Source organism: Veronia nyctiphanis, from assembly GCF_004116385.1.
GTDB lineage: Bacteria > Pseudomonadota > Gammaproteobacteria > Enterobacterales > Vibrionaceae > Veronia > Veronia nyctiphanis.
Map to the genome: position 1 here is coordinate 230,687 of NZ_PEIB01000002.1, position 57,671 is coordinate 288,357.

54 protein-coding genes and 4 pseudogenes (2 of these 58 running past the window's edge) are annotated in these 57,671 nt (G+C 44.5%); 26 read left to right on the forward strand and 32 right to left on the reverse strand.

The genetic code is table 11. The features are described from left to right. The 3 genes and pseudogenes from CS022_RS27120 to CS022_RS02945 all read left to right on the forward strand — a co-directional run. Nucleotides 1–276: the 3' end of an acyl-CoA synthetase family protein gene (locus CS022_RS27120; protein WP_328590305.1), read on the forward strand. It extends 282 nt beyond the left edge of the window; only the last 276 of its 558 coding nucleotides appear in the window; its start codon lies off the left edge, out of view; the stop codon is at nucleotides 274–276. Next, a pseudogene (locus CS022_RS27935) lies at nucleotides 276–1,626 on the forward strand (hypothetical protein); the annotation flags it as partial. The gene CS022_RS27120 and the pseudogene CS022_RS27935, both read left to right, overlap by 1 nt. 16 nt (nucleotides 1,627–1,642) lie before the next feature. After that, nucleotides 1,643–2,404, forward strand: a complete 762-nt coding sequence (locus CS022_RS02945; RefSeq protein ID WP_129121022.1) for an enoyl-CoA hydratase-related protein — start codon at nucleotides 1,643–1,645, stop codon at nucleotides 2,402–2,404. A 49-nt stretch (nucleotides 2,405–2,453) separates the two neighbouring features. Here CS022_RS02945 and CS022_RS02950 read toward each other — a convergent pair whose 3' ends face one another. The 6 genes from CS022_RS02950 to CS022_RS25215 all read right to left on the reverse strand — a co-directional run bounded on the left by CS022_RS02950 (nucleotide 2,454) and on the right by CS022_RS25215 (nucleotide 7,510). Further along, nucleotides 2,454–3,845, reverse strand: coding sequence for a sensor histidine kinase (locus CS022_RS02950; RefSeq protein ID WP_129121023.1), 1,392 nt, complete (start codon nucleotides 3,843–3,845; stop codon nucleotides 2,454–2,456). A gap of 32 nt (nucleotides 3,846–3,877) precedes the next feature. Beyond that, nucleotides 3,878–4,606 (reverse strand): response regulator transcription factor, encoded by a 729-nt coding sequence (locus tag CS022_RS02955; protein WP_129121024.1) that lies wholly within the window; start codon nucleotides 4,604–4,606, stop codon nucleotides 3,878–3,880. A 203-nt stretch (nucleotides 4,607–4,809) separates the two neighbouring features. Continuing rightward, nucleotides 4,810–5,478, reverse strand: a complete 669-nt coding sequence (locus CS022_RS02960; protein WP_129121025.1) for a c-type cytochrome — start codon at nucleotides 5,476–5,478, stop codon at nucleotides 4,810–4,812. A gap of 3 nt (nucleotides 5,479–5,481) precedes the next feature. Then, entirely contained in the window at nucleotides 5,482–6,789 is a 1,308-nt protein-coding gene (locus tag CS022_RS02965; protein ID WP_129121026.1) for a molybdopterin-dependent oxidoreductase, read from the reverse strand. 273 nt (nucleotides 6,790–7,062) lie between these two features. Continuing rightward, nucleotides 7,063–7,305, reverse strand: a complete 243-nt coding sequence (locus CS022_RS25210; RefSeq protein WP_235869212.1) for a superoxide dismutase [Ni] — start codon at nucleotides 7,303–7,305, stop codon at nucleotides 7,063–7,065. Nucleotides 7,306–7,342: 37 nt separating this feature from the next. Continuing rightward, entirely contained in the window at nucleotides 7,343–7,510 is a 168-nt protein-coding gene (locus CS022_RS25215) for a superoxide dismutase [Ni] (protein WP_201746192.1), read from the reverse strand. Between the two features lie 562 nt (nucleotides 7,511–8,072). Here CS022_RS25215 and CS022_RS02975 point away from each other — a divergent pair. Next, nucleotides 8,073–9,437, forward strand: coding sequence for a flagellar sheath protein A (locus tag CS022_RS02975; protein ID WP_129121027.1), 1,365 nt, complete (start codon nucleotides 8,073–8,075; stop codon nucleotides 9,435–9,437). Between the two features lie 307 nt (nucleotides 9,438–9,744). Here CS022_RS02975 and CS022_RS02980 read toward each other — a convergent pair whose 3' ends face one another. After that, complete coding sequence (locus CS022_RS02980) at nucleotides 9,745–11,190, reverse strand: NCS1 family nucleobase:cation symporter-1 (protein WP_129121028.1); 1,446 nt, start codon at nucleotides 11,188–11,190, stop codon at nucleotides 9,745–9,747. 276 nt (nucleotides 11,191–11,466) lie between these two features. On the opposite strand from CS022_RS02980, the gene CS022_RS02985 reads away from it, so the two are divergent. The 3 genes from CS022_RS02985 (at nucleotide 11,467) to CS022_RS02995 (ending at nucleotide 15,786) form a co-directional block, all read left to right on the forward strand. Continuing rightward, nucleotides 11,467–12,036: a recombinase family protein gene (locus tag CS022_RS02985; protein ID WP_129121029.1), complete on the forward strand. Its 570-nt coding sequence runs from the start codon at nucleotides 11,467–11,469 to the stop codon at nucleotides 12,034–12,036. 420 nt (nucleotides 12,037–12,456) lie between these two features. Next, nucleotides 12,457–13,746 (forward strand): VCBS repeat-containing protein, encoded by a 1,290-nt coding sequence (locus CS022_RS02990; RefSeq protein ID WP_129121030.1) that lies wholly within the window; start codon nucleotides 12,457–12,459, stop codon nucleotides 13,744–13,746. A 519-nt stretch (nucleotides 13,747–14,265) separates the two neighbouring features. Further along, nucleotides 14,266–15,786: an aldehyde dehydrogenase family protein gene (locus CS022_RS02995; protein ID WP_129121031.1), complete on the forward strand. Its 1,521-nt coding sequence runs from the start codon at nucleotides 14,266–14,268 to the stop codon at nucleotides 15,784–15,786. A gap of 59 nt (nucleotides 15,787–15,845) precedes the next feature. On the opposite strand, the gene CS022_RS03000 is transcribed toward CS022_RS02995, so the two are convergent. Next, nucleotides 15,846–17,816, reverse strand: coding sequence for a fatty acid desaturase (locus tag CS022_RS03000; protein WP_129121032.1), 1,971 nt, complete (start codon nucleotides 17,814–17,816; stop codon nucleotides 15,846–15,848). Between the two features lie 249 nt (nucleotides 17,817–18,065). On the opposite strand from CS022_RS03000, the gene CS022_RS03005 reads away from it, so the two are divergent. From CS022_RS03005 to CS022_RS27130, 3 genes and pseudogenes are all read left to right on the forward strand, one after another. Further along, complete coding sequence (locus CS022_RS03005) at nucleotides 18,066–19,265, forward strand: amino acid deaminase/aldolase (protein ID WP_201746193.1); 1,200 nt, start codon at nucleotides 18,066–18,068, stop codon at nucleotides 19,263–19,265. Between the two features lie 60 nt (nucleotides 19,266–19,325). After that, nucleotides 19,326–20,090, forward strand: a pseudogene (locus CS022_RS27125) (FAD-binding protein); the annotation flags it as partial. Nucleotides 20,091–20,139: 49 nt separating this feature from the next. After that, nucleotides 20,140–20,625 carry a D-arabinono-1,4-lactone oxidase gene (locus CS022_RS27130; RefSeq protein WP_268967859.1) on the forward strand — a complete coding sequence of 162 codons (486 nt, stop codon included), beginning with the start codon at nucleotides 20,140–20,142 and terminating at the stop codon, nucleotides 20,623–20,625. Nucleotides 20,626–21,023: 398 nt separating this feature from the next. Here the strand turns inward: CS022_RS27130 and CS022_RS03015 are convergent, their stop codons facing one another. Together CS022_RS03015 and CS022_RS03020 are read right to left on the reverse strand one after the other, a co-directional pair. Further along, nucleotides 21,024–22,145, reverse strand: a complete 1,122-nt coding sequence (locus tag CS022_RS03015) for a type 1 glutamine amidotransferase domain-containing protein (protein WP_129121034.1) — start codon at nucleotides 22,143–22,145, stop codon at nucleotides 21,024–21,026. A 13-nt stretch (nucleotides 22,146–22,158) separates the two neighbouring features. Continuing rightward, nucleotides 22,159–22,476 carry a hypothetical protein gene (locus tag CS022_RS03020; protein WP_129121035.1) on the reverse strand — a complete coding sequence of 106 codons (318 nt, stop codon included), beginning with the start codon at nucleotides 22,474–22,476 and terminating at the stop codon, nucleotides 22,159–22,161. A 1,586-nt stretch (nucleotides 22,477–24,062) separates the two neighbouring features. Between CS022_RS03020 and CS022_RS03025 the strand changes: the two genes are divergently transcribed. Next, the gene (locus CS022_RS03025) at nucleotides 24,063–24,923 is read left to right on the forward strand and encodes an alpha/beta fold hydrolase (RefSeq protein WP_161569542.1); all 861 of its coding nucleotides are present in this window, start codon (nucleotides 24,063–24,065) and stop codon (nucleotides 24,921–24,923) included. A 41-nt stretch (nucleotides 24,924–24,964) separates the two neighbouring features. On the opposite strand, the gene CS022_RS03030 is transcribed toward CS022_RS03025, so the two are convergent. Further along, nucleotides 24,965–25,162, reverse strand: a complete 198-nt coding sequence (locus CS022_RS03030; protein ID WP_129121037.1) for a hypothetical protein — start codon at nucleotides 25,160–25,162, stop codon at nucleotides 24,965–24,967. A 184-nt stretch (nucleotides 25,163–25,346) separates the two neighbouring features. Between CS022_RS03030 and CS022_RS03035 the strand changes: the two genes are divergently transcribed. Both CS022_RS03035 and CS022_RS03040 read left to right on the forward strand, forming a co-directional pair. Beyond that, a complete protein-coding gene (locus CS022_RS03035; RefSeq protein ID WP_129121038.1) occupies nucleotides 25,347–25,541 on the forward strand; it encodes a hypothetical protein in 195 nt (64 codons plus the stop codon). Continuing rightward, on the forward strand, nucleotides 25,538–26,110 hold the full coding sequence (locus CS022_RS03040) for a hypothetical protein (protein ID WP_129121039.1): 573 nt from the start codon (nucleotides 25,538–25,540) through the stop codon (nucleotides 26,108–26,110). Before CS022_RS03035 ends, CS022_RS03040 begins: the two co-directional genes overlap by 4 nt. 48 nt (nucleotides 26,111–26,158) lie before the next feature. Here CS022_RS03040 and CS022_RS03045 read toward each other — a convergent pair whose 3' ends face one another. The 11 genes and pseudogenes from CS022_RS03045 to CS022_RS25810 all read right to left on the reverse strand — a co-directional run bounded on the left by CS022_RS03045 (nucleotide 26,159) and on the right by CS022_RS25810 (nucleotide 33,637). Next, a complete protein-coding gene (locus CS022_RS03045) occupies nucleotides 26,159–26,380 on the reverse strand; it encodes a DUF6500 family protein (protein ID WP_129121040.1) in 222 nt (73 codons plus the stop codon). Nucleotides 26,381–26,614: 234 nt separating this feature from the next. Continuing rightward, the gene (locus CS022_RS27940; protein ID WP_408057200.1) at nucleotides 26,615–27,586 is read right to left on the reverse strand and encodes a PKD domain-containing protein; all 972 of its coding nucleotides are present in this window, start codon (nucleotides 27,584–27,586) and stop codon (nucleotides 26,615–26,617) included. Next, a complete protein-coding gene (locus tag CS022_RS27945) occupies nucleotides 27,496–28,239 on the reverse strand; it encodes a M6 family metallopeptidase (RefSeq protein WP_408057205.1) in 744 nt (247 codons plus the stop codon). Before CS022_RS27945 ends, CS022_RS27940 begins: the two co-directional genes overlap by 91 nt. Before the next feature lie 42 nt (nucleotides 28,240–28,281). After that, a pseudogene (locus CS022_RS27950) lies at nucleotides 28,282–28,520 on the reverse strand (immune inhibitor A domain-containing protein); the annotation flags it as partial. Beyond that, nucleotides 28,508–28,609: a hypothetical protein gene (locus tag CS022_RS28395; RefSeq protein WP_456243282.1), complete on the reverse strand. Its 102-nt coding sequence runs from the start codon at nucleotides 28,607–28,609 to the stop codon at nucleotides 28,508–28,510. The pseudogene CS022_RS27950 and the gene CS022_RS28395, both read right to left, overlap by 13 nt. Further along, on the reverse strand, nucleotides 28,584–29,150 hold the full coding sequence (locus CS022_RS27955) for an immune inhibitor A domain-containing protein (protein WP_456243283.1): 567 nt from the start codon (nucleotides 29,148–29,150) through the stop codon (nucleotides 28,584–28,586). The genes CS022_RS28395 and CS022_RS27955 overlap by 26 nt, the downstream gene beginning before the upstream one ends. 74 nt (nucleotides 29,151–29,224) lie before the next feature. Further along, complete coding sequence (locus tag CS022_RS27960) at nucleotides 29,225–29,404, reverse strand: hypothetical protein (protein ID WP_408057201.1); 180 nt, start codon at nucleotides 29,402–29,404, stop codon at nucleotides 29,225–29,227. Between the two features lie 124 nt (nucleotides 29,405–29,528). Beyond that, nucleotides 29,529–29,837 (reverse strand): hypothetical protein, encoded by a 309-nt coding sequence (locus tag CS022_RS03055; protein ID WP_129121041.1) that lies wholly within the window; start codon nucleotides 29,835–29,837, stop codon nucleotides 29,529–29,531. Between the two features lie 701 nt (nucleotides 29,838–30,538). Next, entirely contained in the window at nucleotides 30,539–31,381 is an 843-nt protein-coding gene (locus CS022_RS03060; protein WP_201746195.1) for a cytosine permease, read from the reverse strand. Between the two features lie 374 nt (nucleotides 31,382–31,755). Next, nucleotides 31,756–32,925: a sigma-54-dependent Fis family transcriptional regulator gene (locus CS022_RS25805; RefSeq protein WP_235869213.1), complete on the reverse strand. Its 1,170-nt coding sequence runs from the start codon at nucleotides 32,923–32,925 to the stop codon at nucleotides 31,756–31,758. 1 nt (nucleotide 32,926) lies between these two features. Beyond that, on the reverse strand, nucleotides 32,927–33,637 hold the full coding sequence (locus tag CS022_RS25810) for a sigma-54-dependent transcriptional regulator family protein (RefSeq protein ID WP_235869214.1): 711 nt from the start codon (nucleotides 33,635–33,637) through the stop codon (nucleotides 32,927–32,929). Nucleotides 33,638–33,878: 241 nt separating this feature from the next. Here CS022_RS25810 and CS022_RS03070 point away from each other — a divergent pair, with 241 nt between their 5' ends. The 10 genes from CS022_RS03070 to CS022_RS03115 all read left to right on the forward strand — a co-directional run bounded on the left by CS022_RS03070 (nucleotide 33,879) and on the right by CS022_RS03115 (nucleotide 45,600). Continuing rightward, nucleotides 33,879–34,958, forward strand: coding sequence for an ABC transporter ATP-binding protein (locus CS022_RS03070; RefSeq protein WP_129121042.1), 1,080 nt, complete (start codon nucleotides 33,879–33,881; stop codon nucleotides 34,956–34,958). Nucleotides 34,959–34,968: 10 nt separating this feature from the next. Beyond that, complete coding sequence (locus CS022_RS03075) at nucleotides 34,969–36,105, forward strand: ABC transporter ATP-binding protein (RefSeq protein WP_129121043.1); 1,137 nt, start codon at nucleotides 34,969–34,971, stop codon at nucleotides 36,103–36,105. Continuing rightward, nucleotides 36,092–36,958, forward strand: coding sequence for a carbohydrate ABC transporter permease (locus tag CS022_RS03080; protein WP_129121044.1), 867 nt, complete (start codon nucleotides 36,092–36,094; stop codon nucleotides 36,956–36,958). The genes CS022_RS03075 and CS022_RS03080 overlap by 14 nt, the downstream gene beginning before the upstream one ends. A gap of 3 nt (nucleotides 36,959–36,961) precedes the next feature. Beyond that, on the forward strand, nucleotides 36,962–37,789 hold the full coding sequence (locus CS022_RS03085; protein ID WP_129121045.1) for a carbohydrate ABC transporter permease: 828 nt from the start codon (nucleotides 36,962–36,964) through the stop codon (nucleotides 37,787–37,789). A gap of 11 nt (nucleotides 37,790–37,800) precedes the next feature. Next, on the forward strand, nucleotides 37,801–38,073 hold the full coding sequence (locus CS022_RS03090) for a DUF2160 domain-containing protein (RefSeq protein ID WP_129121141.1): 273 nt from the start codon (nucleotides 37,801–37,803) through the stop codon (nucleotides 38,071–38,073). Between the two features lie 24 nt (nucleotides 38,074–38,097). Then, a complete protein-coding gene (locus CS022_RS03095) occupies nucleotides 38,098–39,825 on the forward strand; it encodes an ABC transporter substrate-binding protein (protein WP_129121046.1) in 1,728 nt (575 codons plus the stop codon). Between the two features lie 1,188 nt (nucleotides 39,826–41,013). After that, nucleotides 41,014–41,268, forward strand: coding sequence for a hypothetical protein (locus tag CS022_RS03100; RefSeq protein ID WP_129121047.1), 255 nt, complete (start codon nucleotides 41,014–41,016; stop codon nucleotides 41,266–41,268). 371 nt (nucleotides 41,269–41,639) lie between these two features. Then, complete coding sequence (locus CS022_RS03105; protein WP_161569543.1) at nucleotides 41,640–42,101, forward strand: DUF2726 domain-containing protein; 462 nt, start codon at nucleotides 41,640–41,642, stop codon at nucleotides 42,099–42,101. A 670-nt stretch (nucleotides 42,102–42,771) separates the two neighbouring features. After that, nucleotides 42,772–44,286 (forward strand): alanine/glycine:cation symporter family protein, encoded by a 1,515-nt coding sequence (locus CS022_RS03110; protein ID WP_129121049.1) that lies wholly within the window; start codon nucleotides 42,772–42,774, stop codon nucleotides 44,284–44,286. A gap of 252 nt (nucleotides 44,287–44,538) precedes the next feature. Continuing rightward, complete coding sequence (locus CS022_RS03115) at nucleotides 44,539–45,600, forward strand: lipase family protein (protein WP_129121050.1); 1,062 nt, start codon at nucleotides 44,539–44,541, stop codon at nucleotides 45,598–45,600. A gap of 70 nt (nucleotides 45,601–45,670) precedes the next feature. Here the strand turns inward: CS022_RS03115 and yciH are convergent, their stop codons facing one another. Further along, the gene (yciH, locus tag CS022_RS03120) at nucleotides 45,671–45,997 is read right to left on the reverse strand and encodes a stress response translation initiation inhibitor YciH (RefSeq protein ID WP_129121051.1); all 327 of its coding nucleotides are present in this window, start codon (nucleotides 45,995–45,997) and stop codon (nucleotides 45,671–45,673) included. 251 nt (nucleotides 45,998–46,248) lie between these two features. On the opposite strand from yciH, the gene CS022_RS03125 reads away from it, so the two are divergent. After that, nucleotides 46,249–47,208 (forward strand): tyrosine-type recombinase/integrase, encoded by a 960-nt coding sequence (locus CS022_RS03125; RefSeq protein WP_129121052.1) that lies wholly within the window; start codon nucleotides 46,249–46,251, stop codon nucleotides 47,206–47,208. Here the strand turns inward: CS022_RS03125 and CS022_RS03130 are convergent. Then, nucleotides 47,205–48,218 carry a D-alanine--D-alanine ligase gene (locus CS022_RS03130; protein WP_129121053.1) on the reverse strand — a complete coding sequence of 338 codons (1,014 nt, stop codon included), beginning with the start codon at nucleotides 48,216–48,218 and terminating at the stop codon, nucleotides 47,205–47,207. The two genes, CS022_RS03125 and CS022_RS03130, sit on opposite strands and share 4 nt — an antisense overlap. 264 nt (nucleotides 48,219–48,482) lie before the next feature. Further along, nucleotides 48,483–48,980: an SPOR domain-containing protein gene (locus tag CS022_RS03135; protein WP_129121054.1), complete on the reverse strand. Its 498-nt coding sequence runs from the start codon at nucleotides 48,978–48,980 to the stop codon at nucleotides 48,483–48,485. A gap of 271 nt (nucleotides 48,981–49,251) precedes the next feature. Between CS022_RS03135 and CS022_RS03140 the strand changes: the two genes are divergently transcribed. Further along, nucleotides 49,252–51,939 carry a bifunctional acetate--CoA ligase family protein/GNAT family N-acetyltransferase gene (locus CS022_RS03140; protein ID WP_129121055.1) on the forward strand — a complete coding sequence of 896 codons (2,688 nt, stop codon included), beginning with the start codon at nucleotides 49,252–49,254 and terminating at the stop codon, nucleotides 51,937–51,939. Nucleotides 51,940–52,142: 203 nt separating this feature from the next. On the opposite strand, the gene CS022_RS03145 is transcribed toward CS022_RS03140, so the two are convergent. After that, entirely contained in the window at nucleotides 52,143–52,373 is a 231-nt protein-coding gene (locus tag CS022_RS03145; protein WP_161569544.1) for a DnaJ family domain-containing protein, read from the reverse strand. Between the two features lie 166 nt (nucleotides 52,374–52,539). Next, the gene (locus CS022_RS03150; protein WP_129121057.1) at nucleotides 52,540–53,010 is read right to left on the reverse strand and encodes a cupredoxin domain-containing protein; all 471 of its coding nucleotides are present in this window, start codon (nucleotides 53,008–53,010) and stop codon (nucleotides 52,540–52,542) included. Nucleotides 53,011–53,286: 276 nt separating this feature from the next. Between CS022_RS03150 and CS022_RS03155 the strand changes: the two are divergent. Further along, nucleotides 53,287–54,913 (forward strand): annotated as a pseudogene (locus CS022_RS03155) (DUF2813 domain-containing protein). A gap of 28 nt (nucleotides 54,914–54,941) precedes the next feature. Here the strand turns inward: CS022_RS03155 and CS022_RS03160 are convergent. The 5 genes in view from CS022_RS03160 to CS022_RS03175 are tightly spaced (at most 3 nt apart) and all read right to left on the reverse strand, a layout consistent with a single transcriptional unit that may run on beyond the window. Next, nucleotides 54,942–55,463, reverse strand: a complete 522-nt coding sequence (locus CS022_RS03160; protein ID WP_129121058.1) for a DUF3833 domain-containing protein — start codon at nucleotides 55,461–55,463, stop codon at nucleotides 54,942–54,944. A gap of 2 nt (nucleotides 55,464–55,465) precedes the next feature. Further along, the gene (locus CS022_RS03165; protein WP_235869215.1) at nucleotides 55,466–56,011 is read right to left on the reverse strand and encodes a chalcone isomerase family protein; all 546 of its coding nucleotides are present in this window, start codon (nucleotides 56,009–56,011) and stop codon (nucleotides 55,466–55,468) included. Beyond that, on the reverse strand, nucleotides 56,008–56,364 hold the full coding sequence (locus tag CS022_RS03170; RefSeq protein WP_129121059.1) for a DUF2878 domain-containing protein: 357 nt from the start codon (nucleotides 56,362–56,364) through the stop codon (nucleotides 56,008–56,010). The genes CS022_RS03165 and CS022_RS03170 overlap by 4 nt, the downstream gene beginning before the upstream one ends. Next, nucleotides 56,313–56,492, reverse strand: a complete 180-nt coding sequence (locus tag CS022_RS24775) for a hypothetical protein (protein ID WP_161569545.1) — start codon at nucleotides 56,490–56,492, stop codon at nucleotides 56,313–56,315. The genes CS022_RS03170 and CS022_RS24775 overlap by 52 nt, the downstream gene beginning before the upstream one ends. 3 nt (nucleotides 56,493–56,495) lie before the next feature. Further along, on the reverse strand, nucleotides 56,496–57,671 hold the 3' portion of the coding sequence (locus CS022_RS03175; RefSeq protein ID WP_129121060.1) for an SAM-dependent methyltransferase. It continues 69 nt past the right edge of the window; the window shows 1,176 of its 1,245 coding nt (coding positions 70–1,245); its start codon lies beyond the right edge, outside the window; the stop codon is at nucleotides 56,496–56,498.

Sequence of the window (57,671 nt, forward strand, 5' to 3'; positions counted from 1 at the left end):
TTAGAAACCAAGGATGACATTGAGTTGGCAGTGACATTGAAACTCGATGACCGAACCTTGATTTCATTTATTACTCCCGAAATCTGTACTGAACAAGAAGGCAAAGCCCACCTCAAGCACCGCCTTCCTTACTACTCCATCCCTGAACATATTGTGGCATTGGATAAGCTGCCGCTAACACCTCGCGGGAAAATTGATAAGAGAAAACTCATGGACATGTTTTTGCGTGATCAACAAGCGTCTGTTTCAAATTCACAAAACGAAGGAGCGGCCTGATGGTCATGCATATCGAAAACACCGAATTGCCCGAACAGCAAAAGTTACCCGCAAGGTTGTTAAAACATCGTGCGTTAGAACACTACGTCCGTCTGTTCATTATGGTGGTGTTGGTAAATATTGTTGCTGCGCTCGACTTTGCCGTATCAGCAGATTCATTAGTCAGTAAAGACAGTGTTGCATTTATCAACAACATGGTAGTTGCTAACTTCTTTGTGACCATCATTGTTAGACAGCAATACATCATTAATTTTCTTTTCTGGCTTGCAACCCGAGCCCCTGTGACATGGCCACTTTCCATAAGATGGCATTTGGGGAAGGTTTATCATCACGGCGGAATGCATACCGGATCAGCCGTTTGCGGCACCATTTGGTTTGCATTACTTCTTGGCTTCATCACCATCGATTACCTCGGTGCTGACTTCCTGAGGGGAACTGAGGCTGCTGGTAAGGTGTCAGGATTGACCTTCTGGCTGGCCGTTACGATTATGGCTGCATTGCTGGTGATCATAACGATGGCATTACCTGAAGTCAGGAAGAAACATCACAACCAGTTTGAAATGGTACATCGTTTTGTGGGGTGGACCGTGCTCGGTCTTTTTTGGTGTATGACATTGTCACAAATTGCCGATGCTTCAGTCGCTATGACCGTGAAAGAAATGGTTTTGAGTCAGCCATCGATCTGGCTGTTATCAATCATGACGTTCAGCATACTCTTGCCTTGGTTGAGATTAAGAAAGGTGCCTGTTGAAATCAGCACACCCTCGTCGCATGTTGCCTTGCTGAAATTTAAGTATGGCGTGACGCCTTTTGCTGGGTCATCCATGCTATCAGCCGTTCACCATTAGTGGAGTGGCATCATTTTGCCAACGTACCTAGCCCAGATGAAGAAGCTATCGGCTCACTGTTTCCCGAGCGGGTGACTGGACAGGGAAACTCATCGACGATAAGCCAACCCACCTTTGGGTTAAGGGTATTCCTACCGCAGGTGTTGCAAACATCGAGGTGCTGTTTAAGCGCGTCGTTTATGTTGCGACTGGCAGTGGGATAGGGCCTTGTTTACCGCACTTACTGGCGAAAAACTCCCGATGAGATTGGTTTGGTCACTCGTAACCCAAGAAAAACCTACGGAGATAAGCTGGTTGATGAAATTCTCGCTGCTCAGCCAGATGCGCTGATTTGGGACACTGACGCCAAAGGCAAACCTGACATGGTTGCGCTCAGCTATCAGTCTTTGAAGACTTTTCGGCTGAGGCTGTCATATGCATTTCGAATCAAAAACTGACTCAGCAAGTTGTATATGGCATGGAAAGCCGGGGCATTCCTGCATTTGGCGCAATCTGGACTCATAAGCCGGGAGAGATATATGGATATTTTATTAGAAAGGAAAGGGCGGGTAGCCATCATCGCGCTAAACAGACCAGAGAAGAACAACGCGCTAAACCGCGCTTTGAGCCAAGCACTTATTGATACTGTGAAAGTTCTTGATAGTGATGATTCTGTTGGCTGTATCGTGTTAACGGGTAATGGTAAGTTTTTTTGCTGTGGCGCGGACATCGCAGAGATGAATCAAATGACCTACGCCGATATGGTCAAAGAAGACTATTTTTCGATTTGGGATAGCTTCGCAAGAACTCGAACGCCGATCATTGCCGCAGTCAATGGCCTTGCGCTGGGCGGTGGCTGTGAACTGGCCATGATGTGTGACCTCATCTTCGTAGACAGTTCTGCGAAGTTTGGTCAACCAGAAATAAAACTGGGTGTGATCCCCGCAATCGGAGGCACGCAGCGACTGACGAAAATGGTCGGCAAAGCAAAAGCGATGGACATGGTGCTCACGGGCGCCATGATCACTGCCGATGAGGCATATCTGTATGGTTTAGCCTCACGCGTTGTTGATGATAATGTGTTGGAAGAAGCCATTACAGTCGCAAATGATATCGCTGCTTTCAGCAAACCTGCGGTTCAACTTGCAAAAGAGTGTGTCAAACAGGCTGACAACTTACCGATCAATGACGGCTTACTCTACGAGCGACGGGTATTTCATGGATTGTTTGCGACTAAGGATCAATCAGAGGGAATGAGGGCTTTCTTGGAAAAGAGGAAGGCAATCTTTACTCACGGCTAAGCCGTTACTCAACAAAGTGGGCGTACTGATATTTCGGGCATCCACTTTGTTATTGAATTCTTTTCTGTGCCACCACTTTTTCTGCCAACGTGAATCTTGCGATATACCACTCTGACGAGATTTCATTGTCTAACAAGCTTTGATGCAAGCTCAGAATAGCTTGAATAATTTGAATGCCAATACCGTGCGTACCGCCCTTTGGATCGGCTGAAATGATATTCTTCACAGTAAATTCGATGACGCCTTTTTTACGTATTGCAGATAGCAAAATGGTGCTGCTGTCTGGGCAGTGTCTGACCGCGTTCTCCATCAGGTTATCGAATACGCGGCTAAGTAACTGCGGGTCACCAGTAACATGCGTATTTTTGTCGATAGAAGAAATTAACTGAACCGATTTTTTTGACAACGCCATGCGAAAACGATCGATAACTTCGTCCATCATCCAACTCACATCGATGGTCGTCATTGATAATTCAACGTCTGATTGTGGACGCTTTTCCACTACCATTTGTTGATTAACTCGTTCATCAAGCGTACGCGCGTTTTTGTATGCCGTCTCAATCAACGAGTCGTCTTCACCATGACTAATTCGCCAGGTTTCCAAATAGCCAAGCACATTGGAAAGTGGCGTTTTTAGATCATGACGCATCTGACGCATGTGTTTCGCACGCTTGGCTTCCTGAACTTTAATCTCAATGAACTGTTGTTGTATCAAAGACACCATGTCTTTGTACTTATCGGCAAAAGGCTGTAATTCAGGCGTGGAAATAGAAAAAGGGGGAGTGACACGAAAGCCGCTTCCTGCTGCACGTTCAACCTCAGAAATCATCTTTTGCAAAGGTTTAATTAACTTCACGACGACAAGTTGAAACACGATATACGCGTAGGCAAATATCAGCAAAATAACCACAAAACCAAGATAGCCAAAGGGCAGGTAATTCTCTAGATCTGATTTGGCCGCAGCGTGTTTTCGTCCGATAACAACATATAGATACCCCTCCATATATTCATTTTCGACAAATGCTGCTGAGAAAACGCGCTTGCTGGATGGATTCCTTGGATCGTCACCCAGTATTGGTAATTCTTCGCCATTTAGAAAGGCATTTATCGGCGTTAGATCTACCTGATTTTCGACGATTGGACTTTTACCCCCAGCAGATGAGCTGACGTTTCCTTCATTATCGAGTACATAAAATTCGAAATCGGGGCCGAGTAGCATCTGGGTATGAAAAATCTCAGATAAGGATTCCTTGTTATAATCAGCGCCTTCAAATATCGGATGATCATCACGCATATGAACAGCCAACTCTTTATGAAGCATTTGCTGACTTTTGAATTCACTGTTTTGCCAAAGGTGATAAACGATAAATGTCAGACCCGTCAGAGAGATAACGAACCAGATCAGCGTTGAAATAACCAAAGTACCGCGGAAATTAATCATCTGCTGTTAAAACCCTGCCTTCTGCAAACATCTCAAGCGCTGAATTTATAGCCGACACCCCAAACCGTTTGGATGAACTTGGGTTTATCCGGCGTCACTTCGAGCTTTGAGCGTAAGCGGTTTACTGTGCAGCATACAGCGTGATGGTAACCTTCAAACTGGGTCTGCCACACTTTGTCCAACAGGGCATCTTTCGAAAAGACATGTTCAGGATTTCTTGCCATTAAATGCAGAAGTGAAAACTCAGTCGCTGTCAGCGAGATACTGACTTCACCTCGGCAAACAGAGAAAGTAATTGGATTGATCACCAAATCATCAAACACAAGTACATCAGACTCGGATGAATTCTTCTCGGAACTGCCATCTTTGGGTTCATTGCTTTGCCATGTATCGTAAGTCATCCGGCGAAGCAGCGCGCGCATTCGAGCTTGAAATTGAACAACACTGAAAGGCTTAGTAAGGTAATCATCAGCGCCTGATTCTAGACCATCAATAATGTCATGCTCGCTATCACGTGCTGTCAACATCATCACAGGAAGTCCGTTTTTATTCTGGCGAATCTCTGCACAAAACCTTGCACCGTCACCATCATTCAACCCCCGGTCTAATATAATCGCATCGACCTGTTGAGTCTCGAGGGCTTTGTGTCCCTCAAACATTGAGGAAACCCGAGATACGGAATGTCCCATCACTTTTAAATGCATCGTTAGCAATGATGCAATATCATCGTCGTCTTCCAGAACAAGAACATGTAACGTCATTTGCAGAATCCCTTCTTTGAGCTCTTGAAGTAGAAAGATCTTGTTCAGAAAAATTTCATATTATTGTGATTTTTTTCTAACTTATTGATACTCATAGTATTTGCTTTCGAATAATGAAGAAGAGAACAAACAGAGGTGGATTTGAAGAAAGTAAAAGGAGGAAACACGTGTTTCCTCCAATTGAGTACGCCATTATTCAGTCACTAACTCGTTTCTAAGCCGTAGTGTGTGGAGAGGTAGTCGAGGATTTGTTTTTCCTCAGTGTCATTCAGCGCATCCATGCCTTGCTCGTCAATCATCCATTCTAAGGTCTCAAGCCAGCTTTCTCTTGATAAGCCCTGCTGTTTAACAAGATGAAGCGAATGACAACCGCTACATTTGGCAACAACCAGTGCCATTCCAGCACCAGATTCAATGATTTTCTGACCAGAACCTAAAGATTTGACGTCAACGGAATCAATGGCCCAGTCAGTGGGTTTATCTGACAATGTCGCTAACCATGAAATAATTGCCAGTCTGTGGCCCTCGTCAGCCACCCCGGGATAGACCATTTTTGTTCCTGGAGAGAACGTGCTCGGAGACGTGAGAAAGGAATCAAGCGTTTCCGGTGTCCATTTCATGTCGTATTCTGAGAGCCCGGTTGAGTAGTCATAATCGTCGAAGCCAGCAACCTTCCGTAAGGGTAAATTCCACAGCGGCGGGCCGATACCTACTTTGCTGTCTGGGGTAACGGAATGGCATCCCATACAAACGGCACCATGTAACTTACCTGCTTTAACCATTTCAGGGTTGAGCGCCTGCGCATAACCTGCCCAAGAACCAAACAATAGACATAAATGAATAAGGGAGTATCTAACGTTTTTCAATTCCATTGGTTAAACCTCTACATTCAACGCTATCCGATGCAGAGTATTATTGAGGTACCCTTTGGGATTCCATGCAATAGCAAACGGCTGACTGATACCTTGGTCATCTGTCGCTTTTGCCCACACTTCGTAGTAGCCCGACTGAGGGAAGGAAATATCAGCACTAAAATTTTGCCACGCCGCAGGGTTTACTGCTTCTTTCAACGACGCATCCACCCAAGTAGCCCCAAAATCAATAGAGATTTCAACCTTGGTAATCGTCCTGTCTCCAGACCATGCATGGCCTCGTACTTGGGTAGACGCTCCTTTTAATTTGGTGTTTGTTGCAGGGTAGGTGATGAGTGACTTTACGGGCATTGTCTCTATGATATCGAACGATTTTTTATCGACTTTTTCGCCCGGTGATACAGGTCTGTTAGGAACCCGATAGGCGGTACCCGTCATCTTAGGGCCGTCATGCACTTGGTCACGCAATGTGATTTGAGTCAGCCATTTTTGAGAGCATGATCCGGGCCATCCGGGAACAACCAATCGTAATGGGGCTCCATTCATTGGGTGAAGTACTTCGCCATTCATTTCAAACGCAATGACATTCTCTGGCCCCAATGCTTTTTCGATAGGCATTCCCCGAGATATTGGCAGTTTTCCTTCTTTTCCAGACAAGTGTTTATCTGCACTAAAGTGAGCAGTGTATATGGCTTCTTTTTTTACCCCTGCTGCCTTTAAGACATCGGCAAGCCTCACTCCTTTCCAGTTAGCGCAACCAACAGCCCCGTATGTCCATTGATTGCCTTTAGCTTTGGGTTCAAAGAACGCACGACCATTCCCGCCACATTCAATAACCAGTGCTTGCTCGACCACCTCAAACTGAGATTTTAAGTCCTCAATAGTAAGAGACAGTGGTTTATCGACGAATCCATCTATTGTTAGCGTCCAATTCTCAGGACTAACATTTGAAGGAGGTATGCCGTTGTTACGAATAAAATGCCTATCTGTGGGCGTGATAGCGTCATCTAACAAATGGGGAGGTGTTTCGGCATTAAGTGGACGGTCATTAAGGATCGTCAAGCCATCTTTACCTGAAATCACGATGTCATCGAGCCCGTCAGCAAACGCAACAGGCACCATTCCAGCAGGCATGTTGCGATGAAAAGGGATTGCACCGCCCAAAACCGCCGCCATCGTCGCGAGGCCGGCACCTTTTAAAAAGCCCCTTCGATTCGGGTAACTCTCCCTTCCAAACACTAATTTGTCAGCTGAAACGGGATCTTCATTATACAGCTGATGTATTCCTTTTTTATCGACATTATCCGACATAATATTGGCCTCTAGCAAAGTGACGCTGTGTAGTTATTTATAGCCAGTATGCACAATCAACGTATTTATCGACGATTCAAAAAAGAGAATATTAAATAAGCGTAAGTATATGAGTTACAATTAAAATATTTGTTAAGTGTTAATTAAGGCGAGTTTAAATATGTCTAAATATATAGCTTTAAAAATAAGAGTATACTAGAGGGTTTGTGTAAAAAAACACAAAGAGAAAATAATAAAAAGGCAATCAATGACAGACCGCCTCTTGTGGGAGTTTTAATGTTTATGTTCAGGATAAAAGCCGCTGATTGCCTCAATCGCCGCGGTAAGTTCATCAGCGTATTTTCCATCTGCGTTTTGCTTCGCTTTCATTGCTGAAACGATTACTGCATGGTGTTTAACTAATCGCTCGTTGTAGTCTTTTGCAGAAGCTTTTACACGCTGTGTCAGGAAGTAATCACTGATGGTTTCGATAACATTCTGTGCATGACTTTCTTTATTCATTACCCACCTGACCAACTGGTTTTTTGATTGTGGGTCAGTTTTTGCCGAGAGCTCAGCGATGAGGCCTGTTGCTTTTTTTCACTGTTTTCGCATCCTGTAACATCTCTTTTACCTTGGCATGGTCGTCGTATATACCGCAAGGTATCTGGCAATGTGCAGCTGTATTAAAAGACACGAAAAGGAGTACAAACAGTGAGAGTAGTGAGGAAAGCATCTTCATGATAAAACTCCTAAATGGTTTGAATGCCGAGGATGGGTTAAGGAGTCTACAAGTTAGCAACGGGTAACATACGTCTTATTGCTGAGTGAAACGGTCACTTGTATGAGTGCAAAACTATGAATTTTCATCATTTTAAACGTAAAGAGTGCTTCTTAATTGGTTATCCAAACAGTGTCGTGAGTATGCAGTTAGTATATTGATGCGATTTCGAGCGTTATCGTTAAAGTAATCACTTTTTTATCGGCTCAACACTGGGCGATTTCGTGAAGATGACCTTTTTGAGTGATCCAATACTCGGCAATTATGATACGCCAGAATGTTGAAATAATGACCTCGCAAATCCCTCGTAGTTGACGGCTACAGACAGCCAATCAAATGACAAGGCTCAATCAGCGACCTTCAAAAAACATGCACTTTGTTTTGATAACATGACGCTTATCTCACCCAGCCACATTTCTGTTGGATAAACCTGTAGGCCACGCAATGCTTGGCGCGCTTTTTGCGATATCATCCGCCGAGACTTAATTTTGGCGCGCTGTTGCCGCATACAGGACAAAATAAAATGAAAAAGATACAAATGTTGCCGCTAGCGGCAATGATCTCCGGGCTACTGGTTGGTTGTGGCGGCGGAAGCAGCAGTGGAGGCGGTGGCAATAGTACACCTTCGACTCCGAAATATACTTGGCAAATATTGAGCCTGAACTCGGTGGAAAGAAGCTCGGTTGGCAATGGTTGTTCGATTATTGCTCAGGATAAGTTTGACGCTACTGGCACAAAAGTTATTGCGGCTTATAAGGCCACTGCTAATTTTAATATTTTGTTCCATGACAAGAACGGTGTGATTACAAAGAGAAATCAAGCGGATGCCAATGGCCGTTTCGTCATTAATAGTGCCGATGTTCCCAATGGTGGCTATGTCTCCTTAGAAGAAATTGATGGCTCTATTCAGGGCACACAAGATGTTTACATGTTCACTGTAGCGAAAGACTTACTTTCAAACATGACATTGAATGTTCGCCAGCACTCTTCGACATATTCTTGCTACAAAGGTGAGCAGTCACCACAAGTTGCCGTAAACCCAAATGCTGCGGTAAAAGTTGATCAGGTAGACGCAAATACACGCTATTACCAGAGTAGTTATATCGACAACTCTACCAACGGAAAAACAGTAGGAGCTGGTATCCCAGTCAACTCAGAACTTCCATCGTCAAACAATGTGCTAGTGACTTTATTTGATGCTTATAGCGGCGGAGAAACAAGAGATTTGAGCCGTTATGTGGTTATGGATTCTAGTTATGTTTACAATTCAGCTCAGGGCAACGGCAGCAAAAGTGGGGTGCCAACGGATCAGAATCTATTAAAATTTGGCTTCACCGCTACTGGCTTAACGTTAAATAGCGGAAGCAAAATTGATGTAGAAATAGATAACGAAATCTACACCTGGCAGCCCATCTACGAATCAGGACAAACCTACAGCGTTGTTGACGGTAGTTCGGATATTGATAAATGGTCGTTTGATATTGAGGCAACGACTGATACAAACTCTGGAAACTGGAGCGCTAAAATCTATGCGCCTGTCGATAAAAATGGTACCTCAGTCGTTTTACCGACCCTGAACCCATTCACCGCATCTATTACAACCTCTGGATGCAGTGCTGACTATTGTTTAAGTGCGGATGGGTATTCAGCTTCAGACTTTCAGCTTCAAAGAACACATCTAAGGTCGTCGAACAACAATACCCGCAATTTCTATCAAACGATTTTTGCTTCACCAAATAAAGATCAGGTGTTGATGAAAAGTACTGACGAAGTGCTAAATATAGACAATAGCAAGGATCGCTTGGAAGTCTCGCTCGCGCAGCTAGACACAAGAAAAGCATCGCAGGTGAAGCAATTCTTTGCGCATAATATCAACCTCAGTTTCTGATCTCCTCAAGCAATGACAAATACAATGATGTAAATGGCTTGCTCTCTATGCCGTCGGATGACAAATCGAGAAGAATCGACATAATGGGTAGTGAAGTGCAATTTTATCAACAAGGCGTCAACTAACCAATAACGTGCCGTTGAAGCGAATCAATGCCACTTTTGATTACCAGAAAGCCCCGATAAACGGGGCTTTTTTTGCATTTTCAGTCAATAGAATTAAGAGTAGCGCTAACGTGCACTGATAAAAAAGGGGGGAGTGCGCCCCCCAACATGAACTACCAACGTAGAGCAACTGGTTATCGGTTCTATGCCATGGTTTTTGCAGGTTCTTTTTTTGCAATTACGTAGTACACCAATGCGCCAAGCGCAGCACCGATGACCCATGCGTATCCCTCTGTCAGGTCAAGTGCAGGCACCCAAACGGTCATTACTGAGAAGATGGCAGGTAACACAAAGGCGATCATCGCTTTGCGGTTCCAACCGTTATCGTAGAAGTACTCACCTTTTTCATCCGCTGAAAACAGGTTTTCAACATCAAGGTGACCTTTCCGAATCATATAATAGTCAGCAATCATGATGCCGTAGAAAGGCGCAAGAATAGCTCCGAGGGTATTTACAAAGTTGAAGATGCCTATCTGGCTTATGGTTGATACCCACAGGCCACCGATGACCAAGGCGAAACCAGAGGTAATGATGCCACCGACACGGAAGTTGATCTTACTCGGCATCAGGTTAGCCAAATCATAGGCAGGGGGAATAAAGTTTGCGACTAAATTGATACCTACAGTGGCGGCAAAGAAAAGTAACGCAGCGAGTATGGTCAGAGGCAGTGAATCAACTTTTTCGATGATTTCTGTCGGGCTGGTTAACGCTTCTCCCCAAATCGCTACTGTGCCTGCGGTCACGATCAATGCAATCAAAGAGAAGAAAGCAATGTTAAGTGGAAGGCCAATAAAGTTACCCTTCTTCATTTCATCCTGAGATTTGACGAAGCGGGAAAAGTCGCCGTAATTAATTACAACCGCCGCAAAGTAAGCAATCATGGTCCCAATCACCGCCATAAAGCCGCCAAAGCTGCTGCCTTTATAGTCTCCGGTTCCAGAGAAAATTGTGCCCATTTCTGACATTAATCCGCTACCTGCTTTCATCCAGATAACGATGGCCAAAATGATCATGACGGCATATACGAATGGCCCTGCGAAGTTAAGGAACTTGGTAATCCAATCGATACCATTCCAGAACAACCAGATTTGGAAGGCCCAAACAATAAGGAATGAAACCCAATCAATTGCACTCATGCCAAGAAATGCCGGGTCACCATTCCCACCAGCCAATGAACTGATCAGGAGAGAAACAGCAGTGGAGGCGAAGTAAGTCTGAGCGCCGTACCAAAATATTGCGACAATAGCGCGGATGATAGCGGGGAAGTTGGCTCCCCTAACACCCATACTGGCTCGAGCCATCACGGGAAAAGGAATACCATATTTAACACTGGGCTCGCCGATTAAGTTGCAAAGCCAGTTTACAAACAAACCCGCAATCAATATGCCGGCGAACACTACCCACCCATTAAGACCGTATGATAAAAAGAGAGATGCAGCGAGTGTGTATCCAAACAGACTCTGAACGTCGTTAGCCCACACATTAAAAATTTCAAACCATCCCCATTGTCGCTTGCTCTCAGGGATAGGGGCCAGATCTTCGTTATACAGTGAGGGGTCCTGATTCTTGAGCGTAAAATCGTCCTTCATGATTTCTAAATCCTCATTGCGCCTGCGCCAAGGCGAAAGTTTTCACTATTCTTAGCCTGAACAGTGCCGATAAATCAGCACACATTAACGTGCATAAATGCGTGCATAATTTGTATACAGAATAGGTTCTGATTGTGTGCTGTCAAGATGAAACGAGAGAATTAAATGTGCCAACTCCTCAATTCTGATGCTACGATAGCTACAGTTTTGTTGAATACATGTGCTAATTTAATCGTTTAGAAAACGAGCAAAATATTTTTAAAAGGACAGACAATTTTGAAGATTGGTTATGCCCGAGTTGCCTCAAAGTGGTACCAGACAGAGCTGCAGGTGGCGAAGCTTGAAAGCCTCGGCTGTGACAAAATATGGAAGGCGCATAATCATCAGAATTTAACGGCTGATCAGGAATTTAGTGAATTTCTGGTCCATATAAGAAAAGGAGATACGGTGGTCGCTACCTCTCTTTTGGCGGTCGCCGAAACTAAGTCTGACTTACTCAGCCTTTTAAACAAAATAGAAATTAAAGGTGCCTATTTTCTATCGATTGAGGAGCCGTGGTGTGACACGACACCGGGTAACGCCATAACGTTGAAATCGATACTACAAGGGGTAATAGATTTCGAATTAGCCGTAGCAGAGTTGAAACAAACTTCCGATATATCCTACACCGCCAGAGCAGTCGGTGTGGCTGTTGGACGGCCATCTAAGCTTGACGAAGAGATGAAGCTTGAGGCGATTTCATTACTTAAAGCAGGTAAAACAGCGGCGGAGATAGGGCGTTTACTTGGCGTGAGTAGGAGTACGATATCTCGACTTAAAAGAGACTTTGCCTTAGATAGAGAATGATACGTCTCTTTACGTCGGCACTTAGCGAGAAAATCCCCTGTATTAAAAAAATATGGCGTAGCATCGCCATGGTCAAAGAAAAATAAAGTCATTATCAAAGCTACCAACGAATACCCACTTCTTATATTGCTCTCACCAAATTCATATCGACTCAGAACTTAAACTCTTAGTTTATGTACATAACATTAGATATCACTTAAATAAAAATCGCCAATATGCATATGATTTATATGCTAAAAAAATAATAGGGAACTAGTTGCGTATATATCTCACCAAGTTAGTGATACTAGACATTGCAGAGTAGATGAGAATAAATCCAGTCATAACACACTCTGTTGTTATTCAGCGGTCAATTATCAATTTGGGGAAATTCAAATTAAAAATTGAACCTAGAGCCAGAGAGTTCCGAGGAGAGTCACAATGACAATGATGCAGATTTTACCTATTGGGCCAGGTACCCCAATTATACCCGGAGTGAACACACCGCAAGTAATGATTGCACCGCAAGTAGCGGCAATGCCCATCGCAGAACCAACTTCGGCGTCATATCACCCAATGGGCTTTTTTCTTGCGCAGCGTCAGTTGCAACAACAGATGGCGATGCTCGGAATGCTTCAAAATAGCAGCCCACTTCAGCTTTCTCAGTTTAATCGCTTCATGCCTTCTCCCTTCGGATTCTCTCCAGCGCCATTTTTACCGGGGCAGGGGCTTCAATATGCGCCATTAACGAACTTTGGAATGGCAAACAATCTGAACTTTGGTAATAACTTCGGCATGGGACCTAATTTTGGTTTCGGTAACCGAGTTGGTAATTATGGCCCTGGAATAGCAACTGCTATCCCTGTCCCCGTGCCAGCCCCTGCAGTAGCGACTGCGAGGCCTGGTCCAGGACATGAATATTGGAATAGCCACCCAGCATTAAAAGATGCAGTATGGGGACCAGGTAACGGTAGGATTAACGAACGCGAAATCATAGGCGGATATGAGGGCGGATGGCTTTGCCAGCACGGTGGCTACAAGAAAAATAAAGATGGCAGTTTCGAAATCACCAAAGGACAGTGGGCTGACCACAAATGTATTTGGATTGAAGAAAGAAAATGTTATCACGTGGTGTGTTGTAAATCCGGCCACTCCAAAGGCTGCTGGAAGCCGCCGGGCGGTCACAACAAAGTTGCCTCTCCGCTTACGTTTGACCTTAACGGCAACGGTAAAGTCGATACCACCAAAGGCGGTAAAGCGTTTGATATCAACGGCGACGGAAAAGTTGATAACACAGCTTGGGCAGGCAAAGGTGATGGTGTTCTGGCGTTTGACGCAAACGGCGATGGTCGTGTGGGTACTGACGGTAAAGAGCTGTTTGGTAACAATGCCGACATCGACGGTGATGGCAGAGCTGATGGTCTGAAAAATGGTTTCGACGCGCTCAAAGCATTGGCGATTAAACACCTTGGTCAACAAGCGGTTGCTGATGGCAAACTCAACGCTGAAGAACTCGCCGTGCTGGAGCAACGTGCAGGTCTGACTATGGTCGTTAATGGCCAGAACCAATCACTGGCTGATTTGGGTATCACTGAAATCAACCTTGGTTATCAAGAAGCAGGCTTGAATGCTGATGAAAATGGTAACCAGCACAGACAGGTTGGTGCCGGCTTCACAATGAACGGTAAAGAGCAACAAGCTGTCAATGATGTCTGGTTCCAATATCAGTAACTGACACGTTCTGAGCAAAGAGAAATGGCCGCTCTTATCCCTGGCGGCCATTTTTCGTTTTAATGATCTCAATCACTCCAGTGTTACTAATCCCTGTCTTATATTTCGACTAACAAACAGCCCCAGTGATTTACGCCTCTGTAATAGCTTCCCACATCTATTTTTTGGAGCGACTTCTTTCTAAGTCGTGCATCCTCACTGTGAGAGTAGTTATCACCTTCTTTGTTTTTGTTCGAGCCAAATAGCGCAATGCGGAACTGGTGGCTCTTACGACTCCCAGTTCTAAAGCTCATTATTACTGGCCCACAGCCAGTAATAGCCTGATCTATAAATTCTTACGACGCATTACGTTAAATCAGAAAGAACTAATTCAAAACTGTGTGCGTAACTAACTTTGTTATGCAATTGACGTTATATTTTCCCAATGAGGAAATTGACACCGTGTTCCTAACGAAATCGGTCAAAGCAGTTGAAGGATAATCGGATTCAGTCCTCGTTGTGCGAAACAAGGAGATGAAAATGATTTATGCCAAACCCAATGAAAGTGGTGCAGTCGTTCAGTTCAACAAAAGGTACGAGAACTATATCGACGGTGAATGGCGTGCACCCTTAGCAGGTAAATATTTTGACAATATTACCCCGGTAGATGGCTCGGTCATCTGTGAAATACCCCAGTCAACGGAGCAAGACATCAATCTTGCCCTCGATGCTGCTTACCGCGCGTTCGAAACATGGTCTTTTACCAGCGTGACTGAGCGTTCCAACCTGCTCCTTAAAATCGCAGATATTGTCGAGCAAAATAGCGAAATGCTGGCACTGGCTGAGACATGGGACAACGGAAAGCCTATTCGTGAAACCATTAACGCCGACATTCCTCTAGTGGTTGATCACTTCCGCTATTTCGCGGGTGCAATCCGCTCACAAGAGGGAGCAACTGCTGCGCTAGACGCAGACACATGGAGTTACCACATGCACGAACCTATTGGTGTTGTGGGGCAAATCATTCCATGGAACTTCCCGTTGCTAATGGCTGCGTGGAAGCTTGCTCCCGCATTAGCGGCCGGATGCTGCGTGGTGTTGAAACCCGCAGAGCAAACGCCCGTGTCTATTCTAAAAATGTTTGAGCTTATTGGCGACGTCATCCCTAAAGGCGTAGTTAACGTTGTCAATGGGTTGGGCGAGGATGCAGGACAGGCGCTGGCATCGAGCAAACGCATTGCGAAAGTTGCTTTTACTGGTTCCACCGAAATCGGCCAACACATTATGCGTTGTGCGGCAGAGAATATGATCCCATCAACGGTTGAGCTTGGTGGTAAGTCTCCCAACATCTACTTTGGTGACATATTCGATTACGAGAATGAATACGCCGATAAATGCATTGAGGGCATGCTGTTGGCGTTTTTCAATCAAGGAGAAGTGTGCACCTGTCCATCACGAGTATTGGTGCATGAGTCGATTTATGACAAATTCCTCGACCGCGTAGTCTCTCGCGCTGAAACCATAAAGCAGGGTAATCCACTCGATACCGAAACCCAAATCGGTGCTCAGGTGTCGCTTGAGCAACATGATAAAATCATGAACTACATCAGTATTGGTGAACGGGAAGGCGCAAAAGTTCTGACGGGAGGCAGCAAAGCCAATGTGACAGACACCTTGTCCTCGGGTTTCTATATCCAGCCGACGATATTGAGCGGTACCAACGATATGCGAGTATTTCAGGAAGAAATTTTCGGCCCAGTCACAGGCATTGTGCCTTTCTCAAACGAGGCTCAAGCTATCGACATTGCCAATGACAGTATCTATGGCTTAGGCGCAGGCGTGTGGACAAGAGATACGAATCGAATCCATCGTATGTCACGTGCGGTGCAGGCTGGGCGGATATGGGTAAATTGCTACCACGCGTACCCCGCACATGCGGCATTCGGCGGATACAAACGTTCAGGTATTGGTCGAGAGACTCACAAAATGGCACTGTCCAACTACCAGAACACCAAAAATGTGCTCATTAGCCACAACGTGAATCCTCTAGGTTTCTTCTAAACCCTCGCTGAGAAGTCGATAAAAGGCCACCGTAAGGTGGCCTCTTTTCATGCTGGGTATTAACGACTCCATTCCTTTATCTGAAGTTCACTCTCTGGGTGACATTGGCACGCTAAGGTGTAGCCCGCCTCTTGTTCACTGGCTGTAATACCAGGCACAGATTTATCAATGGGTTTCACAGCGCCTTTGGTTACCCTGAATTTACAGGTGCCGCATGTGCCGTTGCCACATGCGTGAGGCAAGGTAATACCATTGGCTGCTGCGACCTGCAGGATTGTTTGGTTTGAAGCCACGTTAATGACGTAATCGCTGCCATCAGACAACAAAATATTTATTTCATGCTGCTTACCCTTTGGTGCAGCGGCCAGTGCAACAAAGGCTTCAACGTGTACCCGTTGGTCGTCGATATTATTCTCAGAGAGAAACTCTGTTACCGAATTCTTAAGACCCTCAGGGCCACAGATATAAAAATCAGTTTGAGCAGCAGAATCCGCCGCTTTGATTGATGGCAGAAGATCACGAAGCATGGCTTTATCAAGCCGTCCAATTATGCTTTTCCAACTTACGCCCTCTGATAGGCAGGCGCCCGAAGAAAAGACAAAGTCGACCTTCAGGCAATTTGAATACACCGTCATTAGTTCACTGATTTTGTCGGCGAACATGATGTTGTTGGCGTCTCTGCAAGCGTAAATCAAATGCACCGTGGCGTTTTTGCTAATCAGCGCCGATTCCATGATTGCCAGAACAGGCGTGATACCACTCCCTGCGGCCACGAGAACAAGATGATCGACGGGCTTACTATGTTGGGCAGGATAAGAAAAATCACCGAAAGGACCACGGACAATCAGCTCATCACCCACGTCGAGATCGTCGTTTAAAAAACCAGAAAAAAGCCCTTGTTCGACCTTCTTCACGCCAATTTGCAGCTCGCCATTTTCAGGTGCTGAACTCAGTGAATAACAACGTGTCTGGTGTTCATTGTTAAGCCACTTACTCACCGTAATATATTGCCCAGCACGATAATTAAGGCGTTCCCCTTCAGGCAAAGCTAAGCTCACCTCAACCGAATCACCTGTCAATGAACGGATAGACGCTACCGAGAGCAACATATTGACAGCATCGCCTTTATCTTTGAGTCCGCTAGCCAAGGGAGACTTCAAAAATCGTGGTCGTTCGCCACTGAAAATGTCTTCAATTGGAGCGCCTTTCGAATCCAAATAAGGCAAGATTTTCTGATAGACACCTTGGTATTTGTACCAAGGTAACCGCGGATAGAGGTGATGAATAAGGTGGTAGCTTTGTCCCAGTAATAAAATGTTCCAAAGCTGCCCCGGAAAGATCCTTGTGTTTTGGTATCTGTCCTGAGATTTGTGAGGGTGATGCGGAATGTAATCAAAAAACAAAGGCAACACGATCACAGCGATAATACCGGGAAAAAACACAAAAGCTAAAAACTCATCGCTGTAGCCAGCATTGATCATGTAAGTAACAGAAGAAATGGTTATCGCCAGATAGACAAGCGTGCTGACATAAGTGCTTGAAAAAGTCTTTAAATGACGTAAAGACGTGACAGACATCAAGTGGTAACGAAAGGGTATCCACATGCAATTAAGCAGCACCATATACCACTGTTCACCCAGAGTGAAATGATCAGGGTCCCGCTCCGGGTCATTGGTAAAGGCATGATGACGGTCATGAATTTTCTGAAAAAAACGATAGGGAACAATCAGCAGAGGAAGTGAGGATATCCAGCCAAGTACGTCTTCCAGCGGTTTCAACGGTGAACCCATTTTTACAATACCGCCATGTCCGGCGTCATGCATCACCGTAAAGCTGGCATAGGCAAGGTAGCCGCATATCAAGGCTGAAAGAAAATAGGGAATATGACCAGCAAGCGAAAAATAAATAGTAACCGCGTAACCTAGAACAATTGCAAAGAAAAGAGAGACTGTGCCCCATGCTACGCCCGGCATAAATCGTTGCCACACATCTGAATAGTGTTCTTGCCTTATTTCACTAATATCTGTCATTGCATTTCATCCATACGTTTTTTTTGGTGTCTCTATATAATTAGTTCAATTGCTCTAAACAGCTGTTCTTAGTGATGAGAATGCATCAATATTCATTGCGCCTTGTCGCGCATTTCATATTCATAAAGGCTCAAAAACTGTTTTCTGTATGTTTTGTGAATCTGCAAGCAGTGCAATTAGAGCATCTTCCCTAATATCTCCATTCATAATTAACCCTAAATGCATTCTGCAGAACAGGACGTATCATTGATGAAAAAAGTCGCAAGGGACTACGCCTTCTATCGGAGCTTGTTCAAAGACACCGAAAAACCTTTTGCCTATGTCGATCTGGATTTATTTGATGCCAACGCAAATGCACTGAAAGGCAGGGCTGGCGATAAGAAGATCAGAATCGCATCCAAATCTGTTCGCTGCCCGTCGCTGATCAAACGACTTCTTGATTCAGACAGCCAATTTCAGGGAATCATGAGTTTCCATCCTGATGAGGCTGTGTATCTCAGTCAGCAAGGTTTTGACGACATTTTGATGGGTTATCCGATTTGTCACCCACAGAAAATTCGGGCGATGGGCATGGAGATAAAGCGCGGTAAGAGGTTGATTTTGATGATTGACAGCCCTGAACACGTGGCGCTTATCGATGCAATAGGCCAGGAATTAAATGTGACGTTCCCCGTGTGTCTTGATGTCGATATGTCAACACGGTTTCCGTTTCTTCACTTCGGTGTAAGACGCTCCGGAGTCACCACGCCTGAGTCTGCATTGCCTATTTATTATGCGACCAAAGCTTCAACATCTGTTCGTCTTGTGGGTGTCATGGGCTATGAAGCGCAAATCGCAGGTCTTGCCGACAACGTGCCGGGGCAGGGTGCGCGCAATTGGCTGATACGCAAATTAAAAGCGCGATCAGTGAAAGATGTAGCAGAGCGCAGAGCCAATATCATAAAAACGTTGGAAGAGCAGGGCGCAGAACTCGAACTTGTCAACGGCGGTGGTACGGGTAGCCTTGAAAGCACCATCAAAGAAGCCGTTGTTACGGAGGTGACTGTCGGCTCCGGTTTTTATTCCTCAGCACTGTTTGACGATTATCTGGCATTTAAACATCAACCCGCCGCGGGGTTTGCCATCGAGGTGGTTCGCCAGCCAACACAAAATATTTATACCTGTCTGGGGGGAGGCTACATCGCTTCAGGCCAAACAGGTACCGACAAACAGCCAAAGCCTTATTTACCTCACGGCCTAAGCCTCAGTCAAAGCGAGGGAACCGGTGAAGTGCAAACACCCATTACTTACACAGGAGCAGAAGCGCTGGAATTCGGCGCTCCGATATTTTTCCGTCACAGCAAAGCCGGAGAACTCTGTGAACGCTTCAACCACGTTCATCTCATCAAAGACGATAAATTAGCTGGAATCACATCGACATATCGCGGCGAAGGGCAATGCTTTTTATAACTGAATGCCACGCATATCGATGGGTAAATAGCCATGCTGTAAATAACGTAGAGGAATTTTATGTCAGTCACAGTCAGTAATTGGGGAGAAACCCTACGTTTCACACCAGAAGAAATACAAAAACCAACGTCACATGAAGAAATCGTTCGGCTTGTCGAGCAGGCAAATCAACAACATCGTTCCATTCGAATCATTGGTTCAGGCCATAGTTGGACGCAACTGATAGAAACCAGCCAGATATTGATTTCTCTTGATGACTACCAAGGCCTTGAAGCCGTTGATAAAGAAAACGGAACAGTCACCGTGAGGGCTGGCACCAAACTCCGCGCGCTCGGTGAGCTCTTATTTGAACATGGATTGGCAATGGAAAACCTCGGCGATATCGATGTTCAGTCTCTCGCCGGCGCACTCAGCACAGGGACACATGGCACAGGTGCTGAGTTCAAAACACTCGCAAACCAGATAGACGCGCTGACATTGGTAACCGGGCAGGGCAAAGTGATCGAATGCTCAGAGCAAAATAATTCCGAGGTGTTCAAAGCAGCACAAATTTCGCTTGGTGCAATGGGCATCATCACACGCATTAGGTTAAAAGTTATCCCTGCTTACAAACTCAAGCTACAAACCGATAAAGTAGAACTGGATACGTTACTGGGGAATTTAGATGACCATATCAAAAAGCACAGAAACTTCGAGTTTTACTGGTTTCCCTACACCAAAATCACCCAGATAAAATGCGTCAACAAGACCGATGAACCGCTGAAAAACGTCGGTCTAGCAAAGAAAATGAACGACGTAGTGCTGGAGAACGCCATTTTCGGCCTGTTAAGCCGTTTTTGCCCGTCGTTTTCCGCGCCATGCAAAAACCGTGAGTATGATTTGCGCCTTGGCAGTATCAAAAGGCACCTTTATCAATCACAGCCACAGAATATTTGCCACCAAACGGTTAGTGAAATTCTACGAAATGGAATACAACATTCCTGCAGAACATTTCATCACCGTCATTAAAGAGATTGAAACCTGCATCAACGAACATCAGTTTCAGGTGCATTTTCCCATCGAGTGCCGCTGGGTAAAGGCCGACGACATTACGATAAGCCCGGCTAACGGACGTGATTCCGCCTATATTGCAGTTCATATGTATAAAGGCATGGCATATCAGGAATACTTTGATGCGATTGAAGCAATCTTTAAAAAGTATGATGGCAGGCCTCATTACGGAAAAATACATACCTTACAGAGAAAAGATTTCGAACAGCGGTATCCTGGCTGGCAACGTTTTGTGAACATTCGTCATCGGCTCGACCCCAAGGGCATCTTCCTGAATGATTACCTTCAGAAAATGTTTGGAAGAAACTAAAACGGATTTCCTCACAAAAAAGCAGCTTCGCCTGAGATCATCACTGGCGATCAGGCGGAGTCATCGTAATAAGATAATTAATCATTTTTACACACCCATGGGTAAAAAATGGCGAATTATCTATTTTATGGTAAATAGCGTTAAATGCGCACTGGATCTTACTCACCACGAGAGATGCCACTGGATTTGAAAAGGGGTGAGGCCTATGGAGGCAAATAAGTGAAGATTTCAATCTAACGCTAATCGTATTTAACATAAGATAGATAATGCGCACTGGGGGTTCATAATTTAACATTTGGCACATTTTGTGATGTATAAAAAAATAAAGCCCGTACTTCGGGCTTTATTTTCTGCTGTCCCATAAAACTCCCTACCTAAGTTCCTTGACCACGCTTTGACTATAATGCGATGGTTTTCAACATATCCAGTGCTGGTTGAAAATCCGGTGTCGATGCCAACAATTGATTTAATGTGCTTACCGCCGCTTTATTTTGTCCAAGCTTCATTTGCACTTTCGCAATTTGAATGTCGAGTTGTGGATTATTTATCTCTTTCTGAGCGAATTGCATCAAACCAAGGGCATTCTCTAACTCTTGGTTCTCACTCGCGACTTGTAAATAATATAAACCATACATGCTGACCAATGGCACATTGTACTTGTTTGGAGACTGTTTGATTTCCGCAAGCGCCGTCGCCTGACCTTGTAAGTATTTGGCGACCAACTTCAAGGTTTCGTCACCGTTATAGTGCGGCATCGACGTTGGCGTTTGGCCTAGTGATTTCACAACTGCACTCGCAACATCCACCGTTGATGCCGGATTTTGGCCAGTGATTAAACGACCGTCTACCGCAACATGGCTCAGCATCATTTCACTAGACTGAAATTTTCCGCCGCGCTCAATGAGTTTGTCTTGCAACATAAATTCAAATTCTGGCAACCATTTCTTGCCAAAAAACTGCTCTTCCGTATTGGTGAAACCATTTACGCGACGGTTTGTCACTAAATAGCCGCCATCGGATAAGGTTACATTCACCAATGCCGCTGGGCCATGACAAACAGCCGCAACAGTGCCCTCGTTTTCATAAACGTCGGCAATCAGCGCCTGCAGTGCTGTGTCTTTTGGTAGGTCGAACATGGCACCTTTGCCGCCGACTACGAACACCGCTTGGTATTCATCAGCAGCAACATCCGCCAATTTCAGCGTATTGGTTAATTTTGCCATTGCCGTTTTGTCGGCAAGCAGTGCCGCATTGTAAACTTCTTTTGGATTATATTTATCAGCTTCGACCTCGCCGCCTTTTGGGCTTGCAATATCGATGGTCATGCCGTTTTGTTTAAACACCAAATAGGCTTTTGACAGTTCGCTAAATTCATAGCCCGGGCGCACCTCTCCTTGTTGTTCGCCGTGACCTGATAACACCATCAATACCTTGCCGCTGGGTTTCGCTGCAACTGCGCCAGCAAACAATAAGGTGATGAAGAATAAGCTTGTTTTCACGAGTCCAAATAATCGTTTCATTTCAGTTCCCTCCTTAGGTTGTCGATAGAATGGCAATGAGCGCGTGAAACGAATGTGAAATCGACAATCTTTTTAGTTCTACGCCAATAAATCTCGATTTGAGGTGATTAAACTGCGTTTGCCGGCATATCCGCCCAGCCCAACAACGGCTGACACGATCAAACACAAGGTGGACAGTAATCACCACCAATTTGGCTGATATACGACCGAGAACTCCGATTGGTAAATAAGTAACCCAGCCATTACTAATGCGGTTTAGGCCTTTTTCTCCTTCCCCTGTCGCCGATAGCGCACAGAGTAGAAGCACAGTGGCGAAATGGGAATCAGACACAAGAAAAATCCTTGACTGTATTACGGTGGGTAAATGAGCCGTAAATATAGGTTAAATGCTTGATCAAAAAGCAACGATAGATTGAGTTACACTTAAACAAGAAAACTAAGCATGTATAGGAATAAAGCAAAAAATTTAGATCTGAGTGAAAATTTAGCAGTGGAAATAGTAAATATTCGTTGACTGAGCGCTTAGAAGTAGATTTTTATGGGATAATATTAGGTTCTATAAATACATTTATGAAGAACCAAATACTCAAGGCGAACCGATTAGTGATGATGTTATAACTGCGTCAGGTCATTACCCTGCCTAGACGTTTTATCAATTTTATTGATTATTTTAAATTTGTTTCGCGTTCTTCTATTAATCTATGAGGGTATAAATTAAATTTTTATGTGAGATTAAAGTCGCCTACGGCGACTTTTCTATTATAATTTTTTAATAACTAATTAGTAGTTACATATTCAATCTCTATAAATTGTTTTTTCCCATTAAAGTCTGTAGTGTCTCTGGAGTAATAAAGTCGAAGACCATCTTTTCTATATATTTCTTTTATGGTCATTTTAACAAGCCCTAGCCCTTTAGCGGTCCTTGTCCATACACCACTTTCAAAGGTATTATAAACCTCTCTCGTTGAGCCAATTATACTCTTATATACACATTTCCCTAAAAAAACTGACACTCACGGTAGCGTGACACAATATCATATGGGTAGTCAGCTCTTTTTTTATACTCTATTTTTCTTCTATTTTGTATGAAACTGGATTATCGATATTATCGTAATCAACGCTCTCAAAATATACAATACCATTATTGATATTAGTGACTTTGTTGTAGTAATAGGGCTTTAATAAAACTGAATATGGTACATTTCCCCCAGTCACTAAGTAATCTAATTTTCACAAACTATGGCTATATTGTATTCATCGTTAAGATTTTCAGGAGTTAAAACATTATCAGCATATTGACTAGTTATTTTTCAATCACCTTGTTAGACTTTTCTTTGTACAAGGTATAATTGTCTTTTTCTGTAGTACTATTTTCACTCGCGCATGCTGTTACTAGTATTGATAATGTTAAAGGGAAAACATTTTTCATCTTGTATTCCTTGGTTCTACTTTTTAGAACGAGTGAGATTCTACTCGAGTAGTAACTTTGATGAGGCAATACTGTTAGTATTTTTGACTTTCTACCAGAATTTAAACTGTTTCTTGAATGAGTTCATGACTCAATACCTCTTTGCAATAAGAGGCTCACACCTGGCGCCTTTTCAGTGGTCGGCGCTTATTCGTCGGAAATTCATTTTAAGCCCTTTGAGCTTGTTTTTCATCCAACGAATACTGACCCCTATTTGGTATTAGCCATCGCATCAGCGAGATTCCCGCCACAACATAACTTCTAGAGGTACCACGATGACGATCTGTCACCTAAATTAGAATATTTATTCGATTTATAGTGAAAACTCCAAGAATCAGATAATCTTTGTTGTCAGATAACGATTGGGTCGCTAAGAATAGGTGTGCATAACACGTATTACGCCCCCTACTCCGGCGGGTTTCGATAGAGATATGGAGAATTGCGTACACATGGAAGTACAAAAGGTCACATTGCCAGACGGCCACCACACAGAGGTTCACTGGAGTCATCCCCCGGTTCAACCACAAGGTGTGGTGATTTTAGTCTCCGCGCTCGGTGTTTCTGTTGACTACTATCGCGGTCTGGTCAAGCAATGGTCTGAGCGTGGCTATATCATTGCGCGTTTTGAATCTCGCGGCATGCGCTACAGCTCAGTCAACGATGTTATAAACGACAACTTTGGCTACCGGGAAGTGCTTGATGTTGATATGGCGACCATTATTCCATTCATTACGCAACAATATCCCGATTTGCCCGTTTGGCTTTGCGGACACAGTTTGGGTGGTCAGTTTGCTCTGATGTATGCCAGTGATTATTTACCAAATCTTGAAGGCGTGATGTTATTGGCAGCAGGCAGCAACCATTTCAGAACTTTGAAATCCTCCATAGCGGTAACCCGCAGGCAACTTGAAATTAAAGCAATACGTGTGGTTAACCAATGTATGGGTTATTTCCCCGGTCACCGAGTGGGGTTTGGTGGCAAACAGCCGAAGAACCTGATGGCTGACTGGTCCTATGAAGGGCTAACCGGCAGGTACAAGGTGGTTAACTCAGATAAGGATTACAATGTTTTGCTCAAAGAGCTGGCGCTGCCTGTAATGATGATTTCATTCGCGGGCGATCATTGGGTGCCGAAACGCAGTGCAGACAGATTGGCAGAAAAACTGATCCATTGCTCTGTTGTACAAAAGGAACTGTCTTACTCGTGGAAGAGCAAGCCCGTTGACCATTTTACTTGGTCAAAGGCACCGGAGCAGGTGCTGGATGCCTTTGAGGAATGGGTGGCGTCAGAAAAACGAAAGGTGGCCTAATTGGCCACCTTTCGTTGGTATATTTGAAGCGTGATGCCAAATTACTTGAGCAGAGCCGCTGCAATTTTTCCCAGTAACTGGATAGTCAAAGGGATTACCCTAATTGCATCAAATGGGTTCAAACTACTGATTATTTTTCCCATTGTCGCTGTTGCCTGCAACATGACATCGCCCTTTTGAGCAAGCGACATCCCCCCAAATACATTTTCTGCTTCATTCATCGATACAACGTGTTTCATACCGCCCACCGTTTTGTTTATTTGCCTTAGTACAATTTAGAATAGATACTCGACTATTTCTTGTCGCAAAAGTTGTACTTATCGTAGGTAGTCAGCGGATTATATTCACCTTGTGTCATTTAATTAATTTGAAGGGATTCCTCAAAGATTCACTCTGATTTTGATGTCTTTGTGTCGGGTAATTATGATTCGCGAAGAATTGTTCAGCAATTTGTATCGACATGGCTTTACTCTCTCCGATATTGCAAAGCAGCAGTCACTGCTTATCCGTGACGTCATCAAGGAAAACATCGTGAAAAAATACTTCTTACTCTTATTAATGGCAGTTAGCAGTTCTGTTATTGCGGAAATACGCCCAAACCTCTCCCTGAAGCATTGAAGAAAACAATTGAAGCAAACCAAAGTGAAAATGCTTACCTACCGATTATTAAGCCGGGAGACTGGGTTGGTGTAAAGCACGGAGCAGTGAGGCAAACCTTGATAGGTACACCTGAAAACCCAATGCTTGTAACGGCTTTCGGGATGGAAACTCCGGACAGCTTTGTATTTTTAATGATGAGAGAAAAAGAAAAACTGAATTTAGGAAAAACCGTTGAGAATGCTTTTGACAACCTTGATGCATTGACTTTCGATGTTCGACTCTTGCCATCTCTTGATAATCAAGGGGTAAGCGCGAATGCAGAATCATTCAGCAGTGAGATGATACTTTCGAAAAAACACATGAATGCCATTCATAAACTCATTGGTTCACAGTCACTGTATGTATCAATTCCTCGCCGGAGTGTATTTCTTGCGGTATCAGCAGAGGCATCAGAAGACGTGCTTAATAAGTTTATTTATGTTCACCTGACAAATTGGCAAGACGACAGCTTTGGTAACCCGCCCATTACAGATAAATTATTCGTTGTTGAAGAGGGTGAAATAGCAAGTATTGTCTCTTTAGACTGATTCTGGTTGCCAGTCGCTGATACCCGATAACGACTGGCAATATATTTATCAGTGTCTTTCACTCTCAATGATTTGAATGATCTTTACCGCTTTTTCGAAGTGATCGAGCTTGTGAGTTTGAATCCACCATGTTGCGGCTTCCATTAACAAATCTGGGTCATCGTTTTTGTTAGCGAAGAAGGCATAAAACGAAACACCTACACCCTCGCCTTTCTTTTCGATTTTATTCTGACAAACCTTGACGACTTTTTCTCTGAGTGATGAGCGCACCTAGTTTTCCTTTATGTTTCAAATGACGGAGAGCGAATAGTAGTGGGGTTTTGAAGGTATAGGAACATTTACTGTTTATATATACAGTAAATTGTGACGCGTGGTGAAAGTGTTACTTTTTTAAACAGTATGGCCGTCTTTAACCTCATTTATTGCTGGGCGCATAGAGTTTATAGCGGAATAAAAAAGCCCCGTTTTCACGGGGCGATATTTTATTGCTTTGAGGGCAGGTGTTTAATCCCATAAGCCTTTTACATTGATGGTCTGTGTTACTGTTGACTGACCGCCATGGTTATCTGTAATGGTCAGTGTTACATCGTACTCACCGCTTTCAGCATACTGGTGCCAGCTCGCCCACGCAGCGCCACTGTTTTGCTCTCCGTCACCAAAGCTCCATGCGTAGTCAACAACACTGCCGTCAGAGTCTGATGAGAATGAGGTAAACAGTACCCAATGACCAAAGTGGTGAACCGTTAACTCAGGCTGAGGTGCGATATTTGAAACCACATCCTGAACCACGGTACCTTTCTGACCATATTGATCTGTCACCGTTAAGGTGACTGAGAAGGTACCAACGCCGGCATAGGTGTGAGTTGGGTTTTGTTCATCTGATGTTACGCCGTCACCGAAATCCCATAGCCATGATGTCACTTCACCCTCTTTGTCTGATGATGCATCAACAAAGCCAATGGTGTAGCCGTTTGACTCGGTTCCGAATGCGGCAACAGGCGCATCGTCATCAAGGGTAATTTCAAGCACACCGTAGTGATTGTCTTCTGCTTGCTCAACCACCGCGATTTTCAGCCCGTAAGATTGCAGCAATTTACCTGCATCTGGTTGTCCCGGATTAGAGTAGTCAGCGCGGTCATCGAAGCTAGCTGTCGCAACCAGTGAATCATCGATGAGTTCATTGCCGTCTTGCTGACGAACAAGCAGTGGCTCCTGATCTTGCAAGCTGAACGCGGCATCGCGAACCTGGAAGCGTGTTTGTGCAGCTTCACCTTTATCTGACCATGAGATCACAGATTGGTCTGCATCAACAACGCCCAGCCAACCTTCACCCGGGTGGTTACCGACCCAGTTGTCATCCATCGCTTCGTCGGCGTACCAAACAATCAGGCCTGGCTCAAATGACCAGTCATTACCAAAGCGCTTAAGGTGTTTAAGGCCTTGGTCAACACCTGCATGGCTGCGCCATTGCAGCATGTAGTAGTGGTTGTATTCGGCATAGCATCATTTTTCACGTAACCCGCAAGGTCAAACTTACTTTGTTCTGACTCTGCATCGTCAGCCAGTATGACCTCACCGTCAGCAACAACAGCAATGTTATCGGCATAGAAGCCCTGCTCTATCCAACCACCGTCTGTGATATATTCAAGAGTAAGCACAACGTCTTGGCCCGCGAAAGCTGTCAGGTTATAAACAGCAGGTACCCAGCCATCCACATTTTCCGGGTGGTCTACCGAGAAGCTTGATACTGCTGGTACTAAGCCCATTCCGTGTGGGTCATTCATGGTAGTGATGTTGCCGGGAATCGCTTTGCCGTTTACCAGCACCCGCGCAAAATCGTAGTCAGGTTCAACCGCATAGAAGGTATCAAACGTCAGCGCGATATTGCTCGCTTCCGGCAGCGTAAGTTTCACTGACATGGCATGATGAAGATCGTCGCCTTTACCGGAGTAGTATTGATATTCGCCTTCATACGGCAGTTGTTCTGCAATACGTTTTTCAGGTAAATCAATACGTACATGGTTGGTACCATCGTTGTTGGCCACCGTCTCACTCAATCTGACTTTTGTGGTTTTTCCCGCCAAATCGTTGAGTCGGTATTTCTCTGATTTCAGCCAGTTTCCGCCCATCTGTGCGTGAAGGAATTCTTTCGCCCATGATGAGAATGCCGTTGGCTCTGAACCCGGAATTTTACCCGCCATGAACCTGAAGACATGACTGACCAGTATGAAACCGGCTCGCCTTCGCCAGTGTATTGGGTGTCATATTCATCGGGAAGACCCAGATCGTGTGCGTATTCGTGCGCACAGACGCCTGCGGCAGCATCAATCGGTTGAACAGTATAATCATACGCAGCGTATTTTCCGTCCCAGTTTGGCAGGCCGCTGCTTGTGCCATCTAAACGGAACACACTACCCAGGTTCCAACGGTGTGACCAAATTGCATCAGGCCAATCGCGCCGCCACCCGCTTCTTCACCCACTGAGGAATGGAAGATCATTAGATGGTCTATCAGCCGTCTGGTTCAAATTTGTTGCCGTCGCCATCGAGATCGTAGCGGTCTTCTTTATCAAAATCAGCAAGGTTAATAGAGGGTCTTTCGCCAGTGCCATCAACGCTTCGCGAACCAGTTCGCGAGCATTGGCGTCGTTACCACCAGATGGTGTTTTAGCACCATAAAATGCCGCTGGGTGTTTTGCTGTGTACCAGCCAGCCACACTTCCGCTGACGCTGTATGAACCGCCTGACTCCTGCTCATAGAACTGGCGCATCGTCAGCAGGTCTTCCCCACCCGGCCCTTCGTAACCTTCACCAAACAATAATCCATCGTAGTGTTTGACGGGATAGCTTGGGTAAAACATGTTGGTCAGCTCTGGCGTCAGACGGTTGTCATCGTGCGGCAGATCAGGGAAGTCAATCAGTATTGCCAGAACACGGTCCGTGCGTGCCGCTTCGGTAAATGTCGAGAAGAAACTGGCATGGCTATGATGGTGATCGCCGTCGTGATGATGATGATCGTGACCCGCCATTTTTTTCAGCAACGCAGATTTATTCTCCTGCGCCTTTTTCGATAATTCGCCTGTATCGACGGGCTGTTGTGCTGATACGTATGCCTCTAACGCAGTTTGATTTGTTCTGGCGTCGCATCTTGTGGCAAGGCACCCGTGCGTTTCAGGAACGCAACGACCTGTTCCTCGTTGAGTAAATTTCTGTCGATGGGTGTCTGGGCAAGTGCACCACCTACCAGTGAACTGCTAATCACAGCGGCTAGCAAGCATTTAGAAAGGTTTCTCATCCTAGATGTATTCCTTATCCGTAAGAAAATTGCAGGGGCTCATACCCACTGCGATGTTTATCAGATGGCCGTTAGCACCGTTTCAAAACGTGTTGAAATGGTCTGCTTACCGGCCACTTTGATTTCATTCACTGTTACTTTTTGGCGAGTTTAACGAAGGCTTCTTATGCTTTTTTTCCGAGTGGTTTGTCTGTGTTGATAGGTAAGCGTTAACCATTCTCGATATTTGTTTTTCACTCATGTCTTTGGTAATGCAACCTTGACGCTTGAGATAAGCGATGATCATTTCTTCATTTGCTATCATTCTTTGCTGTTGTTGCTCTTTAGGTTCGTCAGAAATACTTTTGGTCAGTGACGAACAGACTTCACTGCCTACAGTAATCGCGGGTATAAAAAGCAGAACTATGCAGAGATGAAAAGAGATTGCCTTCATGATTTACAAATCAGTAACAGTATTATTTAAAATAAAATCATATTGTTACTACAAAGAGAATGATCGAAAATGAGTTTGCGATTTGTATCTTGTAAAAAAGCGTATGGCATACAGTAATATCAATTTATTAAGGTGTTTGATAACAAGATAAGTTTTTAGCTATTGACGATGTAACATTTGATCTTTAACGGGGGTATTTCTTCTTTCTCGGAATACTTAATTCCAGTTAAATCGCTATATAAAACGTAAAATTAGCTGGCTTTATTAATTTGAAGCATGGCCTTGTTGAATATTTGTTAATTATTAATTTCAGCTTAATTATTACTCGTTCGTAGTACAGGCCATTATCAACACTATCTGTAACCAGTAAGATATGGTGAAAATCCTCAATCACGTTCAATCTCATTGCTATTGCTATTGCTATTGCTATTGCTATGTGTTTAAGGTCAAAGCCATATTTTGCCTGTAATTTTTTATTGCCTATTAATGAAACGCCGATCCCGCTAACTGCTGATTTATAGACGGTAATCGGAAATGACTCAGATACCCCCTAAATTTTATATTACCCTTACCTTTATCGAGCAGGCGTTCACCAAGACGCAGAAAAAGAGTGATCACAAGAAGCGGTGCGTTATCGACTGTACTAGAGAAAACCATGATCGGAACGGAAATGCCCGTTGCGCCTGAAACCATAAGGCCAATTAAGCCCATGAAAAGCGTACGAGGTAGAATCGACATGGCGAGATTGTGGTCAACAGCCCTTTCTCTGTTCCTTTCTTCAACTCGCGGGAATAATCACTGACGTTAAGCATCATGGTGCTGTAGATACCAAGGAACAGCATAGCGGCAGACCAGAATTCAACGCCCCACGTGCCTTCAATGTTGACAAGATTGGTCGTTATTTCATCGCAATATTTATTGATAATACTGATAAACATATAGACAAGCGAGATCAGGATGAAGCCACTGCCGATGTTCTCAAGCCACTTTATGCCTTGAAACCCGAAGATGGACAAACCAATTTGAATAAACTGGAATAAGATGAAGTATATCACCATGTTGTCGTAACCGAATAAGGTGGCAGATACCGCATTTAATGCCCTTGCCCCGACCCATGACTGGAATCCGTACCAGACAATTGCAGGAACCGCCCGGACAATGCCCGGTAACTTTGTACCAACAAAACCAAAGGCTGAACGCGCCTGAACCATAAACGGAATGCCATATTTATATCCAGCTTCACCGTTTATCACCAAGCAATACCAATGACAGGGCCTTGCGCGGCTTCTTGCACAGCATACACCCGGGTCACCAAAACCCGCGACGATGTACGAATCGGTGCCTTCTTGCTCTCCTTTTCTTATTTCGTCCAACACGCCAATAACACTCAGCGCCTCGTCGAAGTGTGACTCGATAGATTCAGGGCCTGTTTCCGGACTCCGATAAAGGATCTTGGTTCCTTCTGAGGCAACGCTTTGCGCCGTTTGCCCCATTTTCTTTGTCATGGATGTCGATGTATTTGGATTAATGAGTCTGAGCTTCATTTACATCTTGACCTTATTATTACTTACAAAGTTATATTTATATTTTCAACAACATCTCTTTCTAATTATTTACAATATTTGAGGTAAAGATGATAACGGAAAATAAGAAAAAAATTCAATGTGATAAAAATAAAAAAGAGAGTTTGTGTAGCGGTTATTCGATATTTTGATTATTTATTGCATAGAAACCACAGATTAGGAGAGTGTGAAAAGCCTTTATGTTAGATATAAATTGTCATCAATTTTTTAATTAATTGATGACAATTATAAGGAGGAATATAAGAGCATGAAAAGAATGGGGAAAGATATCAATGAGCGTTGGAATGGTTAAGCAAAGGCGCGGTATCTACAAGACGATACGATTTATTTAGTATTTACTTTATTCCTAACTCTTTCAGGCGTTTATAAATCGTGTTTCTACTCACACCCATGATATTAGCCACTTTGGTAATGTTCTGCTCCATCGCTTGATAGAGATCAGGCAATGATTGACGCCAGTCCTGTTCAGCGGAGTGGCCATCAGGGATTTCAGGATCAAGTACTTCATTGATACCTTCGAGATCAAAGTAAAAGTCGTCAGGTAAATCGTTGATATGAATTTCATCTTGCTCAGCCAGTGCCGAGGATACTCTGAGCACGTTGGCAAGTTGACGAAGGTTGCCCGGCCAACGATGACTGTTCATCAGGTTGAGCACGTCTTCGTTTATTGCCTTTGGCGATCCGCCCTGACTTTGCTCTATCAGGATGAGTTTTACCAGTTCAGTGAGATCACTTCGGTTTCTGAGTGACGGCAAAAATACGGTGAGGCCATTTACCCGATAGTAAAGGTCTTCTCGGAAGGTTTTGTTTTTTACCCCCTCCCTGAGTGAATGGTGCGTTGCGCAGACTAAGCGAAAGTCGACGGAGTAACTTTCTGTTGTCCCCAAAGGTGTCACGCTTTTTTCCTGCAAAACGCGGAGCAACCTCGCTTGGACGCGTAACGGCATATCACCGATTTCATCTAAAAATAACGTACCGCCGTGCGCTTCGCGAATATAGCCCGAACTTCCTTTGTTGTTGGCACCGGTAAACGCGCCTCTTACATAACCAAATAACTCAGACTCAACCAACTCTGAAGGGATTGCTGCGCAGTTAACCGCCACAAGTGACGATTTAGCCCGCTCAGAAGAACGGTGAAATGCCTGCGCAAATATCTCTTTTCCTGACCCAGTTTCTCCCTGAATCAGTAGCGGAATATCGCTGTTCACAATACTGCTTGCCTGAACAATCGCGCGTTTTATCTGTTTATCACCGAGGTCTAAATCATCAAGTCTGTAATGTGAAATCGGCTTGCTCACCTTACGAAGGTTAGGCTTCTCAGTTTGTGACGGTGTCACTGATTTGAATGACGATGGGACTTTTATCCCTCTGTTTACCGGGTGACGAAGTGCTGCAAACAAACGGTAATTCGCAATACCGACGAAAGGCAAAACGACCCTTTCGGGATGCGCCGATAACTGAAGTTTTGCGATGCCCGTGATGTCTTCAATAGAGAGACCTTTCAACTCACAACCTATTAATAAGTCGCTCGTCGGTTCGCAGCAACGATTTGCCAGATTCATCAAACGCCAAGATACCGGACCACTGACTGTCTATGTTGTCGCTGCTGGTATTAAAGAGAAACAGGAAGCAATGGTCTTTAAAGGTTGAAATGATCAGCTGATTTTCGACCGCTTGTGTCATCACTCTGACCATGCCGTTAACATGCTCAGTGGGTAGGTAGGCATCACTGGAGACATTCAATACACCCACCAGATCTCGCTCGCTGTCAAAAATCGGCGCAGCAGATGCCATCATATAGCGGTTAGCTATCAGGAAATGTTCGTCTTTACCAACCGATACCGCATCACCCGTTTGCAATGCCGTACCGACAGCATTCGTACCGTTGTATTGTTCACGCCAGCTCGTGCCAGATTCAAAGAGCAGGTTATCCATCTGCCCGAGAAAGTCCGGGCGTCCCCAGCGGGTCAATAGATTTCCTTCCCGATCAGCAAGCAACACCAAACTGTTGCTGTTAACGAGAATATTTTCATAGTACGGCAGCACCTGATCCTGCGTTGCGGACAGAAGCTCTTTTGCTTTGTCCTGACTATCCCGCCGATCGGTATCGTTGAGGCGAATTATTTCCGGGTGGCTGTTTGGCGATAGGCCGAAGTCACGGCAACGATCCCATGATTCTTGGATCGTTTGCTGGTGTTCTCGCGCAATATTGCTCATAAATGAGTTCCCTTTCGAGCGTTCGAGCATGAAATTTGCGCGTTCAGCATTGTTCACAAAGTGTTAACAGTCAACACCACTATTGCAACACCTCACCACTTCCAATCGGCTTTTATTCAGTAACATCATGAAAATTAGTGAGTTATTTATTTTAAGAAGTATTGGCATATTTTTCGCTTTATCTCTCCAAGCATGACATTGATTTTCGGTCGAGCCTTTGGCTCATGATAAAGGAGTGAACATGTCCTTGGTGTTAGAAAAGGTCACCCGAATAAGCAACAACGAAACTTGGCTAAGTGATATCAATCTCGAACTGGCTTCCGGTTCATTCAATGTACTTCTCGGCAGGACGCTGGCGGGAAAAACCAGCCTGATGAGACTTGTCGCCGGGCTGGATAAACCCTCGGAAGGGCGAATTCTGTTTAATGGTGTTGACGTCACTGGCGTAGCAGTGCGAAAACGCAATGTGTCTATGGTCTACCAGCAATTCATTAATTACCCCAACCTGACGGTTTTTGAAAATATTGCTTCTCCACTGCGCTTGGAAAAACAGACTGAATCTGAAATTAAAGATCGCGTGCTTGAAACGGCAAAAATGTTGCACATTGAACCTTATCTCGATCGCCTCCCTCTTGAACTTTCCGGCGGACAACAACAAAGAACCGCAATGGCGAGAGCCGTAGTCAAAAATGCCGACCTGATTTTATTTGATGAACCGCTTGTTAACCTGGACTATAAACTGCGGGAAGAATTGCGTCAGGAAATGCGCGAATTATTCGAAAGCAGAAATACCATTGCGGTGTATGCCACCACTGAACCCAATGAGGCGCTGGCGCTGGGCGGGAATGTGGTGTTGATGCATGAGGGGAGTGTTATTCAGTCCGGGCCAACCGCAAAGGTTTACCATACCCCAGCCTCTGTGACTTGCGCCGAACTGTTTGGTGAACCCCCTATCAATATGATTCAGGGCCATGTGAACAGAAAGAATGTGACGTTCGCAGAGCATGTGCATTTTCCGCTTAATACTGATCTTAGTGGTTTGCCCGAAGGGGCTTACCAGTTCGGTATTCGCCCCAACCATTTGAGTCTTGTTCCACACAATGACGATGATCTTGAATTGTCAGTGCATGTAGAGTTGGCAGAAATTAGTGGCAGCGAAACCTTTCTTCATGTTCGCAATCGCGATATCGCCATGGTGCTGCATTTACCCGGGGTGCACGACTACAACGTCGATCAGAAAATTAGCATTTATGTCCCCACCCACAAGCTATACGTGTTTGATCAGTCTCGCCGTCTGGTTCAGGCCGCGCGCCGCATTTAAGGGAATTGATATGGCTGAAATCATTCTTGAATCTCTTGCGCACAGTTATTTCGAATCACCCAAAACACACAGTGACTATGCGATAAGAAAAATGAACCACACCTGGCGAAATGGCGGTGCCTATGCACTGCTTGGGCCGTCCGGCTGTGGCAAGAGCACCATGCTCAATATTATCTCTGGCTTACTTGTACCCTCAGAAGGCAACATTCGCTTTGACGGTCAGGAAGTCAGTCACCTTGCCCCTGAAGACCGGAATATCGCGCAGGTTTTCCAGTTTCCGGTGGTCTACGACACCATGACAGTGTTCGACAATCTCGCCTTTCCACTGAGAAATATGAACGTGGCTGAGCCCCGGGTCAGATCACGCGTCACCGAAGTCGCAGAGCTCCTTGAGCTGACATCGGTATTGGATAAACGGGCAAGTAACCTGACGGCTGATGAAAAACAAAAAGTCTCAATGGGGCGTGGGCTCGTCAGAGACGATGTGTCAGCGATCTTGTTCGATGAACCGTTAACCGTTATCGACCCACACCTTAAATGGAAGCTGCGCCGGAAACTGCGTCAGATCCATGAACAGTTCAAAATCACCATGATTTATGTCACCCATGATCAACTTGAAGCAGCGACGTTTGCTGAAGAAATCGCGGTGATGTATGACGGCACCATTGTTCAGTTTGGCACCCCCAGAGAGCTCTTCGAACAACCTAATCACACTTTTGTTGGCTTCTTTATTGGTAGCCCGGGAATGAACTTGTTTCCTGTTACGGCCAATGAAAAGGGAGAACTCTTCCTTGAAGACGTCGAAATTCCTGTGACGGAAACCCAACGGCAGAGCGTGCTGAGTGCGGGTTCGGACAATATCAAACTTGGGATTCGGCCAGAGTTTGTTCACCTGTGGGAACAAAAACGCGACGACGCTTGGCAAGTGCCTGTCCAACACATTGAAGACCTCGGCACCTACAAAATCGTTACTGTGCGCTTTGCAAATCAGACTCTCAAACTCCGTGTCGCTGAAGAAGCCAAAGTGGACGACAAATACTGCTGGATAAGCTTTCCGTCGCAATGGTTAAAGCTCTATATCGATGAATATCTGACGGGTGAAGAACAGGCCGACAACGCAAAAGGAGTCACTCATGCACAAGACTGAAAATAATCATGCGTGGTGGCTGGTCCTGCCGGTCTTTTTGCTGGTTGCCTTCTCTGCCATCGTGCCATTAATGACCGTGGTTAATTATTCTATTCAGGATATTTTTGATCAGAATACGGCCTATTTCGTTGGCACCGAATGGTACAAAGAGATTCTTAACGATCCTCGCCTCCACGATTCTCTGCTGCGTCAGTTCATTTATTCGGGCTGTGTACTGTTGATAGAAATTCCGTTGGGAATTGCTGTAGCGCTCACCATGCCAGCCCGGGGTATGAAGGCTTCTTTGGTACTGATTGTGTTGGCCGTTCCGCTTCTAATTCCTTGGAACGTGGTCGGCACCATTTGGCAGATATTTGGACGTGCAGATATCGGTTTACTGGGCTGGTTTCTCAATAACCTTGGTGTTGATTACAACTATGCCTCGAACCCAGTTGATGCGTGGGTGACCGTGCTGGTGATGGATGTGTGGCATTGGACATCACTCGTTGCCCTACTCTGTTACTCCGGTCTTCGTGCCATCCCTGATGTTTACTACCAGGCAGCAAAAATTGATCGGGCCTCCAACTGGGCAGTATTCCGCTATATCCAGTTACCCAAACTGAAAAGCGTACTCTTGCTCGGCGTGTTATTGCGATTCATGGACAGCTTCATGATCTATACCGAGCCGTTTGTGTTAACAGGGGGAGGCCCGGGGAACTCAACCACATTCCTCTCTCAGGCTTTGACCAAGATGGCCGTGGGACAGTTTGACCTTGGACCAGCGGCAGCATTTTCAATCATCTACTTCCTGATCATCTTACTGGTGTGCTGGGTCTTCTATACCGCAATGACCAGTATGGACAATAGGAGCTAATTCATGACCAGACAACAAAATACTGCAAAGACCTACCGCAGGAAAACCATTGGTCTGATTACTTATATCGTGTTTCTCATGTTGCCGATTTATTGGCTGCTAATGATGTCATTCAAAACCAATGAAGAAATACTAGGCGGGCTGACCTTTTGGCCTCATAGCTTCACCTTGGCAAACTATGCGGTGATTTTCTCTGACCCGAGTTGGTACAACGGCTATCTGAATTCACTGACATACGTCACTATGAATACCATTTTGTCATTGATGGTGGCACTGCCCGCTGCCTATGCATTTTCTCGCTACAAGTTTGTTGGTGACAAGCATCTTTTCTTCTGGTTGCTGACCAACAGAATGGCGCCGCCAGCGGTCTTTTTGCTTCCCTTCTTCCAGCTATATAGCTCGGTGGGCTTGTTTGACACACACATCGCGGTGGCACTAGCACACTGTTTGTTCAATGTGCCACTTGCTGTGTGGATTCTTGAAGGTTTCATGTCGGGTGTCCCTCGCGAAATTGACGAGACCGCTTATATCGATGGCTACAATTTCCCCCATTTTTTCGTCCGGATTTTTCTGCCGATGATCCGTTCAGGTATCGGGGTAACCGCCTTCTTCTGCTTTATGTTCAGCTGGGTGGAGCTTCTGCTTGCCCGAACGCTGACCTCTGTCAATGCAAAACCGATTGTCGCCACCATGACTCGTACTGTCAGTGCCTCCGGGATTGACTGGGGTGTACTGGCAGCAGCTGGTGTTTTAACAATTGTGCCGGGCCTGCTGGTGATTTGGTTTGTAAGAAACCATGTCGCTAAAGGTTTCGCACTCGGACGTGTGTAAGGAGAGACATGATGAACTGGATGGCATGGACTCTACCGAGTGCGCTGTTTTTTATCACTATCGCCGTGATGTTAACGGCAATGACAGTCTTCGAAATCCTGCGGCCCTGTGTTGAACGGAAAGGCTTTTTACCTATCCAAACAACCCGCGGAGATCGACTCTTTATAGGCCTTCTCAGCAGTGCCTATATTCACCTGCTCTTCATCGGAATGACTGACCTGGCTATCTGGATCCCCTTTGGGATCTCGGTGGTATGGCTGGTAATTGTCCTTCGCTGGGGTTAGGAAACATCACTAAGGAGCAACACAATGAAGAAACTGAAAGCTCGACAAAAATGGACACCTCTGAGCATTGTTATCACCTTACTCTTGTCACCGGCAGCCTATGCAGACAGTTACTCCGATGCTGCGGCTAAATGGGTTGATGATGAGTTTTCTCCGTCCACACTGAGCCGAGATGAGCAAATACGTGAGATGCAATGGTTTATTGACGCCGCCAAGCCCTTCCGTGGTATGGATATCAAAGTCGTTTCCGAAACCATTACGACTCATGAGTATGAAGCTAAAGTGCTCGCTAAAGCGTTTGAGGAAATAACAGGAATTAAAGTTACACATGATTTGATTCAAGAAGGGGATGTGGTCGAAAAGCTGCAGACCGAAATGCAATCAAACCGCAGTATTTATGATGCTTACATCAATGATTCAGACCTGATCGGTACGCACTTTCGCTACGGCAAAGTTATTCCGATCAGTGACTACATGAAAGGAGATGGAAAGGACGTTACCCTGCCAACCTTGGATCTTAACGATTTCATTGGACTGAGCTTCACAACTGGACCGGACGGAAAGATCTACCAACTGCCGGATCAACAATTCGCCAACCTTTATTGGTTCCGTGCGGATTGGTTTGAGCGCGCTGATTTGAAAAGCCGATTTAAAGAAATTTACGGCTATGAACTCGGTGTGCCTGTGAACTGGTCAGCCTATGAAGACATTGCCGAGTTCTTCAGCGTCCATGTCAAAGAGATCGATGGTGAGAAAGTCTATGGTCATATGGACTATGGTAAGAAAGATCCCTCTCTGGGGTGGCGTTTTACTGATGCTTGGTTCTCTATGGCTGGCACGGGTGATAAAGGTATCCCTAATGGTAAACCTGTTGATGAATGGGGTATCCGCGTTGATGGTTGCCGTCCGGTTGGGTCAAGTGTTTCCCGCGGTGGTGCAACGAATGGCCCTGCAGCAGTATACGCAACCAGCAAGTACGTCGATTGGCTGAGAGAATTTGCGCCACCCGAAGCACAGGGCATGACGTTCTCAGAAGCCGGACCTGTTCCTGCACAAGGCAGCATTGCTCAGCAAATATTTTGGTATACCGCCTTTACTGCTGACATGACTAAGCCGGGCCTTGCCGTAGTTAACCCAGATGGCACACCTAAATGGCGGATGGCTCCCTCTCCGAAAGGGCCATATTGGCAAGAAGGCATGAAATTAGGTTATCAGGATACTGGTTCTTGGACATTAATGAAGTCAACAGAACCTATGCGACGCAAAGCGGCATGGTTATACGCTCAGTTTACCGTCGCAAAAACCGTGTCACTGAAGAAAACCTTGGTAGGTTTGACGCCTATCCGCGAATCTGACATTAACTCGGACGCAATGACTGAAGTGGCACCAAAACTTGGCGGTCTCGTCGAGTTCTACCGCAGCCCTGCCCGTGTTCAATGGACACCGACGGGTACCAATGTGCCGGATTATCCGAAACTTGCCCAATTGTGGTGGCAGTATATTGCGGAAGCTGCCAACGGAGAGAAAACACCTCAGGAAGCGTTAGATGGCTTGGCGAAAGCCCAAGATCGCGTCTTACAACGTCTTGAACGCGCAAACGTTCAAGGCGAATGTGGACCAAAACTTAATAAACCACAAGATGCAAACTACTGGTTAAGCCAGCCCGGTTCACCAAAGGCCAAACTGGCTAATGAGAAGCCAAAAGGTATGACGATTAGTTATAGCGAGCTATTAAAGTCTTGGGGTAATTGATACTCATTCTGACGAAAATATGCCCCATCAAGAGCCTGCTCGTTTAGCGGGCTCTTTCTACTAATATAAAGTCATAACTCTAAATGTTATTTTGAAAAATAATGCCATCACTCCATATTTAAATAATAAAAAATATTAATATATGAATTCATTTATTTAGTTACTTACATTTAGATGACACAAATAGATTGCTTTATATCTTTTTGATTGGGATATAATGCCATAAATTTCATATATATTAGAACATCATATTACTTACGTGTCATTTTTTAGACCTTTGACAGGTTTAAGTAACAGAAAGGTAATGTAATTAAAAAAAATCTCATTATAATATGCTCTCTCAATCTCATACAAAACGAGACAGGGTTGCCTCTATTTAAACTGAAATTACTCTGCTGAAACTTGAGAATCTAATTTAAAATAATTATTGATATATCATGAGCAATAAATATGTGTTTATTTGCTGCGTCTTTCTTTTGAACGCACCAATTCAGTTGTTTGCATTGTCGCCTGATCAATCAGCTTTTGGACTCCCTTCTGCTGACTTTTGGTGTATTCCCTTTTCGCGACAAAACCCACTTGTAACAGACGAAAAGACTTTGTATTCGGAACTGCTGGGTGATCGTATATCAATGATTGTAGAAGCTGACCGTAAGGGCACAAAAAATCGTAGGTCTATTGGTGACAGGCTCAGGTTAGACCATCAGTTCAGTGATCAAAGTGCAATATCATATTTTTCATTTCGTCAGCCTCCAAGTAGTTATAGTGCATTAAAGGTAATAATTGATTACGTTAATCAGATATCAGTATCAGGACTCAAACTCACAAAAAACAGCCCTTTGAATATGCAAAGGGCTGACCGAAGTAGACTTTTTACTTCAAGGGAGGTGTGCCGATTAACAGAAGTCCAGAGGAAATGGAGTTAACCTCTTTCATCCACAGAAACGACGTTAATAATTGGTAGGAAGTGAAACAACCTGTAATGGTAAAAAGTTTGATTCCGCTTCAAGGACTTGCGACCAATTGTAAGTGTGAACCAGACAAGTTCTGAGATTGATTCAGCTCCCAATGACATCTTTTTTGTCTTTTCAAAGACAAGATATAAAGTGCCGAGGCATAAATATGAATGAATTAAATTATTTCTGTCTCAGCTTTTTCAGTACACATGCGCAAACTAAAGAGGAATAAATGGCAATAACAGTTCGAGGCATAGAGAAACATCAGCAAATGACTGATCGCCTCAAAGACATCACAAATAAAGTCACCCTGTCTGGTGCACTTATAGAGGGCGGCTACATTGCTGTAAAATACCATGAGCTTTATATTGAGGAGAAAAAGAGATCTGAACTTCTCAAGCTCGAACTGGAAGGTTTACAAAGAAAAGTGAACGCGTATGTTTCTTCAATGGAGTCTCTCAAGCTGTCTGATAAAGACGACGTATAAATAAGTTGAGGGCAAACAATATCGTTTGCTCTTACTCCACTTTCCTTCTTCATCTTACCAAAGTATTTTACGTATAGGACTGATTAACTAGTACATTGCTTAACCTCACTTCACAATTATATTTTCATTAAAAATATAATTACCATTTATTTCAGGTAAAAAGAGTGTCCTGTCGAGTTAATGAGTACAAAGATTGCCTCTGTATATTCACTTTGCTGAAATACGGTTGGTATTGATAATTATTGGTTTTTACAATCATGACTGCTTCGTACTTTCTTGCATATATCGCAGGAGGGATTTCATTATATTCGCTTCTACTAATACATAAGAAAATTTTAAAAAACATAGCCACATTTAAATGCAAAAAAAAGATGGCTATGTTTACTCGGCCTGAATCTGCCTTTCTCACCCTATTGGAACTCGCTATTACTCAGCAATATCGTGTATTTGCAAAAGTGAGAGTAGGCAATGTTGTTACATCTTATCGGGCATCCAGTAAAGTTGCATCCGAATTGGCCAATGAACTTCTCTCCGCAAACCACTTTGATTTCATTCTTTGTAACAAATACGACCTTTCTGTTGTTGCTGCTATCACTCTTGAGGCCACTCAAGACCGATCAAAGAAGAAATCGAATGAACAAAAAACAAAGCTAATAGAAAACATCTGTAAACAGGCTAAGATTCCACATGTCATGTTTAGGAGCTCAGTCAAATATACGCCATTGGAAATAGCAAACACGTTGAGACGAAAAAGAATAAAAATTGAACAGGTTGTCGAAGAAACTAAACAACCTAAATGGCGAAAACCGAGTCGATTAGCGCGTCAAACTTAGAAATTCCAATCAACAAACTATAAAACCACTTTTAAATACATTTGCAGATATTTACTCTAATTGCATTTTTACGCATAAAATAGCTGTAATTTAGAATTTTAACCCAACAATTTCGATTTAATATTTTACAAGCTAATCACTCCATCAATAGTTAGATATTGAACCATTTGTTTCATGTATTGAAATTTACCATTCATAACTCCTTAGCTCTCTTACAAAAACCATTTTTCAAACTATCATTCGTGTAATAAAAACATACAAGCTGTGCATTCAACAATGCGGCACGATAACAGAGAATAATCAATGGCTTACTACTATTCTATGCAATTTGGGTCATCACAATACTCCCGCATCACAGCTTTAATCTGGAGAAGTCGTTGTCGCTTCACCTTCCTTCCAGAAAAGTCATCAAGAATATTTTTGTCTCATCCAGATTGGTTAATAAAGAACCATTTCTGTATGCAAAAATGCTTCCTATCAACAATTTATGTGACATGATGCGTCACTTTAAACGATTGATCAGAGACTTAGGGTGTATTCCATTGTGGAATACACCAAGAGCGTTCACTCATATATGTTGATTAGCATATATAAATCAGAACATTTAACTGGCGAAATTTTAAACATCACATTTCGTCATGTTTTTATAAAACAGAAAAAGGAAATTCAAATGTTAGTGAGACGATTATTGTCGGCTCTCGGCCTCTTCTTGTTGTCTTCTCAAGCCCATGCGGAAGGAATTGATGACAAAATTAATGAGATCGTTGCGCCAGTTGTAAACCCATTTGTAGAGATGATTTTTTCATCCATCCCTCTCCCCTTTACAGATGTTCAAGCACCTTGGATTGTTATTTACCTTGTCATTGCTGCCATCTTTTTCACTTTCTTCCTTGGTTTCATCAACGTACGCGGTTTCGGTCATGCCGTTAACCTCGTTCGTGGCGCATACACTGGGCCAAATGATAAAGGTGAGGTATCACACTTTCAGGCACTGGCAACAGCACTCTCTGGCACTGTTGGTTTAGGTAACATTGGAGGTGTTGCTATAGCTGTCAGTATTGGTGGCGCAGGTGCAACATTCTGGATGATTCTTGCTGGTCTTTTGGGCATGTCTACAAAGTTTGTGGAATGCTCGCTTGGTGTAAAATATAGAAACACAAACCCTGACGGTTCCGTTTCTGGCGGTCCTATGTACTACCTCAGCAAGGGCTTATCTAACCGAGGAAATCCCGCATTGGGTCGTACGCTTGCCGTTTTGTTCTCGATCTTTGCGATTGGCGGTGCCGTCGGTGGCGGTAACATGTATCAAGCTAATCAGGCTTTCGTGCAAGTTGTGGGAGTAACTGGTGGTGAAGCATCATTCCTTGCAGATAAAGGTTGGTTGTTTGGCTTGGTTATGGCGGCGATTGTTGGCTTTGTGATTATTGGTGGCATCAAGTCCATTGCCAAAGTTACGGAAAAAGTTGTGCCATTCATGGCTCTGGTCTACGTCGGTGGCGCATTGATAATCATTCTGATGAATCTTGGATCAGTGGGTGATGCCTTCGCTGCAATTTTCAACGGTGCATTTACTGGAGAGGGCGTTGCTGGTGGTGTGATTGGAGCAATGATCCAGGGCTTCAAGCGCGCTGCGTTTTCGAATGAAGCAGGTGTCGGTTCTGCGGCGATTGCTCACTCAGCAGTAAAAACGAAAGAACACATGTCTGAAGGTTTTGTATCCCTTTTAGAACCTTTCATTGATACCGTTGTGATTTGTACGATGACGGCACTGGTTATTATTATCACTGGTCAACTATATGACGGACAAACATTAAGCGGTGTTGCATTGACGTCAGCAGCATTTGAAAGCTCTATCTCCTGGTTTCCGTACGTACTTGTTGTTGCTGTAGTGTTGTTTGCTTTCTCGACTATGATTTCGTGGTCCTATTACGGATTGAAAGCATGGAGCTATTTATTCGGAGAGAGTACAAAAGCTGACCTTACCTTCAAAATCATTTTCTGTGGTTTCGTTGTCATCGGCGCATCTATGAATTTGGGGCCCGTAATCAACTTCTCAGATGCAATGATCTTTGCCATGGCACTAGTGAACATTGTTGGCCTCTATATCCTCTCAGGTGAGATTAAGAAGGATATGGAAGACTACCTTGCTCGCTTATCAAATGGATCAATCGTTAAATACAAATGAGTTAGCTCTCTACCCGTTGTATTCGTGATGTTAGCAGCGGTAGACAAAAGGGCGCACCAGCGCCCTTTTTATTGTTTATCAAACTGTAATACGGTTTAAAACGTGCTTGATACTCTTCATAGAAAAACACCTGATAGATACTAGTATCAAAAGTGAGTCACTTTTTATCTAGCCGTTCAAGTATAAATCTTCCACGCTTTACTTAAGAAGCGATTAATAATAATTAATTTTATATTTAAGGAAGAATAAATTATGTTGCGCTCTACAATTTCAAAGGTAGCACTTTCTGCTAGCCTTTTGCTTAGCTCTGCCAATATACATGCTCTTGATTTAGAGCTATTAACTGAAATTGACGATTTTATCTTCAGTTCATATTTACCAGATGCAATGCACCCTAATTACGACTACTCAGACGGCGCCTCTTCGACAACGATACATTCTGGTCATCCAGACTCCGCCACTGCACAAGATGCCTTGTTTTATCTTGAGTTTGCAGAGAAGGTCCACAACTGGCCAATACATAACGGAAATACTCCTGATGGCTGGAAGGCGTTACATAATTTCTCGGATACTGAGTCAGGCTTTGATGCTACGTTTTATCTTAAAAAAAGTGGTATTACTGAAGGGGTTCTTGCATTCAGAGGGAGCGAGCTAGGTGTAAAAGACTGGATAACTAACGGCGAAATGGCCGCAGGTTTGGTGCCAGACCAATATATGCAAGCTATCAATGCTTATAAAGAAGTCAGACAACTCTACCCAACAGTCACTGACATTACATTTACAGGCCACAGCCTTGGGGGTGGGTTAGCCACTGCAGCGGCAATATACAGTGGATACCCTGCATATGCTTATGACGCGTCAGGTATCGGGAAATCCGTTCTTCAGTGGATCAAAAAACAAATCAAAGAAGATGGCCGCAAAGCGAAAACGTGGAAAGACAATGCACGTAATATTAAAAACTTCAACTTAGAGAATGAATTTGTTTCGGACAAAGACAGTCAACAAGATGCTGATACGCTCGGTGACTCAAGGCAGCACGGCGATATTTGGTATATCTCTGACGATGGCTTTGTCGGCATTCTGGTTATGGACTTCACACGTCACTTTACAACACCGTTGAAAGAAGAGCTGGTTGATATAGCCAATGGTACCAACAAAAATGGTGAATGTTACTGGGATTGGGTTGGCCCTTTGTATCTTTATATTTGTGACAACGATGATCTCGAAACTCTAGCTTGGACAATTAATTTTACTATCAATGGACTCCAAGAAGCCTTTGATGACTTAAATGACCTGTTTGATCACGAAAATTAATTGAAGCATTTGCCCCAGCGAACCGTCAGCTGGGGCAAGTTAAGAAAGGTGCCCAAAGCACCTTTCTTTTTTATCCACCAGCTAATTTTACTGTGTGGCCTTTTTTCTCTAGATGCATTTTGATTTGGTCTCTCTTGTCACCTTGAATCTCAATAACGCCATCTTTCACTGAGCCACCACAGCCACAGACTTTTTTTAATTCAGCAGCCACCAGCTTTAGTGCTGCATCATCAAGATCTAGCCCTGTAACAAGACACACACCTTTGCCTTTTCGTCCTTTTGTCTGCCGCTGCACACGAACAATTCCGTCGCCTTTTTCTCTTATAGAACTTTGTTTTTCTTCTTTAATTCGGCCAGTCTCAGTGGAGTAAACCAGACGGCTGCTGTCGTTGCTCATAAATTATCCGGGTCAGTTCGTTGATTTAAGGCTATGTTAGCAAAACTCTTTGCTTACTGATATTCAGCCATGATCGACTGATTACAAAATGTATAAAAGGTTTCATTTTTGCCTGGGCACTTTTCGCACCTCAAAAAGCATAAAGTCGTGTACTGGCACAATTTGCTTGTTAGTTTGATGAACAAATTTGCCTTTTGAGTATGTATCGATCAGTATCATTCTAATCACATATATTTAGTTATAGTGCGCTAATGAAAAAGATAACCCCAATCAGTGATGAAGATGAGATAAAAGCCAGTGTTATTCGATTCAGCCGAGCTGAGATTGATATCGAAGAGTGGAAAAAACTGACTCAGGGTCAGTACAGCCATAATTCACTGCTCAGTTTTCAGAATGACTGGAAGACCTTTGTTGTTCATTGCCAAACGAATGGTTTGTGCCCTTTGCCCGCAGATGTAAATACGGTAAGAAATTTTGCCGAACTTCAGTCCAAAGAGCGTAAGATTTCAAGTGTCAGGCGCTACACCGTTACAATCTCTTTAGTACACCGTTGTCATAGTTTTAAAGACCCAGCGAGACACCGGGAAGTCAAATTTCTCATGAACCGGTTACTACAAGAAAAATCCGACCAGGCTGGTCAAGCCAATGCTTTTCATGTAGGTCATCTCGATGCATTGATTGATAAGTTGTCATCCAGTGAAAGGCTAAAGGATATTCGTGATTTGCTGATATGGGCGTTATCTTTCGAAGGCATGCTAAAACGCAGCGAACTCGCTGCCCTGCCCTTTGAATCTATTCTCATCGAGGATGATGTCTGCCAATTAGCAGTGGGAGAAACAACCATAGCACTCAGTAGCAAAACCAAAGAGATTATTGACAAATGGTTTCTGCTATCGGGTATTACGACGGGTCCATTACTGAGAAGAATCAACAAGCACCAACAGCTTGGCGACAAGCCCATGGATCACTCTTCCATCTACCGCGTTTTTCGTCGCGCCGCTACTGAACTTGGACTAGATTCAGTGACGTTTTCAGGGCAGTCGCCACGCGTGGGTGCAAGTCAGGATTTAGCAGACGCGGGAAGAAGCATTAAAGAAATTCAGTATCAAGGAAGGTGGAAAAGCCCGGCGATGCCTGCTCAGTACGTCGGTAATAAGCAGGCAAAGGAAGAATCGATGAGTCGCTACAAGCGTAAATTGGACAAAGATTAAGATGTCAACGAAGACTTCGCATTCAGCCCACGGTCGATACAACTCGCAAGGTAGTCGGCAAATGAGTGGCCATTGTGCTCAACAAGCTTCGGGAACATAGAAATTGGCGTCATGCCTGGAAACGTGTTGATCTCGTTCAGAAGCACTTTTCCATTTGGGGTCAAAAAGAAATCGATTCGCGACAGATCCTTGAGTTTCAAATGTATAAAGGCTTTTCTCGCCATCTCTCGCATCTGTGAGGTTTGCTCTTCAGTGAGGTTTCGAGGGTCGAGTGTTGTCTCACTATGGCTGTCTGAACTGTACTTTTCATCATAGGTATAGAATGTGTCTGAAGGACAACAAATCTCACCGGGGTTGGTAACAATAATTTCGTCACCATATTGATAAGCCGCAACCTCAAGCTCTCTTGGTTTGACAGCTTGTTCGATCAAAACTTGCTCAGAATATTCGAATGCGTTATCGATGGCTGTTCTCACCGCCGATTTATCATTCACTTTGTAACAACCGACAGATGAGCCCTGACAAGCTGCTTTAACAAATAGGGTTCCCCATTTGTCGAAGGCAGCTTCTCCGTCACGGTATGCTTGCTCACTTTGCTCCGAAAGAAATATATAAGGGGTGTTTTCTATTCCAATGGCATCAAACCACAGTTTCGATGTGATTTTGTTGAAGCAAATATTACTAGCTGCTGAGTCACAGCCCATGTAGGGCAAACCCGCGAGCTCAAACAAAGACTGAATTTCACCTGTTTCGCCAGGGAAACCGTGAATACAGGGAACAACGTAATCAAGTGTGACTTTACGATCGCCGACCGTCAGTACTTTATCTAAATCAAGGCGACAAGCTGCATGACTCTCTGAACGCCAACCTACTGACGTTATTTCAACACGGGTAACGTTCAGGGATGGAATCGTACTTAGGACACTCTCCAGGTAATTCGCTGATACCAGTGAGACTTCATGTTCTGCGCTTCCACCGCCACACAACAGTAAGACTTCGATTTTTTTCATACTCTTACTCACTCATTCCCACCAATGCTTAATAAGGGAAATTCAAAATGCTGCAAATCCATTTGCTAAATATGCATCAATCTTAACGCAAACCCCTGATTCCTTTCATCAACAAATCGCCACGTATAATCGCTTATGGGAAGAAAAATACTAGTTTGCTTGTCTCTCGTTGGTATTTTGAACCATCAGGCAACAAAAAGCCGCCTAATTTCACTGAAAAGGCGGCCTCAATAGCAATCAAACCTCGTGGGTGACTTTAGTCAACTAGTTAATTTTCACCATGTCAGGGTTAGCTGATTTCTTTATCGAAGAAATCGAGCGAATGAAGGGTTTTTGTTCCTTGATGATGTTGGGTAATGCGTTCAGCTTTTTACTTGCGGACTGCTTTGAAGGAAACGAGCCGTACAACAGTGTATACCAAGGAAGGCCATCTATTTTTTTCATGTTGGACCAAAGAGGCTGATCGGAAGGAAGCATATCGGCATAACCCTTCAGCCCACTTTTGTAGCTCAACGCAACAACCTGAATAGTATAACGCGTTGATTCCACCTTTTTCTTTGGCTTCGTTATTTTCTTTGCCGCTGTTTTGACAGTCGGTTGCTTTACCTCCGTCATTTGAGATTCAGCAGGCTTAGGTACAGCTACTTTTGGTTGCTCTGTCGACGTGATCTCTTCAGTCTGTGAGAGCAATACAAGTTGTTGGGTTCTATCGGCACAACCAACCATGGTCAAAACACACAAAAATAGAACAGTGATTTTCATAAACATTCGTCTTTAATGTTTGTTTTATTCAGTGTGTAGTCATGTGAGAAATCATTCAAATTTCAATCGACTACTTCGGGGTACAATCTGCGTTTGGTCACAAAACACCACTTTATCACGAAGCTAGCCTGCTCAACAGGCGTTAGAAAGTAGCATCTGCGAGAGATCGCGCAATTCCATCCCCTGACATTGATCTTCGTTCACTCCATATCGTGCTGATCACGCTAGAATATTGGAAAGTAATCATCCTTACGTGAAAGCAGGAGCCACAATGGATGGATTAGACGCCTTATTTAAACCTCGTTCAATAGCTGTTGTTGGTGCATCCAACACACCCGGTCGTGCTGGAAACCTTGTCATTAAAAACCTCCAAAGCGGAGGGTTCAAAGGACCAATAATGCCAGTCACACCAAAACATCAAGCCATTGCTGGCATTTTGGCTTATCCGGATATTGATGCACTTCCTCTGATACCCGATTTAGCCGTGGTGTGCACTGCTGCTATTCGCAACGTTGACTTAGTCCGTGACCTTGGTAAAAAAGGCGTAAAGCTGGCGTTAGTTCTGGCTGCTGATATGAAGCAGACACTGGCAGACGATGGCAGAACAGTGCTGGAGCACATGCAAGAGGCTGCTAAAGAGTCTGGCATCAGACTAATCGGACCAAACAGCCTCGGTTTGATTCTCCCTTGGTTAAATCTCAACGCAAGTTTCGCTCCTGTACCTGCTAACCGCGGTAACATCGCTTTCATTTCTCAGTCATCAGCGGTATGTACAACAATACTCGATTGGGCAAAAAACAAACGAATAGGCTTTTCGGTCTTTTTGTCTATTGGTGAAGCTTGCGACATCGACTTCCCGGAGCTTCTGGATTACCTCAGTCGAGAGAGTAAAACCAATGCCATCTTGCTTTATATAGACAATATTAGGAACGCAAGACAGTTTATGTCAGCGGCTAGGGCCGCCGCACGAAACCGAAGAATACTGGTGCTCAAAGCAGGACGAACTCAGGAAGCCGCTACAGCGCTAAGGCACCTCAGAGACTACCCGGCAGGTCTTGATGCCGCTTATGATGCAGCCATTCGACGTTCCGGTATGCTCCGGGTAAAAACGACACCAGAATTGTTTGCGGCTGTAGAAACACTTTCGCATTCACAGACGCTTCGCGGGGAGCGCCTAGCCATATTGTCAAATGGTGGTGGGCCTGCCGTAATGGCATTAGATGCGCTTCTCGAGGAAGGTGGAAAACTTGCAACCTTAAGCGATGAAACAACAGCTGAAATGAATGCGTTACTTCCAGTGAGCTGGTCTGGCGGCAACCCCGTGGATATCGTCGGTGATGCAGATATAGAAAGATACTTGAAAGCCATTCGTCTGCTTTTGTACAAAGATGAAGCTGACGCCATATTGATCATGCACTCTCCCTCTGCATCTGCACCGGGTTTAGCAACAGCCAAAGCTGTGATTGACCTCATCAAAAATGAGCCTCGCGCCAAACGTTTCAACATCATCACCAACTGGCAAGGCGAAAGCGACGACGCAGCTGTTTCTCGATTGGCCTTTACACATTCTGGTATTCCAACTTATCGTACACCGGAAAGTGCGGTTACTGCATTTATGCACATGGTCGAGTACCGTCGAAACCAAAAGCAGCTTATGGAAACACCAACGTCTATCGGAGAAATTGATTACGACATAGACAAAAGCCGCGGGCACATTAAACAAGCCATCGACGAAAAGAAAAACTTACTGAATACCCATGAGGTGAAACCTATCCTCGAGTGTTACGGCCTTAACGTAATGCCAACATGGTTAGCCTCAGATGCATCAGAAGCCGCACAAATAGCAGAGCAAGTTGGCTATCCAGTTGCCGTCAAACTGAGCTCACAGGACATCCAACACAAATCAGCCGTGCATGGTGTCATGCTAGACCTGAATAATAGCGCCGAAGTGGCTAATGCGGTTCAAATGATCATGGACCGGGTATCAATCTCCTATCCCAGCGCCCACATAGATGGCCTACAAATTCAAAGTATGGCCAATCGCGCCGGGGCGCACGAAATTAAGATCAGTGTCAGAAAGGACCCTGTCTTCGGCCCTATCATTCTTATCGGTGAAGGTGGGCAAACATGGGACATGAACAAGGATGCAGCGGTGGCTATTCCCCCGCTAAACATGACACTGGCAAGATACCTTGTTATCAGTGCTATCAAGTCAGGAAAAATTCGTCCGCGTAATCACCCTACTCAATTGGATATGGACTCACTCTGCCACTTTTTAGTGACGCTGTCACAAATAATTATTGATTGCCCTGAAATATCCTCTCTTGATATTGACCCGCTCATGGTGACAGGAACAAAACTAACGGTTCTTGATTGTTCCATGACACTAGATACGTTTGACGGAGATATCCAACAACGGTTGGCGATTCGCCCATACCCCAAAGAGTTAGAAGAAAATGGTGCGCTGAGGGATGGCAGAAAAATTCTTCTCCGGCCTATCCTTCCCGAGGATGAACCTTTCCACAAAGCCTTTGTTGAAAAGGTATCGGTCGAAGACTTGTATAAACGATTCTTTTCAGACGTCGGCGAACTGAATCACGAGGCACTGGCCAACCTGACACAAATCGATTACGACCGTGAAATGGCATTTCTTGCGGTCTGTAAAGATGACCACATTGACCATAATGAAATTCTCGGTGTGGTAAGGGCTTTGGCCAACCCTGAACATACCGAAGCTGAGTTTGCGGTTCTCGTTCGATCAGATCTAAAAGGAATGGGGCTTGGTAACGTGTTGATGAACAAAATCATCGAATATGCCAAACAAAGCGGTATCAGACACCTGACGGGAATGACGATGCCCTCAAATCAGGGGATGGTCGCGTTAGCACAGAAACTTGGCTTTGAAGTCGACGTTCAGTTTCAGGATGGCACAGTAGATTTAAAGCTTTTTCTAGACTAATTCTATTTGGAAACGAGCCACATAGGCTGGCTCGTTTTATATTTATGACGTTTAATGCGAACAGCTCTTTAAGGGCTGTCACACATCCTACTTTAGAACGTTCATTTTTAATTCGAGTTCGAAAATTTCCTTTTTTAACGCTTCGATTTTACTGCTATCACTCAGCGTTTTAAGTAAATCACGCTTTTCGTTTATCAGCTTTTTCAGTTCAAGCTTGGGTGGTAATACACCGGCATTTTTAAGGACCGGTAGCCTGCTCTCAGCTCTTGCGGGGATTTAAAGTAGTCATCAAAATCAAGTGTTTTACCCTTGAAAGGATTGTTTTGAAGCTCTTTAGTTTTCTCAGCCTCCCTCATCCAGCGGTCGACAGCACTTTCAACCAGACGTTCGCTGTCGGTAAGCTTAGCGTCTTGTGCATTGTATTTTGTCATCATTCATCCTCAACACTAAAAAACTGAGGATATTATCTCGCCAAACATGATGTTTTTTTGGAAAAAAAACATTGATTTCGATTGGGTACACTTCCGAGATTTATTCTTTGCAGGGCACATTACACATTTGTGAAGGCAACATTTTAACGCTATGAATTAAAAGATATAGTTATTCCTCTACCACAGTGATGTAATACTCTCCTGCTTCATAATGACCGGGCATATTACAGGCGAAAATAACAACCTTTCCTGGGTTATCAAATCGCCATTTCAACGATTTCGTTTGACCGGGAGCCAACAGAATGGCGTTGCTAAATGAAGTCTGTGCATTCTCAGCTGTTCCTCTCAGCGCCCTTATTTTTCTTTTGTGTTTTAATTGCTCCGCTTTGTCCCCAATGAAGAACTCATGGCGGATCCTTCCTCTATTGGTCACCACAAAATTGATGATGTTCCCTGCTTTGACCACTGGTTTTTCAGAAAACTTCATTTGAAACGTATCATCGAGTGTCACTCTGATTTCCGTAGCAAGGGCAAACTCATCTGCCGGTGCACCAACACTGCTTACAGCGGCGACTGATGGCCTACAAAGCACGAACATCGCACTCATGGCAATTGCCCCTAAAGCAAAACGACTTTTCATTGTAATTCCTTTACTTGCGAAGTTTACGCACTTACTAACTGTAAGCTATTTAAGTGGGTTCTGATGTTCAATCTGCGAGTATCTGCTTTAGATTTTTATTCTGTGAGCTTACACAGGAAGAAAAGTATCCTTTTTTGATCACATCGTAATAATCGCGGCTCCGAACCAGCATAACAGCGCATTACCTGATAGTTATTAAATGATAAGAACACACTTTTACAACTCGCTCCCTCACCACTCGGTACAGCATGCCATACTCTTATCGTAGAGGTGTCTATGAAGTTAGAAAGGATTGAAATTTCAGGTTTTCGGGGAATTCGACGCCTGTCATTGAGCTTAGATGAACTTACCGTCCTCATAGGTGAAAATGCATGGGGCAAAAGTTCCTTGCTTGATGCACTCAGCTTAACGCTGAACCCCGACGGTGAACTCTATGAGTTTCAACGAAACGATTTTCACATCGATCATACTCTCGGCAATGATCAATTCACTCAGTTACAAATTATTCTTCGCTGGCAAGAATCATTCAGCGGTGAAAATAGAGCACGACGTTACAGGCAGTTTCTGCCCGTCTGGAATGGCAATAATGGTGGCCTTCGTCAAATTGACTTTCGGGTCAGTGCCACGCTCGAAGATAACAAGGTCACCACATCATGGGATTTTCTCGACATAGAGGGCAATTTACGAAGCCTCGACAACAAAGAGGAACTCGCCATGGCGCTTATGCGCTTCATCCGATCATTCGGATGCGAGATTCACGCTGGTTAAAAAACGGTGGTGAAGACGACCGTAAACGTAATACTAGGCTGGAGCGTAGACTTGCGAATACAGCCAAACGCCTTGAGCTCATGCCTGGTCATGTGAATAAGGGAGAAATAAAAAGTGGCTTTCGCGCCATGAGAACCCTTTTGGACCACTACTTTGCTTTTGACAGTGATAATCATGAAAGCGCCGCGATAGACCCTTATCGGCATCTCAAGATGAGTTCGAGCAATATCCATCCTCTTGAAGTAGTGGCTATGAATACCTCTAATCATAGCCGCCTGTTATTAATGGGTATGCTCACTGAGTTCATTCGAGGAAGAGGACCGAGACAGCTCAAAGCTAACGCCAGACCGATATTTATATTTGAGGACCCAGAAGGGCGCCTCCACCCAACCTTACTAAGTCAAGCCTGGCGTCTTATTCAAATTATGCCGATGCAGAAAATTATCACTACCAATAGTGGTGACTTGCTGTCATCGGTACCTCTGACCTCAATTCGACGCCTTGAGCGCGGCCCTACCCATACAGAAACTATCAGGTACCCATGCGGCGCCTTGGCGCTAATGAAATGCGAAAAATTGCCTTCCATGTGAGAATTCACAGGCCAAGCGCACTGTTTGCCCGCTGTTGGTTGCTGGTTGAGGGTGAAACAGAAGTATGGCTTTTTAATGAGCTTGCCAGAGTGAAGGGATTCGACCTGTCGGCCGAGGGCGTTAACATTATTGAATTTGCTCAAAGCGGGCTGAAGCCTCTGATCAAAATAGCGAAAGCATTAGGTATTCAATGGCATTTGATTGCCGATGGTGATCCCGCAGGTCAAAAGTACGCACAAACGGCAAGAAGTATGCTCCACGGTGATAATGAAACACATCGACTCACTGTATTACCGACTGAGGATATAGAGCAGTTTCTATTTGACAACGGCTATTCTGAGCTCTTTAAAGAAATGGCAGGTGTACTGGAGGATGAATCTATGTCTCCCAGAAAGATTATTTCAAAAGCGGTGAGACGATTTGCCAAGCCTGATGCCGCACTGGCGATTGTGGCATATACAGAAGACCAAAAGGCAGGTGAGGTGCCTGTGTTACTGAGAAGAACCTTACAACGTGTGATTAGCATGGCCAGAGGTGTAGGTTAAGTGCTTCTGACCATACTGACTGATTGCGTCAAGATTTGGTGAAAAATAGGGTCACTTCCCCCACCTCGACGCCGAACTTCTTCATTGAAGTACGATTAAACAAATGCTTTTCATCATGACGGTAAAGCCAATCATCCATGGTTAACACATACGTCGTATCGTCTACTACAACTTCGAGTTGATAGACCCAGTGAAACGCATTTCCGACAGAACGACCCACGGCATTTCCAACCACATCGCCAGCTGTTCCTTCATAGGTGCCATCAGCATTTCTCTGTATTTTCCAGATTCGTTTTTGTTCTTCACCATCATCAAAAAAGAAGGTTTCATCCAGAGTCAATTGATTGCCTTCAACGGTTCCGTCAATGTTGACAGAGAATCGCCGAGTTTGCTTCCCTGAATAGTCCTGAACCATTCCCCATGCAGTGACCTGACCGTCGAAATAATCAAACAAAGCAAATTCTGGCGTATTCTGCGCGTAATCATCGATTTTCGCGCTGCATGATGTCAGAAATAACAGCGCCGCAGATAGCGTAAAAAGTAATTTCATCGTTATTTTTGTCCTATTAGGGCAAGTCTGTGTTTTGGATAAGAAGTTTTGGGAGACAACCAGATAGCGGCGAAAGCATTGGCCATCCCAGGATCTGATATTGCGCCGACCTGTCGGAGATCTTCATCCTTAGACCTGAAGTAAAAAGTGCCCTTGCCTGCGTTTAACGTGTAAATAAGCTGATCGCCTTTCACGACATCAGGGAAAACCCCATCAAGCGCTTTCAACCAACTATCTATCGCTGATGGCTCATAGCCCAGATGTTCCCACTGGTCACCTGTCGCTTCCAATAAATCCTCACCATCAATATCTCGGCGATAAGTGATCGACAGTGACAACGGACCACCGAGCGATTCGTAACGACCATCTGGCGTCGCCAGCATGCTGTCGTATATGGTCCAAAATCCCCAACTCAGAGTCGCGCTACCAACCGTTTGCCAATTCTTCCATTCAACAGATGGCTGCGATGTATCTGATGCAGCCACTTTTGCGGAAAATATTGATGCGATGAAGAGGGATGCAATGGCGACACTCGATAACTTCTTCATGCTGTCACTCCCACCCTACTTCTGTTGATCAACGCTAGATACACAGCGCTGTATATCACCCACACGACGAAAAGCGCAGCGGCACTTTCAATGACGCCATAAGGAAAATCGACTGCATTGAGACGGTAGCCACCAAGATAACTCATCGCACCGCCGATACCGCCAATAAGCACCAAAAGCCATCGAGGTTTTGTCAAAAGCCAGTCTCGAACCAGCCAGATATAAGCAACAAATCCGGCCCACAATAGCATCAGCCAGACGGGTATCATCGAACCTGAGAAACCGAGAACACCGCTGTACATCAGAGCGGTGTCGCCGCCGATCCCGACCAAAGCAAAACTGGTACAACCCATAGCAATCGCTTATCGAGATAAACACTGGCTACCAGCAAAGCCACAAGCAGATACCAATAGTTTTCTCTACCGAGCACAGCGATGACCCAGTACACATTGAATAGGAGTGAGAGTGCAATGGTACGCATTTATTAAGCTCCTGCTTCACGCCAATTCGGTCGGCTGAGTAACAGTTGCACGGTGCTGATGGTTTTCTCTCTAAAACCGCCTTCGCAATAGCAGAAATAAAAGCGCCATAAACGAGAGAATTTTTCATCGTAGCCAAGTTGCATCAGCGTATCGGTATTGTCGTTAAATCGCTGGTGCCAGTCCTGGAGCGTTTTTGCATAATCTAAGCCTATGTCTTTCAGATCTCGGACGACGAGGTCAGTGCGATTAGTAAATCTGTCCAGCAAAACACTGACAGAAGGCAAGAAGCCACCCGGAAAAATGTGCTTTTGAATGAAATCAACGCTCTGGCTGTAAGAGTCATATCTTTGATCTGCAATCGTTATTGCTTGAATAGCCATCAGTCCTTCAGGTTTGAGCAACGACTGACACTTTTCAACGTAGGTATCAAGGTATTCGCGACCAACCGCTTCGATCATTTCAACGGATACCAGCTTGTCGTATTGACCATCTAAATCGCGATAATCCTCTTTGAGAAGTGTTACCTTGTCACTTAGGCCTTCTCGCTCAATACGCTCTTGTGCCCACTGATACTGCTCTTCAGAAATAGTCGTCGTCGTGACCTGACAGCCATAATGCTTGGCTGCGTGAATCGCCATCGCTCCCCAACCAGTACCGATTTCCAGAAGATGGTCAGTCGGTTTGAGTCTCAGCTGCTGGCAAAGCCTGTCCATCTTGCAAAACTGTGCTTTCTCTAACGATTCGTCACCATTTTCGTAAATACCGCTCGAGTACAGCATCTCTTGATCAAGGAAGTGTCGGTAAAGATCGTTGCCGAGATCGTAGTGAGCAGAAATATTATTTTTGGCGTTGGCTTGAGTGTTTCTATTTTTCCAGTGTGAGACTTTATTAAGTAGCCCCGTCAGCCAGCTCATTTTACTCTCCAGACGGTCGAGAGCAGGCAGGTTACGGCAAATAACTCTCACTAACTTAGTCAGATCGGGCGTGTCCCACCAGCCATCCACATAAGCTTCTGCTGCGCCTATGGAACCTCCTGACAAGGTTCTCGCATAGAAACGGTTGTCTTTGATGATCAACTCAGCTGACAAGTCTGCGTTTTTATCACCTAAAACGTGCGCCTGACCCTCAGGATCTATGAGCGTCAATGATGCGCCTTCTAATTTACCCAGTAATGCAGT

Excerpts from the sequence above, each read along its gene's own strand:
- CS022_RS27130 (WP_268967859.1), top strand. The coding sequence starts at position 20,140 with ATGATTTGCGCCTTGGCAGTATCAAAAGGCACCTTTATCAATCACAGC.
- CS022_RS02975 (WP_129121027.1), top strand. The coding sequence starts at position 8,073 with ATGAAAAAGATACAAATGTTGCCGCTAGCGGCAATGATCTCCGGGCTA.
- CS022_RS03110 (WP_129121049.1), top strand. The coding sequence starts at position 42,772 with ATGTTAGTGAGACGATTATTGTCGGCTCTCGGCCTCTTCTTGTTGTCT.
- CS022_RS27940 (WP_408057200.1), bottom strand. The coding sequence starts at position 27,586 with ATGCTGCAATGGCGCAGCCATGCAGGTGTTGACCAAGGCCTTAAACAC.
- CS022_RS02950 (WP_129121023.1), bottom strand. The coding sequence starts at position 3,845 with ATGATTAATTTCCGCGGTACTTTGGTTATTTCAACGCTGATCTGGTTC.
- CS022_RS03080 (WP_129121044.1), top strand. The coding sequence starts at position 36,092 with ATGCACAAGACTGAAAATAATCATGCGTGGTGGCTGGTCCTGCCGGTC.
- CS022_RS27945 (WP_408057205.1), bottom strand. The coding sequence starts at position 28,239 with ATGGGCGGAAACTGGCTGAAATCAGAGAAATACCGACTCAACGATTTG.
- CS022_RS02980 (WP_129121028.1), bottom strand. The coding sequence starts at position 11,190 with ATGAAGGACGATTTTACGCTCAAGAATCAGGACCCCTCACTGTATAAC.
- CS022_RS24775 (WP_161569545.1), bottom strand. The coding sequence starts at position 56,492 with ATGCGTACCATTGCACTCTCACTCCTATTCAATGTGTACTGGGTCATC.
- CS022_RS03145 (WP_161569544.1), bottom strand. The coding sequence starts at position 52,373 with ATGATGACAAAATACAATGCACAAGACGCTAAGCTTACCGACAGCGAA.
- CS022_RS03130 (WP_129121053.1), bottom strand. The coding sequence starts at position 48,218 with ATGAAAAAAATCGAAGTCTTACTGTTGTGTGGCGGTGGAAGCGCAGAA.
- yciH (WP_129121051.1), bottom strand. The coding sequence starts at position 45,997 with ATGAGCAACGACAGCAGCCGTCTGGTTTACTCCACTGAGACTGGCCGA.
- CS022_RS25215 (WP_201746192.1), bottom strand. The coding sequence starts at position 7,510 with ATGAAGATGCTTTCCTCACTACTCTCACTGTTTGTACTCCTTTTCGTG.
- CS022_RS03170 (WP_129121059.1), bottom strand. The coding sequence starts at position 56,364 with ATGGGTTGTACCAGTTTTGCTTTGGTCGGGATCGGCGGCGACACCGCT.
- CS022_RS03125 (WP_129121052.1), top strand. The coding sequence starts at position 46,249 with ATGAAAAAGATAACCCCAATCAGTGATGAAGATGAGATAAAAGCCAGT.
- CS022_RS03005 (WP_201746193.1), top strand. The coding sequence starts at position 18,066 with ATGAAAAAAGTCGCAAGGGACTACGCCTTCTATCGGAGCTTGTTCAAA.
- CS022_RS03140 (WP_129121055.1), top strand. The coding sequence starts at position 49,252 with ATGGATGGATTAGACGCCTTATTTAAACCTCGTTCAATAGCTGTTGTT.
- CS022_RS03135 (WP_129121054.1), bottom strand. The coding sequence starts at position 48,980 with ATGAAAATCACTGTTCTATTTTTGTGTGTTTTGACCATGGTTGGTTGT.
- CS022_RS03070 (WP_129121042.1), top strand. The coding sequence starts at position 33,879 with ATGTCCTTGGTGTTAGAAAAGGTCACCCGAATAAGCAACAACGAAACT.
- CS022_RS27960 (WP_408057201.1), bottom strand. The coding sequence starts at position 29,404 with ATGAGAAACCTTTCTAAATGCTTGCTAGCCGCTGTGATTAGCAGTTCA.
- CS022_RS03060 (WP_201746195.1), bottom strand. The coding sequence starts at position 31,381 with ATGAAGCTCAGACTCATTAATCCAAATACATCGACATCCATGACAAAG.
- CS022_RS02945 (WP_129121022.1), top strand. The coding sequence starts at position 1,643 with ATGGATATTTTATTAGAAAGGAAAGGGCGGGTAGCCATCATCGCGCTA.
- CS022_RS02990 (WP_129121030.1), top strand. The coding sequence starts at position 12,457 with ATGACAATGATGCAGATTTTACCTATTGGGCCAGGTACCCCAATTATA.
- CS022_RS03085 (WP_129121045.1), top strand. The coding sequence starts at position 36,962 with ATGACCAGACAACAAAATACTGCAAAGACCTACCGCAGGAAAACCATT.
- CS022_RS03075 (WP_129121043.1), top strand. The coding sequence starts at position 34,969 with ATGGCTGAAATCATTCTTGAATCTCTTGCGCACAGTTATTTCGAATCA.
- CS022_RS02965 (WP_129121026.1), bottom strand. The coding sequence starts at position 6,789 with ATGTCGGATAATGTCGATAAAAAAGGAATACATCAGCTGTATAATGAA.
- CS022_RS03035 (WP_129121038.1), top strand. The coding sequence starts at position 25,347 with ATGATTCGCGAAGAATTGTTCAGCAATTTGTATCGACATGGCTTTACT.
- CS022_RS03090 (WP_129121141.1), top strand. The coding sequence starts at position 37,801 with ATGAACTGGATGGCATGGACTCTACCGAGTGCGCTGTTTTTTATCACT.
- CS022_RS28395 (WP_456243282.1), bottom strand. The coding sequence starts at position 28,609 with ATGATCTTCCATTCCTCAGTGGGTGAAGAAGCGGGTGGCGGCGCGATT.
- CS022_RS03030 (WP_129121037.1), bottom strand. The coding sequence starts at position 25,162 with ATGAAACACGTTGTATCGATGAATGAAGCAGAAAATGTATTTGGGGGG.
- CS022_RS03165 (WP_235869215.1), bottom strand. The coding sequence starts at position 56,011 with ATGAAGAAGTTATCGAGTGTCGCCATTGCATCCCTCTTCATCGCATCA.
- CS022_RS03160 (WP_129121058.1), bottom strand. The coding sequence starts at position 55,463 with ATGAAATTACTTTTTACGCTATCTGCGGCGCTGTTATTTCTGACATCA.
- CS022_RS03115 (WP_129121050.1), top strand. The coding sequence starts at position 44,539 with ATGTTGCGCTCTACAATTTCAAAGGTAGCACTTTCTGCTAGCCTTTTG.
- CS022_RS02995 (WP_129121031.1), top strand. The coding sequence starts at position 14,266 with ATGATTTATGCCAAACCCAATGAAAGTGGTGCAGTCGTTCAGTTCAAC.
- CS022_RS02960 (WP_129121025.1), bottom strand. The coding sequence starts at position 5,478 with ATGGAATTGAAAAACGTTAGATACTCCCTTATTCATTTATGTCTATTG.
- CS022_RS03105 (WP_161569543.1), top strand. The coding sequence starts at position 41,640 with ATGGCTATGTTTACTCGGCCTGAATCTGCCTTTCTCACCCTATTGGAA.
- CS022_RS03055 (WP_129121041.1), bottom strand. The coding sequence starts at position 29,837 with ATGAAGGCAATCTCTTTTCATCTCTGCATAGTTCTGCTTTTTATACCC.
- CS022_RS03100 (WP_129121047.1), top strand. The coding sequence starts at position 41,014 with ATGGCAATAACAGTTCGAGGCATAGAGAAACATCAGCAAATGACTGAT.
- CS022_RS02955 (WP_129121024.1), bottom strand. The coding sequence starts at position 4,606 with ATGACGTTACATGTTCTTGTTCTGGAAGACGACGATGATATTGCATCA.
- CS022_RS03025 (WP_161569542.1), top strand. The coding sequence starts at position 24,063 with ATGGAAGTACAAAAGGTCACATTGCCAGACGGCCACCACACAGAGGTT.
- CS022_RS03095 (WP_129121046.1), top strand. The coding sequence starts at position 38,098 with ATGAAGAAACTGAAAGCTCGACAAAAATGGACACCTCTGAGCATTGTT.
- CS022_RS03015 (WP_129121034.1), bottom strand. The coding sequence starts at position 22,145 with ATGAAACGATTATTTGGACTCGTGAAAACAAGCTTATTCTTCATCACC.
- CS022_RS03150 (WP_129121057.1), bottom strand. The coding sequence starts at position 53,010 with ATGAAAAGTCGTTTTGCTTTAGGGGCAATTGCCATGAGTGCGATGTTC.
- CS022_RS03000 (WP_129121032.1), bottom strand. The coding sequence starts at position 17,816 with ATGACAGATATTAGTGAAATAAGGCAAGAACACTATTCAGATGTGTGG.
- CS022_RS25810 (WP_235869214.1), bottom strand. The coding sequence starts at position 33,637 with ATGAGCAATATTGCGCGAGAACACCAGCAAACGATCCAAGAATCATGG.